Source organism: Streptomyces sp. NPDC058812, from assembly GCF_042744565.1.
Taxonomy (GTDB): Bacteria; Actinomycetota; Actinomycetes; order Streptomycetales; family Streptomycetaceae; genus Streptomyces; species Streptomyces thinghirensis.
Window position 1 is genome coordinate 123,094 of the sequence record NZ_JBHYOB010000019.1, and the last position, 41,149, is coordinate 164,242.

A 41,149-nucleotide genomic window follows, 5' to 3' on the forward strand; every position below is an offset into this window, starting at 1 on the left:
CGTGCTACGTCGCCACGGCCCTCGCCATCGCGGCGATCTTCGTCTCCGGCATCGGGATCGGCATCGTCCTCGCCGCGGGCATCGCCGTACTCGTGGCGAGGGTGGTGATGGCCGCGGCCGGGCAGGGTTCCTGGGCCGACGTCGCGCTGGACGTGTTCGCACTGGCCACGATGGGCCTGGGGCGGGGTGCCGTCACCGGGCTGAAGGCCGGGCAGGCCGCGACCCGGGCGGCTGCGGCGGCGGGCGCGAAGAAGGCCGCCACGAGTGCCGCGAAGAACGGCATGAGCAAGGCGTACGGCCAGGCCGGACGCACCCTCGCGAGCAAGAGCGCGTCCAAGGCGCAGAAGCGTGCGGCACGCGAGGCCATCGAGCAGGCGGACGCCCTCGCCGCCAAGGCGGGCTCCGGTGCCGAGACGGTGGCTGCGAAGGCGCCGCTGCCCAAGGTCGGCAAGATGGACATCATCAAGGCCGGCGGCGACAAGGACGCGGCCGTGGCGTACAAGGACATCATGAAGACGCGGGCCGCTTACGCGGAGCACGGCGGTGTCCACGCGGCCAGCCAGGGCGCCGAGGAGTACCTGCGCCACAGTCAGCAGGTGTTCATCGCCGGACAGGGCATCGACCTGGGCGGCAAGGCCCTCGGCTCCAGCGACACGGTGACCGACAAGCCGTACTTCGAACCGTTCCAGGACTACAAGAACATGTACACCGCCGAGGTCGGGTCCACCTGGTGAGCCGGCGCGAGCCGGGCGAGCGCTACTTCGAGCGCTTGCGGGAAGGCAGACGGGAGACGCAGCGCGAGCGGGAGGCGGCCGAGCGCGCCTACTCCCGGGACGTCGCCGTCGCACGCGTGGTCTCGATGATCCCGCCGCTCCTCTTCTGCACCGCCATGGTCGCGGGTGCGGCCTCGGAGGACGTGGCGACGACCGTGCTCCGGTACGTGCTGGGACCCGTCGTCGTCGTCGCCACGGCCTTCCTGGTGCGGCTCGTGGTGAAGTACGCGCGCTCGCCCGAGCAGGACTCCTCGCTGCCCGTCGTGGTTTTCGGCGGCGCCCTGCTGAACTGCCTGACCGGCTTCGCGACGGGCTCCCTCGCCTACGTACTGTTTCCCCTGGCCGCGCCCCTCACCCAGTGGGCGCTGCCGAGGGTCCACACGCTGCGGAAAGGCAACCGTGACTGACCGCACGACCACCGCCCCGCACGGCTACCAGCTGATCCTGCCGCCGGAATGGGTCCGCATACCGATGCGCTCCGGAACCGACGAGGCGATACGGTCCATAGTCGACGACGCCTTCGCGGAACTCCCGGCGAACGTCCCCCACGACAGGATCGGCCCGTACCGGCGCGAGATGGAGCGGCGGCTGACCGAGGCCGTGAAGGAGGCCCGGCGCGCCGAAGCCCTGGACCTCTACCTTCCCCTCGAACGGATGCACGGCATCGCCGTCCCCGCCTCGATCGTGGTGTCGGAGATGAAGTTCCCGGATCAGGTCGCCGTCGACCCCTCGGCCGTCGCGCACCGGCTCCTCGAAGCACCGGGCCGGGGCGGCGAGACGAGCGTCGTCGAACTCGACGGCGTGCGCGCCGTCCGGACGGAGCGGACGGTCGCCGCCGACGCCCCGGCCGGCGGGGAACTCGCCTCGCGCCGCGTCGACTACGTCGTACCCGTCCCCGAGGACCACGGTCGCTGGCTCGGCGTCGTCTTCTCCACCCTCGGCGCGGGCGACCCCGAGGACGCGATCGCCGACCTCTTCGTGGAACTCTTCGACGCGATGATGACCACCTTCCGATGGAGCCGCTCGTGAGCTGGCCGCATGTGGACTACGACACCGACCTGTGGATGAAACTCCCGGACGCGTGGGAGACGACACCCTGGAAGGGTCCCAAGCAGTGGGCCCGCCACATGTCCGAGGCGTGGTGGGGCGACAGCGACCTCGATCCGACCCGCAAGGACCTCAAGGGCCTGGCCGCCACCCTGCAAGCCTGCGCCGAGCAGTTCCCGGGCAGCCACCCCGGCTTCGACGTCTACCTCCACCTGCCGGACCCGCGGCTCATGCCCCTGCCCGTGTACGTCGGGGCCTTCGAGGCGGACGGCGACCGCGAGGAGACCCTGCGGGCACTGGTCGCCACGGAGGACCCGTACCTGGTGGAGAAGCCCGTGGTCGAGGACTTCACCACCGAGCTGCTCGGCACCGGCCTGCGCTCCCTGCGCTACACGCAGACGGAGGAGGACCGCACGATCGTCGCGGGCGTGCGGTACGCCTGGCGGGTGGAGGAGGCGGGCTGCGACGTGCTGGTCGTCGTCGCCGCTCCGGACCCGCGCCGGGTCCTCGGCGCCATGGACGACATCGACGCCTTCGCCGGGCGGATCAGCGTGCCGGTGTAGCACGCGGTACGGGGCACCCCTCGGGCTGCCACTCGCCTCCGTCCTGCCGTCACCCGGGCCGGAACTGGCAGGATGGGCGGGCACGCCGTGTCCACACGGCGGGTCGGTCGGGATGGAGAGTGTTCACCGGTGTCGTCTGCGGAAGTCCGGGGCGTGGAGTCGCCCGCATCGTCCGAGGAGAGCGCGTCGCCGCGCCACGAGACGCTGCTGAAGGACCTGCAGAAGCAGGTCGCGTTGCTGGAGGCGGATCTCAGGGAGCGGGCGGCTCGTGAGGAGATCGCGCCGTCGCTGGTCGCCGAGTATGAGCGTGCCGACGATGAGGGCCGTATCGGCGTCGGCTACGAGACCTGGCTTGAGGACCGACTCGTACAGATCGCTGCCGCGTGGGTGCTGGCCTGCGTGTTCGTCCGCTTCAGCGAGGACAACGGGCTGATCCCGGACGCGTGGCTGTCGGGCCCGGGGGAGCGGTTGTCCGAGGCGCAAGATCGTCACGATGACTACTTCCGGGCGCATCCGGAGCACAACGACCGGGACTGGCTGTTCGAGGCGTTCAAGGCGCTGCGTGATTCCCACCCGACTGCGGCTGGGCTGTTCGACGAGCGGTTCAACCCGTTGTGGGAGGTCACTCCGTCGTACGGGGCGGCGACCCGCCTGCTTTCCTTCTGGCGTGAGCGTGACGCGGAGGGGCAGGTCCGCCACGACTTCACCGACCCCGAGCTGAACACCCGTTTCCTCGGTGACCTGTACCAGGACCTGTCCGAGCACGCCCGGAAGACGTACGCGCTGCTCCAGACGCCGCGGTTCGTGGAGAAGTTCATCCTCGACCTGACGCTGGAACCCGCCGTGGAGGAGTTCGGGCTCGATCCGGTGTGGAAGCACCGGCCTGATGGCTGGCGGGGGGAGATCGACGAGGACGGGCAGGTACGAGGGCTTCGCTGCATCGACCCCGCGTGTGGCTCGGGGCACTTCTTGCTCGGCTTGTTCGAGCGGATCTTCAACAAGTGGCGTGAGCTGGAGCCCGGCACGGATCGGTGGGTTCTGATCCGGCGTGCGCTGGAGTCGGTCCACGGGGCCGACAAGAACCCGTTCGCCGCGTCGATCGCCCGGTTCCGGTTGCTTGTTGCCGCGCTGAAGGAGGGGGGCGTACGGGAGCTTCGGCGGGCGCCGGCCATGCCCATTCGGGTGGCGGTGGGGGATTCGCTGCTGCACGGGCGGGAGGCCGGTCAGGAGGCCGACGCGACGTTTGACGACCTTGTGCGTCGAGAGGTCTTTACGTATCGGACGGAGGACGTCAAGGAGTACGTGCGGGAGGTGGACCTCCTGGGGCGCGGGTCGTATCACGTGGTGGTGGCCAATCCGCCGTACATTACGGTCAAGGACAAGCAGGAGAACCAGAATTATCGGGACGTGTACTGGGCTTGCTCGGGCAAGTACGCGTTGTCGGTTCCGTTCGCTCAGCGGATTTTCGAGCTTGCGCTGCGGGCGGGGGGCAGCCATCAGGACGGTGGCTTCACGGGGCAGATCACGGCGAACTCGTTCATGAAGAGGGAGTTCGGCAAGGTTCTGATCGAGTCATTCTTCCATGGGGGGCCTTACAAGGACCCGAGGAGCAAGCGGAAGCGTGACTTCGGTGGTGTGGATCTGACGCATATTATCGATACATCAGGGGCCTATATTTCGGGCCATGGTACGCCGACGGTGATTCTGGTGGGGCGGAATCAGGTGGCTCGGCAGGCTAAGCCGATTCGGGCTGTGTTGGGGGTGCGGGGTGAGGCGGGCATTCCGGAAGAGGGATCGCCCGGGTCTGTATGGGGCGCCATCACCGATCAGGTGGGGAAGCCTGGGAGCGAGTCGGAGTGGGTGAGCGTCGAGGACGCCACGCGGGATCGGTTCGCTTCTTTCCCTTGGTCGCTGAGCGGCGGTGGTGCGAGTTCGGTGATGGAAACCTTGGAGGGGCGGCGAGCATGTCGGCTCGGGGATGTCATCGAATCCACCGGATTCCATGACATCCTGGGAGAAGATGACGTTTTTAGTGCTGATAGATTGTCGACCCTATGGAATCGACACCACGCGGCAAATAGAACCCTGATCACTGGTGACGTACTCCGCGACTGGAATGCCACCACTGATGCTGTGGTTATCTGGCCTTATGGAGGCGAGCGGGCGGATGCGTCGCTACAGGAGACGGTTCTTTTTTGGCCGTATCGCAGCAATTTGCGGGCAGGGCTAACCTTTGGCAAGACTCGCGAAGAGCGAGGCATGGCGTGGCATGAACATATTATGTTGTCCTGGGATCGTACCCGTGCTCCCTTCTTGATTTCCTTTGCTTTTGTTGCCACGCACAATCATTTTATACTTGGTAGAGGTGGTGCGGTATTCAATCGTTCTGCACCAGTTATCAAGTTGCCGGATGGTTCCGACGAGGAGCGGCACCTGGGATTGATGGGAGTGCTCAACTCCTCGTCTGCTTGTTTCTGGCTGAAACAGGTCAGTCAAGGGAAGGGTGGTAGCGGTCTCGGGCGTGGTGTGCAGGATGAAGAGTGGGAGGAACGCTACGAATTCACTGGTACCAAGCTTGAAGATTTCCCTCTACCGGAAACGCGTCCCCTGGCCCTGCCATGTGAACTCGACGCTCTTGCTCAGAAGCTGGCCAAGTGCGAGCCAGCGGCTGTCACTGCGTCTGGCACGCCTACCCGCTCCCTTCTCGACGAAGCCAGCGAGGCTCAGGACCGCATCCGGTCCTGGATGATCCTCCTCCAGGAGGAGCTGGACTGGATTGTCTACGGAGCCTATGGGCTGCTCACGGCCAAGGAGGTCGCGGCCACCACACTGCCCGGGGACCCCGCTGAGCTGAGTGATACCGACGTGCCGCAACTCGCCCTCGGGCAGCGGGCTTTCGAGATGTTGTTGAAGCAGGAGGCCGACGCCGGTGAAATCGAGACTGCGTGGTTCGAGCGACACAAATCGCAAGACACCGCTGTCTCCGGCATTCCCGCATCATGGCCCGATGCCTACAAGAGGGTCGTGCGGGCGCGGCTTGATCTCATCGCTTCCAACAAGGACATCCGGCTGCTCGAACGTCCCGAGTACAAGCGTCGTTGGTCCATCGAACCTTGGCACAAGCGTGAGGCTGCCGCACTGCGTGCCTGGTTGCTGGGCGCTGCCGAGCGGAAGGAGCTGTGGTTCGGGGAGCGGGGGGAGTACACGGCACCCCGCACTCTCACCGTCTACCAGCTCGCCGACGCCCTGCGGCACGACGACGACGTGCAGTCCGTCGCGGCGCTCTACGCGGCGGACCACCTCAAGAAGCCCGAGGCTTCCCTCGCCACCGTGCTCCAAGCCGTCATCGAGAGCGAGCACGTCCCCTATCTCGCCGCCCTCCGCTACAAGGAGTCCGGCCTGCGCAAGCGAGCCCAGTGGGAGCGGGTCTGGGAGCAGCAGCGTGAGGAGGACCGCACCGGCGAGCGGCTCGACATCAAGGTGCCGCCGAAGTATAGCGGTGCCGATTTCCTTCGGCACTCCTACTGGTCCCACCGCGGCAAGCTCGACGTGCCGAAGGAGCGGTTCATCTCCTACCCCGGTGCCTCCACCGACAGTGACCCCTCCCTGCTTCTGGGCTGGGCCGGCTGGAACCACCGGGATCAGGCCGAAGCCCTCGTCAACCTCATCAGCGACCGTGCCGAGCAGGACGGCTGGAAGCGGGAGGACCCGAGGTTCGTGCCGCTTCTGGCGGGGCTGCTGGAGATCATGCCCTGGGTTCACCAGTGGTACGACGAGTACGACGAGGAGTGGGGCGACAGCCCCGCCCGCGAGTTCCAGACCGCGCTGAACAAGGGCTGTGCCGACCGGCACCTTTCGGAGTCCGACCTTCGCGACTGGCGTCCTGAAAAGGGGCGGGGCGGGCGCAAGAAGGCCGCCCAATAACGATACGACGAGAACAGGCGGGACGATCAGTCGGTGGTCCCGCTCTCGTTTTCGGGCGAGTTGGTCGGTAGCTGCTCCACGACAAAGGAGCCCTTGCCGCGCACGGTGACGATGAGTCCTCGTTCCCGGAGTTCCTGAGCAGTTCGGCGCGCGGTGAGGCGTGCCACGCCGTACTCGTCGGCGAGATGGCTCTCCGAGGGGATGGGCCTGTCCGGCGCCAGTTCGCCCGACTGGATCTTCTTGGCGATCACGTCGGCCAGTTGGATGTAGAGCGGTCTGGCGCTCATCGGGTCCAAGGGAGTCGGCTGGTCCTTATCGCTCATATGTCCAACGTAGGCGTGTCATCATCTCCACGTTCGGATGGATCTCTCTGTACTTGTATGTAGAGGGATGCATCCAGGTGTAGCTTCAGCGACGTAAAGACCCCGGCGAGGTGGCTAGACCTCCCGGGGCACGGCCAACGCTTACGTAGGAGCGTCGACATGCAAGACCTTATCCGCCGCCTCACCCACTGGCTCACCCTTCTCCTCGGCCCCGGCACGGGAACCCACCGAGCAGGCGCCCCCCGCCACCGAACCCCCCGCCCCACCCACCGCACCCCGCGAGCCACGGCCCCCACACGCCTCCCCCTCCACCACTCCCCGTACTGCCGACACCTGCCCCTCGACGGCGCAGCCACCCGCCTCGTCCGCCCGTACCTCACCGCCCACGAAGAAGAACGGTCACGTCAGCAGTACCGCCGCCTCGCCCTCGTCCTCGCCGCCGACTTCAGGATCGACCTCGACCAGCACATCGTCGGTGCCGAGCAGCGGCCGGTGGCCGCGTGACGTACCGACCCACCCCTCTCCGCCTGCTCCCCTGGCTGTCACCGGAGGGCAAGCCCTGCTACCTCGCCCCCGGAGGGAACGGCGGGATCATGTCCCGTCTTGCCGACGAGACGGAGGCCCGCCAGCTCGCCGAAGGGCTGGACGTGTGCCGTTCCGCCCGTCGCGTGCTGGACGACCCGCTCACCCCGAACGCCGAGGTCCGCTACACCGCCATCCGGCTGACCGAGTGCCTCGCCGACGCCCTCAGGGTCGCTGAGTCCCGAGGCAGACGGCTGCCCCCGGCCGGTGACGACGCTGACGACCTGGGTGAGGAGCCCATCCGCGAGGTCGGCAACGGCCCCGCTGACCGTGATCTGGGAGCACGCCCATGACCTACCGCCTCACGTCCCTCGCGCAGCCGCAGGCCCCGCCCCGGGCCACCGAGGCGGGCTATCGTCGAAGGCACGGTGCGCCGAAGGAGCACGAAGGAGTACATCCGGTCATGTCCGCTCACGCCGCAGAACCCAGGCCGGGCGTCCCGCCCATGCCCGAACGGAACCCGAAGGCGCTCCGCGCTGCCATCGCCCAGCACGCTCCCCAGCTCCTGCCCGACTTCGACGAGCACTGGAAGCGGGCGATCGCCGATACCTTCGACATCGGGCCGCTTCCTGCGTTCATGGCCCGTTGGTGGAGTGAGTACGCGATCGCCCGTGATCCGGAGCTCGACGCGCACATGGCAGACCTGCACCACCGTGCGGCGGAGTCCACCGACCTCGCCGAGGCCAAGGCCCTCCTTGAAGAGGCGTCGGAGATCCGCCACAAGGTGCGAACGACGGAGCCCGGCGAGTGACCGATGCATTCATGGGGCCGCCTTGGCAGATGGACTGGCGGGTCGACGCGCTGGCGGACCGTGACGGACTGCCGGAGTCGGCCCGGAAGATGGTCGACGCGGTCCGCGCCGAGCTGGTTACCGCCAAGGACCCGTACTTCCGGGGTATCGACGCCGATGCCGACCTCCCGGCGTCCATGTACGTCGAACCGGTACGGTCCACCGACCCCAAGGGCCCCCACATCCTGTTCTTCGACAACCATCGGGGATGGCTCGTCTACACCTTCGTCCCGCGTGTCCAGGATCCCCAGATCACCGTGGAAGAGGTCTTCTGGCAGTGACCGGGAATCCGATGCCCCGTCGGAAGCCCCTCGACCGACCCCGCCGGACGGCACCCCGCCCCGGCGGGCAGTCACCCCCGGTCCCGCGCACCCCCCGCCCCCGCCCCGCCGAGCTGGCAGGATGGAAGGGTTGTGTGCGGGGCCCGGGTGACCGCCGGGCCGCGCCGGGCAGCCGGCCGGGTGGCGGTCGGGTGGGACGTTGTGGGAAGCAGGGGCGGCAGATGGCCAGGGGCGGCGGAAATGTCGTACTGAAGGACGTTCTCGAGATCAAGGAGGACGCCCACGCCGGCGACTTCAAGATCGAGCTGTCCCGGGGGTTCGGTGACGACTCGGCCGGATCCGTCGCGGACTATGTCGTCACCGAGCAGCTGGCCAAGGAGTTCGACAAGGCGCTCAGGCTGGTCCGCGGCGCCGTCCGGAAGAACAGCTCGTACGCCGCCTACCTGCACGGATCCTTCGGCTCCGGTAAGAGCCACTTCCTGACCGTGCTGCACGCCGTGCTGAACGGCGAGCCGTCCGTCCAGGGCAAGCCCCGGCTGCGCGAGGTCGTCGCCGAGCACCGCGAGTGGCTCGGCGGCCGGAAGTTCCTCATGGTGCCGTATCACCTGATCGGTGCCGAGAACCTGGAGTCCGCGCTGCTCGGCGGCTACGTCAAGACCGTACGGGCACTGCCCGGCAACGTGTCCGTGCCGACCGTGTACAAGTCGGACGCGCTGCTGGCCGACGCCCGCGCGCTCCGGGAGTCCATCGGTGACGAGGCCTTCATCCGGCTTCTGGGGGACGCGGCCACCGCCTCGCCCCAGGGAGCCGGGGGCGACGGCCTGACCCCCATCGGTAACGCGTCCGCCGTCGCGGGCGACCTCGCGCCCATCGGCTCCGGCACCGCCACCCCCTGGACCGGCGACGAACTCGGTGCCGCCTTCGCCGCGCCCGCCGGGGACAAGGGGCGGGAGCGGCTGGTGTCCGCCCTGGTCAACGGGCCCATGAAGTCGTACGCCGGGGGTGCGGACGGCTTCCTGTCCCTCGATGACGGGCTCAGCGTGATCAGCAAGCACGCCCGCAGCATCGGGTACGACGGCGTCGTACTGTTCCTCGACGAGCTGATCCTCTGGCTCCAGGCCCGGATGCGGGAGCGGACGTGGGTCAACGAGGAGATCCAGAAGCTCGTCAAGCTGATCGAGTCGGACAACCCCGACCGGCCCGTGCCGATCGTCTCCTTCATCTCCCGCCAGCGTGACCTGTCCCAGCTCGTCGGCAAGGACATCCTCGGCTCCGACGTGCAGAACATGGAGCAGGCGCTGGAGTACCTGAAGGAGCGCTTCACGGTCATCAACCTGGAGGACCGCAACCTCCCGGAGATCATCAAGGAGCGGGTGCTCAAGCCCAAGGCGGGGCAGGAAGAGGTCCTGGAAGCGGCCTTCCGGGGCGTCGACAAGTCGAACCAGCAGGTGAAGGACGTCCTGCTGGACGACAAGGGCGTCACGCACGCCGACTGGGACGACTTCCGCGCCGTCTATCCGCTCTCGCCCGCCCTGCTGAACGTGCTTGTCGCCCTGTCGGGCGCGCTCCAGCGCGAGCGCAGCGGTCTGAAGCTCGTCCAGCAGCTGCTGGAACGGAACGCCGACGCGCCGCTCGGCGGGCTCATCCCGCTCGGTGATCTGTGGGACGTACTGGTCGACGAGACCGGTGCCGCCTTCACCGACCAGCTCGCGCACGAGGCCGAGGCGGCGAAGAAGTTCCACGCCAAGGCCCGTCAGTTCCTGCTGGGGAAGTACGGGCGTCCGGATGACAAGGACTTCCTCGCCGACGACCGCTTCGTCAAGACGCTGCTGCTCGCCGCCCTCGCCCCCGAGGTGCCCGCGCTGCGCAGGCTCACCGGCACCCGGCTCGCCGCCCTCAACCACGGGTCCGTGCACTCCCGGACCGTGCCCGTCGGTGACAAGGTCGTCGAGCGGATGGCCGCGCTCCAGGGCGAGTTCATCACCGAGGTGCGCACCGAGGGCGACACCGACCCCGTCTTCTCGCTGCACCTGTCCGACCTGGACATCGAGCCGCTGCTCAACACGGTGGCCGGTGAGGACAAGGACGGTGTGCGCCGGGTGTGGGTGCGCGACCGGCTGTGGGAGCTGTTCGGCGTCAAGCAGGGCGAGCTGCTCGACCAGAAGGACATCGTCTGGCGCGGCACCAAGCGCACCGTGGAGTTCGTCTTCGGAAACGTCTGCGACTCCGGGAAGCTCGCCGACGAGCAGTTCGCCCCGGGCACCGGCGGGAACATCCGGTTCGTCGTCGACTACCCCTTCGACGAGGACAACGACCGTACCCCGTCGTACGACTACCAGCGGGTCATGGAGCTCCAGCAGAACGGCGTCGAGGAACCCACCCTCGTCTGGCTGCCCGACTTCTTCTCCGAGCAGCGAAAGGCCCAGCTCGGCCGCCTGATGCGGATCAGCTTCCTCCTGGAGCGCAACCGGCTCGACGAGTTCACCCGCAACTACGCGCCCGACGACCGCGCCAAGATCCGGCGGCAGCTGGAGATGGGACGCGACAACCTCACCAACACCCTGGTGGACTCCCTCGGAGAGGTGTACGGCATCTCCCACCCCCGGGAGGACACCAAGGGCGCCGAGGTGGTGGCCGGCAGGCACGTTCTGTCTCTGCTGCCCGCCTTCGGGCGACCCGAGCCCGAGGGCGGCAAGACCTTCGCCGACAACGTCCTCCACCTCGCCGACGGCGTCTTCGGCGCCCTGTACGACAAGCACCCCGACTTCGGGCCCGACCCGCGCAGCGGACAGCGCCGGGCCGTCACCGTGGGCGAGCTGCGGACCACCCTGGAGTGGATCACGCGGGCCATGGACGAGGAGGGCCGCGTCGAGGTCGACAACGGCCACCTCGCCACCGTCAAGCGCATCGTGGAGCCCCTGGAGATCGGCACCGTCCACGACGGGCCGCTGGTGCTGCGCGGGGAGTGGCGCACCCGGATCAACCAGGCCGCGGCCAAGCACGGCGAGCGCGAGCTGCTCAAGGTCGAGGACATCCGGCGCTGGCTCGCCGAGGACCTCGGGTACACCGGCCTCGACCGGCAGACCGAGAACCTGATCATCGCCGTGTACGCGCTGCTCGACGACCGCGCCTGGGTGTTCCACTCGGGCCCGGAGACCGCCGCGCCCGACCTGACGTCGATCGCCCCCGGCTGGGCCCTGCGCGCCCAGCCGCTGCCCGACAAGGACGTGTACGAGGCGGCCCGGGACCAGGCCGCCCGCCTGTTCGGCGTGCCCGCCAAGCCGAACCCGTACGCCCGCCACGTCAACAAGCTCGCCGAGGACGTGCGTGCCCGCGCCGGGAAGTTCGAGGACGACGTGGCCGCCGTACGCGCCACCCTGGAGCGGCACGCGGCACTGGTCGGCCTCGACGGCCCCGACCCGGCCCCGCGCACGGTCGTCCTGCGGGAGGCCGCCGGGCTGCTCGCACGGCTCACCCGGCACGCCACCGACGCCACCGCGCTGGTCGCGGAACTCGCCGCACTCTCCTACAAGACACCTGCCCGTGAGCTGGCCCAGGCCATGGAGAGCGCGGCGGAAGTCCTGGCCGCCCTGGACGGCACGGACTGGCGGCTGCTGAAGAGCGTCCGCGAGCTGACCGGCCGCGACGACAGCGTCGGCGACCGCGCGAGCCGGCTTCTGGCCCAGCTGACCGAGGCCGGCCGTGCCTCGGAGTACGAGCGGTCGCTGGTGCCGGTACTGGGTGGCGTACGGGAGACGGCGATGGCCGTCGTCGATGCCGCGCTGCGGGTCGAGCGGACCGTTCCGGTCACCCCGGAGCCGCCCGCGCCGGGACCCGAGCAGGTGTCCCTGACCCAGCACGGGAATCCGGCCGTGCCCTCGCAGCCCGTCCTGCCGAGGCCCGCCGACGGGGAGCCGTCCGGGGCGTCGCAGTCCGGAGCGGCGCCGGCCGGAGGCTCCCTGCCGCCCGGTACGTCCGCCAGGGGCGTCCGACGGGTCATCGGCGCCGGGACCAGCGGCCTGGAGACCCTCATGGCCGAACTGACCGCCGTACGGCAGGAGATCGAGGAGTTCCGCGCCGGGCAGCCGGACGCCGAGGTGGAGATCATCTGGCGCCGGGCCGACGGCACGGACAGCACCGGCCGGGGCTCCGGCGGCGCCGATACCGGAGGTACTCGTTGACGACCACGCGTCCCGTCGTCGGACGGCGCGCGATCGAGGTCCTGCTGCAGGCCGAACTGCCCAAGGCTCCGGACCGACGTCTCGTGCTGGTCGACGCCGCCTACGAGGCCCGCGGCCAGGAGACCGAGTTCGGCCTGCGCGTCGACGGCAGGACCCACTGGGTGCGGGTCAGTGACCAGGACTCCGTGCTCGGCATCACCGACGCCTGGCAGCGCCACCGCGCCGAGGCCGAGCCGGACCGCACCGACGTCCTCGTCGTGACCGGGCAGGTCCCCGCCGACCAGCTGGGCTGGGACCTGCGGGCGCACGCCGTACGCCACCACCCTCTCGCCGTCGACCGCGCCGACATCGTCAAGCAGCTCTTCGGCGCCGCCGACCTGGACACCCGCATGGCCGGGGAACGCTGGCTCCTCGACGCCCTGCTGGAGGCCGAACCGGTCGACGGCTGGCCGCGCGTCGGCGCGGTCCTCACCCGGGACCGCGCGGTGCGGGCCCTGATCGCCGCCCGCCTCGGGATCGGGGACACCACCTCCGACACCCTCGACCTCGACGCCGACACGCTGTTCGTGTGGTCCCGGAACGCCACGGGACCGGCACGCTACGCCGGGCTGTCCGCGGCCGAACGGGACGGAATCGGCGCGTGGCTCGCCATGACCGTGGGGTTCGCCGCTCCGACCCTGCTGGCCCTCGCCGCCGACGGACGGGGCACGGATGCCCTGCCGCTGGGGGCTCTCGCCTCGGCCGCGCTGTCTTCCACCGCGGCAGAGGCCGCCGGGTTCGCCCTCGGTACGCTCTTCGGCTCCGCGCTGGCCTCCTTCGACGCCCTGCGGCCCTTCGCCAACGCCGCGACCGGCGTCCTCAGCCGTTGGATCGCCCAGGCCGAGGGCAGCGGACCACAGCGCAGTGCGGCCCGCGACCGCGTCCTCGACGTCCTCGACCACGCCGACCGGCTCGCCGCCGATGCCCGGCTCAGCCCCCTGATCGGCGCCGACCGGCTGCTCCCTTCCGGTTACCGGGCGCGGCTGCGCGCTCTGGCCTCTGTCCTCGACGGACCCGCGGCACCCGCGGAAGCCGCCCTGCGGGAACTGACCGAACACCAGCTGAGCGGGCTGTACGCGGAGTCCACGGAGACCGCACGCACCGCGGTAAGGCTCGTTCGCTGGATGCGGGCGCCCCTGCCGGAGGTGGAGTCGGTGGCCCAGGGCGTGCGCACCCACCTGGCTTCGTCCGGCTGGACCGACCTGGCCGTGGGTGTCCTTGCCGAAGGGGAGAGCTCCCGGGACCCGGCCGTCGCCGACGCCTACCAGCGGCTGATAGGGGCCGTACGCGCCCGCCGCACCGGACTCGACGAGGCGTTCGCCCGCAGGCTCACCCGGTGGACCGAGAACGCCTGCCAGCAGGCACCCGGCGGTGCCCTGCTGATCGAGGACGTACTCGCTCAGGCGGCGGCGCCCCTCGCCCGCGACGGCGGCCGGCCACTGATCCTCGTCCTGGACGGCATGAGCGCCGATGTCGCCGTGCAGCTCGCCGGAGAGCTGGACCGGCGTGTGTGGACCGAGGTGGTGCCCAAGCCCCGCGAGGGAGCCCGGCCCGCCCGGCAGGCCGCCGTGTCCATGCTGCCGTCCGTCACCCGGACCAGCCGCACCTCCCTGCTGTGCGGGCAGCCGGCCGAGGGCGGGCAGGACAGGGAACGCGGCGGATTCGGCACCTTCTGGAAGAAGCGCCACCGGGGCGCCCACCTCTTCCACAAGGGCGGCTTCGAAGGCCCGCCCGGCCACCGGCTGGCCCCGGAACTGCTCCAGGCGCTCGCCACCGACGACATCGTCGCCGTCGTCGTCAACACCATCGACGACGCGCTCGACGACGGCCGGGAGGGCGCCCAGGGACGCTGGTCGCTCGGCGACATCGCCAAACTGCCCGACCTGCTGAACGCCGCCCGCGACTACGGCAGGCCCGTCCTGCTCGTCTCCGACCACGGCCACGTCCTCGACCGCACCCCGCGCGGGCGGCAGCAGCCCTCCGCCGAGGGAGTCGAAGGCGCCCGCTGGCGCATCGGATCGCCGGGCGACGGCGAGATCGCGGTGTCCGGGCCACGGGTGCGTACGCCCGGCGGCCGGGCCGTCCTGCCCTGGCGTGAGGACCTCCGCTACACCGCCCGACAGGCCGGGTACCACGGTGGAGCCTCCCTGGCAGAGGTCACCGTGCCCGTGCTCACCTTCGTACCGTCCGCCGACCAGATCCCGGCCGGATGGACGCTGCTGCCCATCGAGGACATCGCTCCCGGCTGGTGGCGAGGCAGCGACGAGCACCCGCCCGCCGCATCTGCGTCCGACACCCGGACCCCTGCGGGAGGGACACGTCGGCAGAAGCCGGAGCCGCAGAGCGAGGGCATCTTCGAGGTGCCGGGTCAGGGTTCGCTCGGGGAGCGGACCGTGCGGTCGGATCCCTACAAGGCTCAGCGCGAGTTCGTACGGCTCGCCCCGGCGGACAAGGCCGTCGCCGCCGTAGTCGACGCACTGCTCACGGCGGGCGGGAAACTGTCGCCCGGAGCGGTGGCGGCTGCGGCACAGGTGGCCACGGGCAAGTCACAGCGCAACCCCGAGCGCTTCGCCACCGTGCTGGAACGCCTCCTCAACATCGACGGCTACCCCGTGCTCCAGCTCATCGAGTCCGGACGCACCGTCCAGCTCGACAAGGCGCTGCTCGTGCAGCAGTTCCTGGGAGAACCGGCATGAGCGGCCCGCCCGCAGCCGGAACGGACATCAGCCTCGCCCGCAGGCGCGACGTGATCGACGCCCTGCGGCGGGGCACCGTGCCCCAGGCCGGTCTCGGGCTCTTCGCCGTCGGCCTGGAACGCTTCGAGGCCGCCCTCGACGACGACCTCGCCACGATCGCCCGCGGTGGCTCCGCCTTCCACGCGCTGCGCGGCGAGTACGGCTCCGGCAAGACGTTCTTCGCGCGCTGGCTCGCCGAACGGGCCAAGCGGCACGGGCTCGCCGTGAGCGAGGTGCAGATCTCCGAGACCGAAACGCCGCTGCACCGCCTGGAAACCGTCTACCGCCGGCTCGGCGAGCGCCTCACCACGGCGACCCACCCGCCTTCCGCGCTCCGGGCAGTGGTCGACTCCTGGTTCTACGCGCTGGAGGAGGAGGTCCTCGACGGCGGTGAGGCCGACGAGGACGACGAGGACGCGCTGGCCGAGGCGGTTGACGCTCTGCTGGAGCGTCGGCTTGCCGACGTGGCCCGCACCACCCCGGCCTTCTCCGCGGCCCTGCGCGGCTACCGGCGGGCCGTGGCGGCCGGGGACGGCGCGAGCGCGGAGGCGCTGATCGCCTGGCTCGGCGGGCAGCGGTCCGTGGCGGCGTCCGCGAAGCGCGCCGCCGGCGTCCGGGGCGACCTCGACCACTTCGCCGCCCTCGGCTTCCTCCAAGGCCTGCTCACCGTGTTGCGGGACTGCGGCCACCCCGGGCTGCTCCTCGTCCTCGACGAGGTCGAGACCCTCCAGCGGGTGCGCAGCGACGTGCGTGAGAAGTCCCTGAACGCGCTGCGCCAGCTCCTCGACGAGATCGACGCGGGCCGTTTCCCCGGACTGTTCCTCGTCATCACCGGCACTCCGGCCTTCTACGACGGTCAGCAGGGCGCGCAGCGCCTGGCGCCGCTCGCCCAGCGACTGGCCACCGACTTCACCACCGACCCGCGGTTCGACTCACCGCGGGCCGTGCAGCTGCGCCTGCCCGGCTTCGACCTGACCTCCCTCGGCGAGCTGGGCCGCAAGGTACGGGACCTGTACGCGGGGGCCGCCCGCCATCCCGAACGGCTCACCGAGCGGGCCGACGACGCCTACCTCGACGAACTGGCGCGCGCGGTCACCGGATCGCTCGGTGGCAAGGTCGGCGTCGCGCCGCGGCTCTACCTGCGCAAGCTCGTCGCCGACATCCTGGACCGCGTGGACGAGTTCGTCGACTTCGACCCGCGCGCCCACTACGCGCTCACCGTGAACACCGAGGAGCTGACGGAGATCGAACGGAACGCGGCCGCGAGCGCCGCGGACGTCGCCCTGGACCTGGACCCGTGATGAGCGACACCGGCGCAGGCGAACACCCGGGCGCGGGAGAAGAGCCCGCCGACGTCTTCGACCTGCTCGACCCGGTCCTCGGCCACCACATCGTCAACTCGCTGGGCTGGCGCTCCCTGCGCCTCCTCCAGGAGGCGGCGATCGAACCGCTCCTCGGCGGCGAGGACGCACTGCTGCTCGCCCCCACGGCCGGCGGCAAGACCGAGGCCGCCGCCTTTCCGCTCCTGACCCGCATGGGCCGGCACGGCTGGAAGGGCACCAGTGTCCTGTACGTCTGCCCGCTCAAAGCCCTGCTCAACAATCTCCACCCCCGGCTGAGGACCTACACCGAGTGGCTGGGCCGCACCGCCGAGCTGTGGCACGGCGACATCACGCCGCCGCGCCGTCGCCGCATCCTCACCCAACGTCCCGACATCCTCCTCACCACGCCGGAATCCCTGGAGTCCATGCTGGTGAGCACGCATGTCGATCACCGGGCCTTCTTCTCGGGACTGCACACAGTCGTGGTCGACGAGGTGCACGCCTTCGCGGGCGACGACCGGGGCTGGCACCTGCTCGCCGTACTCGAACGCCTCAGCCGCACGGTCGGACGTCCGCTTCAGCGCGTCGGCCTCTCGGCCACCATCGGCAACCCGCAGGAGCTGCTGGCCTGGCTCCAGGGCTCGGGACGGGGGCGACGTCCCGCTCGTGTCGTGGCCCCGCACTTGGACGGGCACTCCGACTCCCGCCAGCCAGCCGCCGCTCCGTCACCGCCGCCACCTCCCGGGGACATCGAGCTCGACTACGTCGGTTCGGTCGCGAACGCCGCGACCGTCATCGCGGCCCTGCACCGGGGCGAGAAGCGCCTGGTCTTCTGCGAAACGCGCCGTACGGTCGAGGAACTGGGCGAACGGCTCCGTGCGAAGGGCGTCACCACCTTCCTCTCCCACGCCTCGCTCGCCGTCGACGAACGGCGACGCGCCGAGGCCGCCTTCGCGGAGGAACGGGACTGCGTGATCGTGTCCACCAGCACCCTGGAACTCGGGATCGACGTGGGAGACCTGGACCGTGTCATCCAGCTCGACGCACCCTCTTCCGTCGCCTCCTTCCTGCAACGCCTCGGCCGCACCGGCCGACGCCCCGGCACGACACGCAACTGCCTCTTCCTGGCCCTGGACGGTGAAGGGCTGCTCTCCGCCGCGGCACTGCTGCTCCAGTGGTCCCGCGGATGGGTGGAGCCGGTCGTCGCCCCTCCCGAGCCACGCCACCTGGTCGCCCAGCAACTCCTGGCGCTCTGCCTGCAGGAACAGCGGGTCGGAGGGAACCTGTGGCAGGAATGGTGGAACGGCATGGGGCCCTTCGGGCCGGGCGCCGCACCCGTCGTACGTCACCTCGTGGAGCAGGGGTACCTCGACGAGGACGGCGGACTGCTGTTCGTCGGACCGGAAGCGGAACGCCGCTACGGCTACCGGCACTTCATGGACCTGACAGCGGTCTTCACGGCCCCACCCGAGTTCACCGTGTTCCACGGCCGCACCGAGATCGGACGCACCGACCCGGATCTGCTCACCGAGCACGTCGAGGGCCCACGCAAGCTGCTGCTCGCGGGGCGCAACTGGCTGGTCACCTACATCGACTGGAACCGCAAGCGCTGCTTCGTGGAACCGGCCGACGAGGGCGGACGCGCGCGGTGGAGCGGATTCGCGACCGTCCGCGTCCGTTCCTTCCACCTCACCCGTGCCGCCCGCGACGTCCTGCTCGGGGAGGACCCGCCGGTCCGGCTGACGCCCCGCGCGGCCGCCAGACTCGCCGAGGCCCGCGACAGGCACCTGCACACCGTCCACCCCGGCGGAACTCTCGTCACCCGGCACACCGACGGCGACATTCGCTGGTGGACCTGGGCGGGCCACCGGGCCAACGCCACCCTCGCCGCGTCCCTGTCAGCCGTCGTCGTGCCGCATCGGCGGGCCAACGACCAGTGGGTCCCGCTCCGGGAGGACGTCACCCCCGCAAGCTGGCGCGCTGCCGTCGCCCAAGTCCCCTCGAGGCTGTGCCTGCCCGAGGTGGACGAGCGGGCCGTGCGCGGCCTGAAGTTCGCGGAGGCACTGCCGGCCCGGCTCGCGGTGGCGACGCTCGCCGCGCGTACCGCGGACGTGCCCCATGCCGGCGAGGTCCTGGCGGAGCCGGTGCGGTTCGTCCGTCTCACGGGCACGTAGCGGTCCTCCACCGTCCCCCCAGTCCATCCGCCCGCCCCGCATACCGGAGTGCCGCCTGATGCCCCTCCCCTACGTCCTCCTCTCCGCCGCCGTCTCCCTCGACGGCTACCTGGACGACACAGGCCCCGACCGGCTCCTGCTGTCTTCGCCGGCCGACTTCGACCGCGTCGACGAGGTGCGGGCCTCCGTCGACGCGATCCTCGTCGGCGCCGGCACGATCCGGGCCGACAACCCTCGGCTGCTGGTGAACTCCGCCGAGCGGCGGGCGGCCCGGGTCGCGGCCGGGAAGGCGGAGTACCCGCTCAAGGTGACGGTCAGCGCCACCGGCGAGCTGGACCCGGCGGCGCCGTTCTGGCACACGGGAGGCGAGAAGGTGCTCCTCACCACGGACGAGGGGGCCCGGCGGGCCCGCGCGCTGGAGATCGGCGCCGACGTCGTGCCGCTCGGTCCCGCACTCGACTGGCACGCGGGCCTGGAGTACCTGCACGACCGGCGGGGCGTACGGCGGCTCATGGTCGAGGGCGGGGGGACCGTCCACACCCAGTTGCTCCAGCAGGAACTCGCCGACGAACTCCAGCTCGTCCTCGCGCCGCTGTTCGTCGGGGACCCGGACGCACCCCGCCTCTTCGGGCCCGGCGCCTACCAGGGCGGGCGGCTGCGGCTGGTGGAGTCGCGGCGCATCGAGGACGTGGTGCTGACGCGGTACCTGCCCACCGCCCCCGGCACCGGCGACCGCGTCACCGCCGCCGACCGGCACTGGCTGGCGCTCGCCTGCGAGCTTGCCGAGCTGTGCCCGCCGTCCGGGACGGCGTTCAGCGTGGGGGCGGTCGTGGTCGCCGCCGACGGGAGCGAGCTGGCGCGGGGGCACTCACGGGAGGGCGGTGACGCCGTCGTGCACGCCGAGGAGGCGGCGCTCGCGAAGGCCGACCCCGCCGACCCGCGGCTCGCGAGCGCCACCGTGTACAGCAGCCTGGAGCCGTGCGCCCGCCGCGCCTCCCGGCCCGCGCCCTGCGCCTGGCTGATCCTCGACGCCGGGGTACGGCGCGTGGTCACGGCCTGGCGGGAGCCGGACACCTTCGTGCCGGGGGCGGACGGCAGCGGAGTGCTCGCCGCCGGGGGCGCCGCCGTCGTCGTACTGCCTGAGTACGAGGAGCGGGCGAAGGCGCCGAACCGCCACCTGGAGGAGCAGGGAGATACGGATGTGCATTCCACCCCCGGGATGACGTACAGTAGAGACACAACGGCGCGGGGTGGAGCAGCTCGGTAGCTCGCTGGGCTCATAACCCAGAGGTCGCAGGTTCAAATCCTGTCCCCGCTACTCAAGGCCGAAGGCCGGAATCCATGAGGATTCCGGCCTTCGGTGTGTTTGCGACGAATGCGCGAAACCCGGTCACCCGATCGGCCCTCACGGACTCGCCCACCGCCCCCGCTCCGGGAAACCTGGAGGACGGGACGGCAAGCGGCGCGGACGTGCGGGGTGGCGGGAGACGAGTGGTGCGGCCAGGTGACCTGGAGGACGAGGGAGCGTACGCCCGGGCCGGCGGTCGGCTCCCCGGCGATCCCGTGCCCGACCCCGGCCTCGGCGACGGACCGGAACGCGTGCCGCCGGCCGCAGGGCCGCCGCGGCGGACCTCGTACGGGCGGGCCTTCGTGCGCCTGCTCCCCGTGCTGCTGATCGTCGCCGCCGTCCTGTACGACATCTTCACCCCGAGATACTTCACCGCAGGCCCCCTCTACACGGCCGCGCCCCTGGTCGCCGCCCCGATCTACTCACGGCGCGGCACGGTGCTCACCGGTCTCGCCGTGGTCGCCGCCGTCATCGGGCTGCAGCTGAGCAAGGACGTCATCCACTACGTCGACTCCCTCACCGAGCTGATCACCATCGCGACGGTCGCCGTGCTCGCCGTCCTCGTGAACGGCTTCGTCCGCCGCACGGGCGAGCGCCTCGTCTCCGTCCGCGAGATCGCCGAGGCCGCCCAGCGCGCCGTGCTGCCCGAGCCCGCCGAGCGGATCGGCGGTTTCGAGATCGCCGCCTGCTACGAGGCCGCGCAGGCCGACGCCTTCATCGGCGGCGATCTGTACGCGGTGCAGGACAGTGCGCGCGGCATCCGGCTCATCGTCGGGGACGTGCGCGGCAAGGGCATGGGCGCGGTGGCCGCCGTCGCCGTCGTGATCGGCGCCTTCCGGGAGGCCGCCGAGCAGGAGGCGACGCTGGAGGCGGTGGCGCAGCGGCTGGAGCGGGCGCTGGCGCGCGAGGGCACCCGGCGCGACGGACTGGACGCCTTCGAAGGGTTCACCACCGCCGTACTCGCCGAACTCCCGCACGGCGACGGGATCGTCCGCATCGTCAACCGCGGCCATCCGCCGCCCCTGCTGCTGTACGCCGACGGCACCCTGCGCCCGCTGCCCGCCCGGGAGTCGGCGCTGCCGCTCGGCATGGGCGAGCTGGGTGTGTGGCCCGACCGCGCGGAGGAGGCCGACTTCCCCGGTGGGGCCACGCTGCTGCTGTACACCGACGGACTGTCGGAAGCGCGGGACGGGCGGGGCGAGTTCTACGAACCGCACGTGCGGCTGGCCGGCCGCGTGTTCCGGCATCCGACGGAGCTGCTCGACACCCTCGCCGAGGACGTACGCCGGCACTCCGGGGGCGGCATGGCCGACGACATGGCGCTGCTCGCCGTACGACGACCCTGATCGACCCTTGATCAACATCACCGGACGTGACGGACCGACCGCCCTGCGCATAACAACTGATACACCATCAGAAATTCGTGGTGGAGCAGGGAATACTGAAGGGCGGTCAACTCGCCCGGTTTTTGCCGTTCGTGAGGCGTACGTCCGGGCCGGATCCGTTAATGATCAAGAGGAACGGCTTGGAATCCGAGCCCCGCGTCTATTAACGTTCGATAACGCAGCGCGGTCGTCCCAGCCGTCACAGAAGGCGGCTCCGTGCGCACGCGCCGAATCCCGCAAGGGAACCGGGGAACCACCACATTGGGGTGAATCGGGCGTATGACGCCGTGCCAGACACGGCGGGTATACGCGCGTAGGAGACCTTCCTGCTCCGAACCCGTCAGCTAACCCGGTAGGCGAAAGGAAGGAAAGGAGTACGCCCACGTGGCGTCCAACCGGCCTGCCCCCGAGGCCCCGTTCGTGCCCAGCGGGCACGACACCGACACCTTCGGATACGACGGCTACCGCACCGAAGAGGGCCCCTGGGAGGAGTGGAATCCCACCGCGGACTCCATCCGCCCCGTACGCGGCCGGCACCGCGTCGCCAAGCAGCGCGGCGGACTCGCCCGCAGCTCCACCGTCCTCGGCGTCGGTGTCATAGCCGCGGTCGGCGCGGGCGGCATGGCCAGCGCGCAGACCGGCAAGCCGCCGGTGTCGATCTCCATGCCGGACCTGCCGAACGTCGGCTCGCTGATCTCCGACGAGGAGAAGCCGCAGCCGGAGGGTTCCGCCACCCCGCTCAGCGGCATCGGCACGGTCGCCGCCGAGACCTCTTCGGAGAGCGACCCCGACGCCGGTGAGACGCTGCGGGCCCGGATCATGGCGCAGGCCGAGCAGCAGCAGGCCCAGGTCGAGACCAAGGCCGCCGCCGAAGCCGCGGCCGCCGCCGAGAAGAAGGCCGCGGAAGCTGCCGCCAAGGCGGAGAAGGAGGCCGAGGCCAAGGCCGCCGCCGCCAAGAAGAAGGCGGAGGAGGAGGCCGCGAAGAAGGCCGAGGCCGAGCGGCTCGCGAAGCTGGCCAAGCAGTACACGCTGCCGACCTCCTCGTACACCATCTCCTCCAGCTTCGGCCAGGCCGGCGCCTACTGGTCCTCCGGCTACCACACCGGCCTCGACTTCGCCGCCCCCACGGGCACGCTGCTCAAGGCGGTGCACAGCGGCACGATCACGTCGGCCGGCTGGGACGGGTCGTACGGCTACAAGACCGTGCTCACCCTCGATGACGGCACCGAGATCTGGTACGCCCACCAGTCCTCCATCAGCGTCAGCGTCGGCCAGGAGGTCACCACCGGTGACGTCATCGGCCGCGTCGGCGCCACCGGCAACGTCACCGGCGCCCACCTCCACATGGAGGTCCACACCAGCGGAGGCGGCGGTATCGACCCGATGGCGTGGCTGCAGAGCAAGGGTCTGACTCCCTGAGCGGTCTGACCCCCTGAGCCATGCCGTTCCCGGCCCTCACCGCCTCTGGTCCCCGGCGGTCCTGATGGCGACCCCCCGACGTCAGGGCTGCCGGTTTGCGGGATTTTTGCCCCGCTTCCGGAATCGCCGGGTCCTGTGCGTTCGTTGACGCAGGACATGACTTCTCTGCGCAAGCTCGGCTCCTCCGACCTGGAGGTCTTCCCCCTCGCCCTCGGCGGCAACGTCTTCGGCTGGACCGCCGACCAGGACACCTCCTTCGCCGTCCTCGACGCCTACACGGCGGCCGGCGGCAACTTCCTCGACACCGCCGACTCCTACTCCGCCTGGGTCGACGGCAACAGCGGCGGCGAGTCCGAGACCGTCATCGGCAAGTGGCTCGCCTCCCGCGGCAACCGCGGTGACGTCGTCCTCGCCACCAAGGTCAGCCAGCACCCCGAGTACCCGGGACTGTCCGCCGCGAACATCAAGTCGGCGGCCGACGCCTCGCTGCGCCGCCTGGGCACCGACCACATCGACCTCTACTACACCCACTTCGACAAGCCCGAGGTGCCGGTGGAGGAGATCATCGGCGCGCTCGACGAGCTGGTGAAGGCGGGCAAGGTCCGGCACATCGCCGCCTCCAACATCTCCGCCGAGCGGCTCGCGGAGTCCCTGGCCTTCTCCGACCGTGAGGGCCTCGCCCGGTACGTGGCCCTCCAGCCCCACTACAACCTGGTCTCCCGCGACACGTACGAGGGCGAGCCGCGCGACCTCGCCGAGCGGGCCGGCCTGGCCGCCGTGCCGTACTACTCCCTGGCATCCGGCTTCCTCACCGGCAAGTACCGGCCCGGTGCGGCCGTCGACAGTCCGCGGGCGGGCGGGGCGGCGAAGCACCTGGAGACCGAGCGCGGCCGGCGGGTCCTCGCGGCCCTGGACGATATCGCCGAGGCCCACGACGCTCCCGTCGCCACGGTCGCCCTCGCCTGGCTGGCCGCGCAGCCGACGGTGGCCGCGCCGATCGCGTCCGCCCGCACGGTGGAGCAGCTGCCGGCGCTGCTGGGGGTGGCGGAGCTGAGCCTGACGGAGGGCGAGGTCGGCAGGCTGACGGAGGCGTCGGCCTGAGCCTCTCGGGCGGTCGGGGCGACCCTTAATGCCCTTACCGCCCTTACCGCCCTTACCGCGGTTACGGCCGGTAATGGCTGGGCGGGGAGTCGGCGGAGTACGGGGTGTGCGGGGTGTACGGGGCGTATGGGCTGTACGCGGCCGGTGCGGCGTACGGCGTCGGGGCCGTCGCCGGGTGGCCGGGCCCGTACGCCCCGTACGGATGCGCCCAGGGCCGCACCGCCACCGGCGCGGGCGGAGCCGTGGCCCGGGCCGCGTAGTCCAGTGCCGGACGCGCCACGTCGCGTCGCTGCCACAGGGCGTCCAGCAGTTCCCGCTCCTGTACGGCGAAGTCGGCGCCCGCCCTGCCCAGGCGCCCGCGCCGGCGCAGGAACGCCAGGGAGGTCGCGTACGCCTCGTACCGCGCCACCGCCCGCGCCGCCTCCTTCCCGGCGTGCCGGAGGGCGTGCCGACGGGCGATGCGGCGGGCCCGCATCGAGCCGAGCGCGTACGGCTCCGTCGGTGTCAGCCACCCGGCCATGACGTACACGGGGAGTTCGGCGCGTACGGCGCCCAGTTCGCGCTGCCGGGTCCAGATCACCAGCCAGGTCAGCAGGCCGAAGGACGGCACCATGAACGCCCCGTACACGGCGAGGAAGCCGTACTCGCCGAACGCCGCCGAGCCGTTCCACAGCGCGTGCACGCCCATCGCCAGCAGCAGGCCGGCCAGGGGGAGCAGGGCACGGCGCAGGCGGTGGCGGCCCGCGGAGAGCGCGGCGATACCGAAACCGATGCCGGTGAGCACGGTGAAGAGCGGGTGGGCGAACGGTGACATCACGATGCGGACGAAGAAGGTCGCCGCGGTGACGGAGGCGATGCCGCTGTCGCCGGTGAGCTGGTCGGTGCCGAAGGCGTTGCCCAGGTAGAGGATGTTCTCGGTGAAGGCGAAGCCGGTGGCGGTGACGCCCGCTATGACGACGCCGTCGACGATGCCGGTGAAGTGCCTCCTGCGGAAGAGGAAGACCAGGAGGACGGCGGCGGCCTTGGCGGACTCCTCGACCACCGGGGCTATGACCGTGGCGCCCAGGGTGTCCGCGCCGGCCGGGTCGGCGGTGGCCGTCGCTATCCATCTCGTCGCGAAACTGTTGGCGACGATCGCTATCAGCGCTGCCGCGCAGGCTCCCCAGGCGAAGCAGAACAGCAGGTTCCGCCAGGGTCCGGGCTCCACCCGGTCCAGCCAGCGGAACGCGGCTATGAGCAACGGCACGGGCAGGACCGCGAGGCCGAGCCCCACCAGGAACCCCCGCGTGCCGGTCTGTTCGCGCACCAGGGCCAGGATCACCAGGCCGGAGAGCGCGAGCAGGGTGATCAGCGCGCCGTAACGCACCCAGGCGCGCTGCCACCAGTGCGGATGCGTACGCGCGTGCGTGTGCGGACGCGTCGGATACGGGGGACAGGTGGCCACGGCAAGGACCCTAACCGGTGGGGGGCTGCTCCTTGTGCTGATCGCGGTGCGATACGGCGTGCGATACGGGGTGCTGTACGCGGCGGAAGAGCAAGTCGTTCACCACATGACCCTTGTCCAGTCCCTGGCCCTCGAAACGGGTCTGTGGCCGGTGGGCGGGACGCGGCGCGAAACCGCCGCCCCGCACGGTGTTCTCGAAGTCGGGGTGCGCGGTGAGGACGTCGAGCATCTGCTCGGCGTACGGCTCCCAGTCCGTGGCGCAGTGCACGACGGCTCCCGGCGCGAGGCGGGCCGCGGCCAGGGCCAGGAACTCCGGCTGGATCAGGCGGCGCTTGTGGTGCCGCTTCTTGGGCCAGGGGTCGGGGAAGTAGACGCGCAGTCCGGCGAGGGAGTCGGGGGCGAGCATCTCGCGCAGGAGGATGATCGCGTCGCCGTTGGCCACCCGGATGTTGGACAGGTCGTTCTGCTCCGCGAGACCCAGCAGGTTGCCCTGGCCGGGGGTGTGGACGTCCACGGCGAGGATGTTGGTGTCCGGGTCGGCGGCGGCCATCCGCGCGGTGGCCTCGCCCATGCCGAAGCCGATCTCCAGGACGACGGGACGGGCGTTCCCGAACAGTTCGGCGAGGTCGATGACCCGCTGTCCGTCGATGTCCAGCCCCCACAGGGGCCACAGCCGCTGCAGTGCGTCCGCCTGCCCGGCGGTCACCCTGCTGCGCCGGGGCTGGAAACTCCGGATCCGTCGCTCGAAGTGCGACCCGGCGGGATCGGCCTTCGGCCCGTCCGGGAAACGGGGCTCGCCCTTGGCACGGGTGTGCCGGAGGGAGTCACCGGCATGGGAGTCACCGGCGTGGGGGACACCGGCGCGGGAAGCGGCGGGCTCGGGGGCGGCCGGCTCCTCGGCGGCGGGCCGGCGAGCGTCGGAGGCGTTGCGGAAATCAGACACAGTGCCCTCAATTTTACGGGCGGCCGAGCATGGCCAGCGCCCTGCGCCCCACCTCCCGCCCGATCGGCAGCGCCGCCGTCGCCGCGGGCGACGGTGCGTTCAGGACGTGCACGGCGTGGGCGCCCTCGCGGATCATGAAGTCGTCCACCAGCGTGCCGTCCGCCAGGACCGCCTGCGCCCGCACTCCCGCGGGCGCCGCCACCAGGTCCGACTCCGTCACCCCGGGGAGCAGCCTGCGTACGGCCGTGGTGAACGCCGTCTTGGACAGCGACCGCCGAAGCTCGCCCGCCCCGTACCTCCAGTGCCGCCGGGCTATCCGCCACGAGCCCGGCCAGGCCAGCGTCGCGCCCAGCTCGCCGGGCCGCACCACGCCCCAGCCGTACCCCTCCCGGGCCAGCGCCGGTACCGCGTTGGGCCCGACGTGCACGCTTCCGTCGATGCCGCGGGTCAGATGCACCCCGAGGAACGGGAACGCCGGGTCCGACACCGGGTAGACCAGCCCTCGCACCAGCTCGGGCCGGGCCAGCTCGTAGTACTCACCCCGGAAGGGGACGATCCGCATGCCGGGGTCGTCACCCGTCGTCCGGGCGATCCCGTCGCAGTGCAGCCCGGCGCAGTTGACCAGGACCCGGGCGCGGATCACGTCCCCGGAGCGGGTGCGCACGGCGACTCCGAGGCCCGGGCGCCGGTCGATGTGCCGCACCTCGGCGCCGTAGCGGATCTCCGCGCCCGAGGCCCGGGCCAGCTGCCGGGCCACGGCGACGTAGTCGCAGACGCCGGTCGTGCCGACGTGTATGGCGGCGAGGCCGCGCACCTCGGGCTCGTACTCCGGGATCTGCGCCGCGCCCAGCTCGCGGACCGGTATGCCGTTCTCCCGGCCGCGCTGCACGAGTGCGTGCAGGCGGGGCAGCTCGGCGCGGTCGGTGGCGACGATCAGCTTGCCGGTGACGGCGTGGGCGATGCCGTACTCGGTGCAGAACTTGACCATCTCCGCCGCGCCCCGCACCGCGTAGCGGGCCTTCAGGGAGCCCGGGCGGTAGTAGACGCCGCTGTGGATGACGCCGCTGTTGCGGCCCGTCTGGTGCCGGGCCGGCCCCGGCTCCTTCTCCAGCACCGTCACACGGGTGCCCGGCGCGGCGCGTGTGATCGCGTACGCCGTCGACAGGCCGACGATTCCGCCGCCGATCACCAGCACGTCGCAGGCGTACGCGACGCCGTGCGCGATGCCCTGCGCGGTCGCGGTCCGCACTCGTTCCATCTTCCGGCCCACCTCCCGGCTTCGATAGTGCACTGCGCCACTGACAATGCCCTCAAACCCGGGAGGGGGCGGTGGGTCAGGTCAGGCCGGGGTCACCAGGAGGGGCCGGGCGCGCTCGCGCAGCTCGACCACACGCGGCTCGTCGCCGTACGGCTCCAGGCGGTGGAGGAGATCCTTCACGTACTCGGTGGTGCGGGCCGAGGAGATGCGGCCGGCGACTTCGACCGCCCGCACGCCCTGCTCGCAGGCCGCGTCCAGATTGCCCGACTCCAGCTCGGCCACCGCCGAGACGACGAGTCTCAGGCCGTGCGAGCGTACGAACTCCTCCGTCGGTTTCGACAGGGCCTGCTCGGTGAAGCGGCGGACCTGGCGTGGTGCCTTCAGGTCGCGGTAGCACTCGGCCGCGTCGGCGGCGAACCGGTCGTAGGAGTAGAAACCCAGCCACGTCGGGTCGCTGTCGCCGGGGCGGGCCCGCTCCAGCCAGCTCTCGGCGGCCTTCAGGGCCGCGCCGGCCGCCGGTGCGTCACCCGCGCGCGCGTGGGCGCGGGCCTCGACCAGGCGGAAGAAGCTCATGGTGCGGGCCGTGGCCAGGCCGCGGTTGCGTTCGAGGGCGGCCTGGGCGAGGTCCACGCCCTCGTCGCCGAAGCCGCGGTAGGTGGCCTGGAGGGACATGGAGGCGAGTACGTAGCCGCCGAGGGGGACGTCGGCCGCCGCGCGGGCCAGGCGCAGGGCCTGGATGTAGTAGCGCTGGGCAGCCTCCTGCTGGCCGGTGTCGAAGGCCATCCAGCCGGCCAGGCGGGTCAGCTCGGCCGAGGCGCCGAACAGGGCGCGGCCGACCTCGTCGGAGTAGGAGCCGAGGAGCAGCGGGGCCGCCTCGACGCGTAAGCACTCGGGCACCATCGACGAACGCCAGTCGCCGCCGCCGTACTTGGAGTCCCAGCGCCGGGCGTCCTCGGCGGCCTCCCGCAGCTTCTGCACATCACTGTGGCCGACTTTGAGCGGTGCGCCGGAGCCCTCGGCCGGGCTCGCGTCACGCGCCACCGAGCTGTCGGCCGGGGTTATCAGCCATCGCGAGGCGGGCGTCGCGTACGCGCTCACCGCGAACGAGCCGGCCAGCGACTGCCAGATGCCGCCGCCGGCCCGGCGGCCGGCGAGGTCGAGACGGTACAGCTCGGTGGCGGACCTGACCGCCTGGCCGACGTCCCGGGGGAAGGCGAGGCCCACTTCGGGGGCGGGGTCCGCGTCCGCCAGGCCGATCTCGTGGAGCGGCACCGGGCGGCCGAGCTTCTGGCCGATGGCGGCGGCGATGAGGTGCGGCGCCGCACCCTGCGGCACCATGCCCTTCGACACCCAGCGCGCCACCGACGTCTTGTCGTAGCGAAGAGTCAACCCGCGTTGGGCGCCGAGGTCGTTGACGCGCCGGGCGAGTCCTGCGTTGCTGATTCCCGCGAGGGCGAGAACGGCGCCGAGCTTTTCGTTCGGCCCGCGTTGCTCCCTGGACATGCGCCACCCCTCGACACAGACGGCTGCCGCGCTGGCATAACCACGCGGCATTCGTAAACCCAGCGTAGTTCGCCGGATCCCATGCGTTAAGAGGCATTGTTCCGGATGGCGGGATTGTGGTCCGTACTGAAGTGCGGTGTCCACACGGTCCGTTGCCACGTGCTCCCAGTGTGTGGCCGTGCGCCCGCCCGTGCGCTCTACTCCGGCCACGGGGGGGAGCGGTTCCATGAGCGGTGCGTGGGTCGGCCCGCTGTACTGGATCCAGTGGGCTGGGGGACGCCGCCGCCTACATCCCCGCGGGCGGCGGACCGGTCCGGGGGGCGTGCCTCGCCTCCCGGACCGCGCGCCACTGGTCGGTGCAGGCCGGTGCGCACAGCCTGTACGGAGCGTGTTCGAACGCGTTCGCGTGACGCCGATTTGGCTGAAAATTGACCCCGGCGTTTTCGGGGTACTACGGCCCTCACCATGGGAGTTGAGGGCGCGTGGGGGAGCCAAGGGGCGCGTTGCGGGGGCGCATTCGCGTCGTCTTCGCGCTCTCGGAGAGCCTCCGAGAGGAAGCGGAGAGGGAGTTGGCGTCCTCGCGTGGGTTTCCGCGGGGGCGCATTCATGGGAGCACATGCGGCTCCGCCGCTGCTCTGCGGCGCGCCCTTCATGGCAGCATGGGACCAGTTCGTACGGTGCACTGGTTGTCCCCAGCCTGTGGAGGCGTCGATGCGGTGGTTGGTGGGGTGGAGCAGCACCACCGTGGGAGCCGCGGGAATCGCCGGAGCGGGTGGCTCCGCGGGGGCCACCGGTTACGACGGCGAGACCGTGCAGCCCGTGGGCTCCCAGCTGTTGTGGGGCGACCCCGATCCCCTGTGGGCGGTCGGCGACTGGCGCCCCGACGAGGTGCGCGTCGTCACGGCCGATCCGCAGACCCGCATCGCCGTACTCGGCATCTGCGGCGCGACCGACGAGCAGCTGCGCGTCGGACTGTTCGCCGCGCGCGGCGGAGCCCTTCGGCATCTGACCGCGTGGCCCGGCAGCTACACGGCCGTCGTCCAGGTCGGCCGGCGGATCACCGTCTGCGGCGACCTCGCGGGCGCGCGACCGGTGTTCCACACCCCCTGGGCGGGCGGCACGGCCTACGCGACGGCCGCGCTGCCCCTGGCCGACCTCATCGAGGCCAACCTCGACTTCGGTCACCTCGCCGCGCTGCTCGCCGCGCCCGACGTACCGGCCGCGCTGGACGACTCCACCCCGTACGACGGCGTGAAACGCATTCCGCCGGGGCATGCGCTGATCCTGCGCGCCGGGGCGCGCGAGATCGCCGGGTACGAGCAGGTGGCCTCGCTCGCCGTGGCGGCGCCCACGGCCGATCCCGACCGGGCGGTGGACGGCGTGCGGGACGCGTTGGTCGAGGCCGTGCGCACGCGTCTCGCCGCGCCCCGGCACGTTCCCGGGGACGGCATCGACCCCGGGCCGGTGCCCGGCATGGGACCGGCGGAACGGCGCGCCGCGCGCGGGATGCCGGTTCCGGGGATCGGGGCCGACCTGTCCGGCGGACCGGCCTCGGGCACGCTGGCGCTGCTGGCCGCCGGGCTGCCGGGGATGCCGGGGACCGTGCTCGGGCACGGCACGGGCGCGGGGGAGCGGCTGCTTGCCGTCACCTTCAACGACCTCGCGGTCGGCGGACAGGAGGCCGAGCTGGAGCGGGCGGGCGCGCTGGCGGCCAACCCGAGGCTGCACCACGTGGTGGTCACCGGCGGCGAGGACGTCCTGCCGTACGCCGCGCTGGACGGGCCGCTGACGGACGAGCCGGGCTCCTGTCTCGTCGCGTCGGCACGGCACCGGGCGCGGCTGGCCGCGGGCAGTGCGGACCACTTCACGGGGTACGGGGCACGGCAGGTGCTGGACGCCCATCCGGCGCGGCTGGCCGACCTGCTGATGGACCGCAAGCGGCGCCATCTCGTGCGGCCGGTCGCCGCGCTGGCCAAGGCCGACGGTTCGGTGCTGGTCCCCGCGCGCGTGTACGCCGCGGCGCGGCGGCTGGCGCGGACCCCGTACCGCACCGGCCTGGAGGTGCTCGCCGAACGGCTGCTGCGCCGTCGCTTCGACACGCCGGGCGACGGTGCGATGGAGGCGTCGCTGGCCGTGCTGGCCTGGGCCGGGCCGGGGCCCGCGGCGCGGTGGCTGACCGGAGAGGCGCTGGCTGAAGTATCGGTTCGCCTGCAGACGTCCTCCCAGCGTTCCGGGGTGGGGCCGGGGCAGCGGCCGGGTGACTTCCGCGCGCGTGCGGCGCTGGCGCGGCAGGCCGCCGACGTGCGGGTACTGGAGCAGGCCGCCGAGATCCGCTTCCAGCGGCTGCACACGCCGTTCCTCGACAACCAGGTCGTCCGCGCCTGCCGAGCGCTGCCGGAGGCGCTGCGGGTGCAGCCGGGGGCGCGGGCGGCGATTCTGCGGACGGTGCTGGAGGGCTCGGGGGTGAGCGATCTGCCGAGCGGCTGGGGGGCGCCCACGCAGGGGCTGGCGGCTTCCGCCGCGCGGACGGGGCTGCGGGTCGCCGCGGACTCCCTGCTGGGCCTCTTCGACACGCCGCTGCTCGCGGAGGCGGGGCTCGTGGAGGCGCGGGTCGTGCGCAAGGCGGTGCGTGCGGCGGCCGCGGGCGAGACGCTGCCCCTGGACGGGCTGGCCGACCTCGTCTCCCTCGAACTGTGGCTCCGCCGCCTCCTCGCCCGCCGCGGCACCTGCTGGACCGGCACCCCGGCCCGCCAACGCGCGGTGCCGGCGGGCATCGCACCGCAGCGGGGGGCGCTGGGCGGGGCGGGGGCGGTTGTGCGGCGGGTCTGACGGGAGCGGGTTTGACGGAGGCGGGTTTGACGGGCGCGCGGGTGCCGGTGCGTGTGCTGGGCCGTCCGGCTTCCGCCACGGGCCCCCAGGCCTGCCCTACTCGCAGGTGAACCGCGACCGCGCCCAGTCCGCGAGCGCCACCGAGTCGAAGGGGCTGTGCGGCTCGACCACCAGCCGTACGGTCTCTCGCCCCGAGATGTCGACATGCACGGGCACCGCCGGGTCCCCGCCCTCGACCGGCCCGGAGCTCCACAGCCGGACGCCGTCGGCGTGCACCGAGAAGTGGACCTCGCCCAGCCTCATCGTCAGGTCGTCGACGCCGACCAGCGCGTCGTAGGACGAGCAGGAGCGGTTGAGGTCGATGGTGACGGAGGAGCGTCCGTGCACCGTGACGCCGTGCGCGTACCGTTCGCCGCCGATCGACAGGGCGGACCGTTGCCAGACCCAGCCGCTCCCGGCCAGCCGCATCTCGGGTCCGGTCCCGTCGCCGCCCACGTCGTACGCCAGCTCGCTCCACTGGTAGACGGTCGGGGCGGGCGGTGGTGTCGGGGTCGGGGCCGGCGGGGGAGTGGGGGTCGGCGTCGGGGTCGGTTTCGGGGTGGGGGAGGGCTTGGGCGAAGGGGGCGGCGTCGGCCTGGGGGTGGGCGTCGGGGACGGGGACGGGGACGGGGACGGCTCGGGTGCGGCCAGCGGTGGGCGTGGGCGCGGTGGCCGCGTAGAGGGCGTGGGCGTGTCCGGGGCCGGCTGGGCCACCGGTGAGGAGGCGGGCGGGGCGGCCTTCGGCGGCCGCTCCTCGGGGGTGTCGTTGCCGACCAGCGCGAAGACCAGCGCCGCCGCCGCGGCCACCGCCACCACACCGGCCGCGATGCCGGCCTTCACCGGCGCGCCCAGCCCCTCGGAGGCCGCCGCACCGCCCCCGGCACCCGCACCGCCGGCCGCGCCACCGCCCGTCGTGGCCGCCGCGCCGGCGGCACCCGCCGCACCCGTGCCGCCGGCGATGATCCCCGCCGCCTTGGCGTACCCGGCGGCGCCGAACCAGCCGATGACCGCGACCGGCACCACGGCGGGAATTCCGCTCGCGACCTCCTTGATCTGTCCGGCGGCCAGCCGGCACCTGGCGCACTCGTCCAAGTGCTTGCGCAGCCCCCGTTCGGCCCGGGTGCGCAGCCTGCCGCGCGCGTAGGTGCCGAGCTGGTCGGCGTAGCGGGCGCACTCCTCGTCGGTGGCGAGGGCATCGCTGACATGGGCCTGGAGGTAGGCCTGCTTCAGGCCCTCGCGGGCGCGGCTGGCCAGGACCCGGGTGCCGTTGGCGTCCAGCCCGAAGAGCACGGCCACCTCGCTCGGCGACTCGTCCTCGACCTCGGTGTGCCACAGCACGGCCTGCCACCGCTCCGGCAGGGAACGGAAGGCCCGCATGGCCATCGACTGCTCGGCCTCGTGCATGGCCCGGACGTCGGCGCCCAGTTCCAGGGTGTCGTCGTCCGGCACCTTGGTGGTGTGCGCGGCCTGCGCGGCGAACACCGCGAAGTCGTCGACCAGCTGCTCCCGCCCGGCCGACCGGGTCCAGCCGGCGGCGACGCGCCGGACCGCGGTGAGCAGGTAGGCGCGCACGGCGTGCTCCGGGCCCGAACCGCCGCGTACCGCCTGGAGCATGCGGGCGAAGACCTCGGCGGTGAGGTCGTCCGCGGTGTGGGCGTCGCGACAGCAGGTACGCGCGTACCGGCGCACCGCGTCCGCGTGGCGCCGGTACAGCTCCTCGTAGGCCGTGTCGTCGCCCGAGCGCATCCGCTCGATCAGCTCGGCGTCGGACAACGGCAGTTCGCGGAGCGGGGGCAGGACGCCGCCGTCGTGCAGGTCGTGCAGGTCGCGGGGCGGGGGCAGGACGCCGCCGTCATGCGACTCGCGGGGCGGGGGCAGGACGCTGTCCTCGTGCAGCTCACGCTGCGCCGGGACGCTCCCGTCCGCCGGGATGCCGCCTTCCGCCGACCCAACACCCTCCGCGGGGACGCGACCGTCCGCGGGGACGCGGCCGTCCGCGGGGACGCGGCCCTCCGCGGGGACGCCTCCCCGAGGAGCCTGACCCGGTCCGCCCTGGCCCGGCACCTGCGGCGGGTCGCCGGGTCCGGTGTCGCCGTCACCGAGTGACCCGTCCCGCCCGTCAACGCTCATCGCGGAAAGCCCCCGCCACCTGCCCAGCCTGTCCCGAACACCGGGTCAGCGTGCCATATTGGCTTTTGGTCAGGACCCCGCAGTGCGGACCATCACTCGTCCGTGGGGACTTGCCGCGACGCAGTAATAACGCTCAGCCGTTCGGGGAAGGAGAGCACCCCGTCCAGGCAGGCGTTGGGCGAGACACGTGGAAGGCCCGACCGGCCCACCCGCCCGCGCGCCCTCCCCTCACCCGCACGACGGCACGGCGGCGTCGGCTCACGCCGGTCGCGACCGCAGTCCCTCCAGCAGGATGTCCAGCAGCCGGGACGAGGCCGCCGCCTGCTGCGCCGCGTCCGGCAGCGAGGGCGCCGCCGTGGCTATCACCAGCAGCACGTCCGACACCGACACGTCCGGCCGCAGCTCACCCGCCGACCGCGCCCGCTCCACGAGCCGGCCCACGACCTCCAGCAGCGCCGCCGCACCGTCGTCGTCCTCACCGGTGCCCGACGCGCCGACGGGCGCGGTCCCCTCCGAGACCAGCCGCAGCTCGCCCGCGCCCGGCTGTATCCGCTGCTGCGGCACCCGCGGCTCTCCGGCCACGGCACCACCGGCACCGCCGTCACCGTCGTCCGACACCCCGACCCGCAGCACCCCCGGCGGCAGCAGCCGGCCGGCGCCCGAGGCCACCGACGTCCGAAGGAAGCGCGACAGCGCCGACCACGGCTCGTCCTCCTGCCCGAGCGCCGCCCGGGCCTGGTCGGTCAGCCGGGCCGTCTCCTCCTCGGCTATCCGCCGCACCAGGACGTCCTTGCTCGGGAAACGCCGGTACACCGTGCCGACACCGACCCGCGCGCGCCGTGCCACGTCCTCCATCGGCGCTCCGTACCCCAGCTCGCCGAACACCTCGCGCGCCGCGCGCAGCACGTGCTCCAGATTGCGCTGGGCGTCCACGCGCAGTGGCGCGGTCCGTGATTCCCCGCGTGCGCCGCCCGCCGCCGCACTCATCGCGCCACCGGGCGCGACAGCGGACGCGGACGACCAATGAGAGTCCTGAACATGCATGACAATCCCCCGGTAATGACGTCTCCCCCCGGAGACTCTCCCCGCCATCGAAAGCCGGAGTGCGCGGAACAGGCCCGGTTCGGCGGTCCGCCCGTCGCGGACCCCATGAGCACATCCCCCTACACACCGTGGGGAAGAACATAGTTGAGCGGGAGTCAATTCAGAAGGGGCACGTTCCGCACGGAGTACCCACCGATCGGAGTACGGATCGGATACGCCCCGAATGTGCCGCCTCCCACCCCCGCACCCACCCCCACTGACCTGCACGACCACCCCGCACCACGACGATCCGGCCCACCCCGCGCCGTCCCGATCTCCGATCACACAAATCGTCGAGCCTGTGGACAAACGCAAGCGCCGGGTGCGTCATGGGATGGTGAAGGAACGTGCGCGCATTCTCGTTGTCGGCGGCGGCTACGTCGGGATGTACACGGCCCTGCGTCTGCAGCGGAACCTGAGAGGCGAACTGCGGCGGGGCGAGGCCGAGATCACGGTCGTCACCCCGGACCCCTACATGACGTATCAGCCGTTCCTCCCCGAGGCGGCGGCCGGCTCGATCTCCCCCCGGCACGTCGTCGTGCCGCTGCGCCGCGTCCTCGACCAGTGCCACGTCGTCATCGGCGAGGCACGGTCCATCGACCACACGACGCGCACCGCCACCATCACCACCCTCGCCACCGGCGAGGAGAAGACGGGTGCCCGCCGGCTGACGTACGACGAACTCGTCCTCGCGCCCGGCTCGGTCTCCCGCACCCTCCCCGTCCCCGGCCTCGCCGACCACGGCGTCGGCTTCAAGACCGTCGAAGAGGCCATCGGCCTGCGCAACCACGTCCTCGAGCAGATGGACATCGCCTCCTCCACCCGCGACCCCGCCATCCGCGACGCCGCCCTCACCTTCGTCTTCGTCGGCGGCGGCTACGCGGGCGTGGAAGCCCTCGGCGAGCTGGAGGACATGGCCCGTTACGCCGCGCGGTACTACCACAACGTCACGCCGGACGACATGAAGTGGATCCTCGTCGAGGCGTCGGGCCGCATCCTGCCCGAGGTCGGCGAGGACCTGGGCCGCTACACCGTCACCGAACTGCGCCGCCGCAACATCGACGTACGCCTGGACACCCGCCTGGAGTCCTGCGCGGACCGCGTCGCCGTCCTCAGCGACGGCGCCCGCTTCCCCACCCGTACGGTCGTCTGGACGGCCGGCGTCAAACCCCACCCGATCCTCGCCGCCACCGACCTCCCCCTCAACGACCGCGGCCGGCTCACCTGCACCCCCCACCTGTCCGTCGACGGCGCCACACACGCGTGGGCCGCGGGCGACGCCGCCGCCGTCCCCGACGTCACCGCCGCGGAACCCGGCCGGGAATGCGCCCCCAACGCCCAGCACGCCGTCCGCCAGGCCAGGGTCCTCGGCGACAACATCGCGCACGCCCTGCGCGGCGAGCCCCTCGACACATACGCGCACAAGTACGCCGGCTCCGTCGCCTCCCTCGGCTTCCACAAGGGCGTCGCGCACATCTACGGCCGCAAGCTGAAGGGCTACCCCGCGTGGTTCATGCACCGCGCCTACCACCTCAGCCGGGTCCCCACCGTCAACCGCAAGGCGCGCGTGCTGGCCGAATGGGCCCTCGCCGGACTGTTCAAGAGGGAGATCGTCTCCCTGGGTTCACTCGAACATCCGCGAGCGGAGTTCGAACTCGCGGCCGGTGGAAAGCCTTCTCAAGAACCTCCGCGCAACCCGAAGGGGTCGTCCTGACCGGAGTCAGGAACTCCCCCGGCCGGCCCGGCGTCTGACGGATGTCGGCCCGGCCGGCACCTACCCTGCCAGACTGGTCCACCACCGCGGGCGCGCCACCGCTCGCTCCCGCGCGGCCCCCGGGCCCCGGCCGGCCCCCGGCCCGTCCCGGTCCCCGGCCGCCGACAACTACACGAGGCAAGGATTCGTGAACTTCACGCGCTGGAGCGCCCGACTCCCCGGAACGCAGCGCCGCGCCGCAGCGCGGACCGACACGACGGTCTCCCCGGACCGGCGGAGCGACGGCTCCGTACCCGCCGCCCGCGCCGAACAGCTGACAGACGAGGCCCCGCCCGCACCCGCCGTCGACGACCTCCCCGTGCGCGACGTCCTCGACCGCGTCCCGGCCCTCGTCGCCCTCGTCCACGGCCCCGACCACCGCCTCGCCTACGTCAACGACGCCTACGTCACGGCCTTCGGCACCCGCCATCCGGGCGAACGGGCCCGCGAGGCCCTCCCCGAACTGGACGAGCTCGGCCTCTTCCCGCTCCTGGACCAGGTCCAGCGCAGCGGCAGACCGCGCACCCTCAAATCCCGCAAGGCCCCCGACGGCCGCTCCTACACCTTCACCTGCACCCCGGTCACCGAGGGCGACAGCGGCGGCGGCCGCGCCGTACTCGTCTTCGCGACCGACGTCACCGACCACGCCGAGGCCGCCGTCCGCCTCCGCGCGAGCGAACGCCGCCAGCGCGAGACCGCCGTCACCCTCCAGCGCTCCCTGCTCCCGCAGGAACTGGAGGAACCCGACGACCTGCGCGTCGCCGCCACCTACCACCCCGGCGGCACCGAGGCCGCGGTTGGCGGCGACTGGTACGACGTGATCACCCTCGGCGGCGGCCGCACCGCCCTGGTCATCGGCGACGTCATGGGCAGAGGCGTCCGCGCGGCAGCGGTCATGGGCCAGCTCCGTACGGCGGTCAGGGCCTACGCCCGCCTCGACCTGCCCCCGCACGAGGTGCTCCAGCTCCTCGACGGCCTCGCCACCGAGATCGACGCCAACCAGATCGCCACCTGCGTCTACGCTATCCACGACCCGAACGAGGGCCGGCTGGTCTACGCGTCCGCCGGGCACCTGCCCATCCTGGTCCGCGACGAGAACGGCACCGTCCAGCGCGCCGACGAACCCACCGGCCCCCCGCTCGGCACCGGCGGCTGGATGCACTCCTCCGGTTCGATCGCCCTGACCCCCGGTTCCACGGCCGTCCTCTACACCGACGGCCTGGTGGAACGCCGCAACGAAGACCTCGACGAGGGCATCGCCGCCCTGGAGCGCGCCCTGTCCGGCGCGACCGGCTCGCCCCAGGTGATCTGCGACCGCCTGGTCCGCTCGGCGGGCGTCACCCCGGACCACGACGACGACGTCGCCGTCCTGGTCCTCCAGCACCCCGCCCGCAAGGGCGCGCAGGCCGAGCTCTTCCGCAACGCCGCCCTGGAACTGCTCGGCGGCGTGGAAGCGGCCCCACGCGCGCGTGCCTTCGCCTCCGGTGTCCTGACCAGTTGGCGCTTCCCCACCGACCTGCACGACCTGGGCGTCCTGGCCACCAGCGAACTGGTCGCCAACTCCCTCCAGCACGGCACGCCCCCCATGCGGCTGCGCCTGCGCCGTACCGACCGCCGCCTCATCATCGAGGTGACCGACGGCGACGACCACCTGCCCAGACGCCGCAGAGCCGAGCCCGGGGACGAGTCCGGTCGGGGCATCGCCATCGTCGCGACGATCGCCGCCAACTGGGGCTCCAGGCGCACACCCGGGGGCGGCAAGGCGGTCTGGTGCGAGTTCGTCCTGCCGAAGCCGTGAACAGGGACCGGGACGGGGCAGTGACGGTGGCGAACCCGTCACCGCCCCGCTCGCTCACGCCTCCGCGGCCGCCACCGCGTCGGCCGGTGCCCCACCCTGCGTGACCACCCGGCTCCTGGCGAGCGACGGCTGGTTCTGTACGTCCGTGAGCTGCCGGCCCAGCCGCACCGCCAGCACCGTGATGCCCAGCGAGAACAGCAGGAACGCCACGATGTACGGCGCGTGCAGCGAGGCCCCGAGCGGCCCGCCCACCGCCGGCCCGATCGCCAGCGCGAGCTGCTTCACCAGGGCGAAGGCGGAGTTGTACTGCCCGGCGAGCCCGGCCGGCGCCAGATCCGCCACCAGCGGCGCCACCGTCGGCGACAGCAGCGCCTCACCCAGACCGAACAGCGCGTACGTCGAGATGAAGGCGGCCGTCGCCATCGCCTGGCTGCCGTGCCCGAGCCCGGCGTAGCCGGCCACGGCCCACGCCACGGCCCAGATCAGACCCACGGCGGCGATCACGCGGGACCGCTTCCGCCGCTCCACGAACTTCAGCACCGCGAACTGCGCGATGACGATCACCAGGGTGTTCGCCGCCAACGCGGTGCCCAGCGTGGAGGTGGAGATCCCCGCCGCCTCGACGCCGTACGCGCTCAGCCCCGACTCGAACTGCCCGTAGCAGGCGAAGAACAGCACGAAGCCCAGCACGCACAGCTGCACCATGGCCCGGTTGCCGAGCAGCTGCTTCCAGCTGCCCCCGGCGGACTGCCCCGGCGCCTCCTCCATACGCGGCGCGCGCGGTGTGCGCACCGTCGCCATGACCGCGACCAGCACCAGGAACATCGCCGCCTCGATCGCGAACAGCAGCGTGAAGGACGCGGCGCTCGACGTGTCGACGAGATGCCCACCGATGAGCCCGCCCACGCCGAGCCCCAGGTTCTGCAGGAAGAACTGCGTCGCGAACGCCCGCGACCGCGTCTCGGACGGCGAACAGTCGACGATCATCGTGGCGAGCGCCGGCTGCATCACGGCCTGCCCCGCACCCAGCGCGGCGGCGGACAACAGCACGGTCGCCGCCGAGGCCGACAGCCCCAGGCTCAGCGCACCGAGCGCGGCGGTGACCAGGGCGGTGAGCAGTACCGGCAGCGGGCCCCGCCGGACGATGGCCCGCCCGGCGAACGGCAGCACGATCAACGCGGCCACGGCGAAGACGGCGAGCACGAGACCCGCCGTCACAGAACCGAGTCCCCGTACCTGCGCCACATAGACGTACAGGTAGGGGACGGTGAAGCCGAGCCCGAACGCGCTGAGTGCGTTGCCCACATGGATCCGGCGCATCGCTGCGCCCATTGCCCTGGTCACGTTCACCCTCTCTGGGTCGCTGCTCCATCCGTTAGGAGTGAAGACTTAGAAGCTAAAGTTCGAAGCTAAAGAGTACACAGAGAAGGACTTCAAGGCAAAGGAGTCGCATGCCATACTGCGGCCATGGGCGACACCTCCGGCGCCGGCGAGCCGACACTCGAAGAGCAGATCGCCGCCTACCAGCGTGAGTTCCAGGACCTCGACCCGCAGGTCGAGAAGATCGTCTCGGCGCTCTCCCGCCTCAACCGCCGTATGAACGTCGCGTACGGCCGGCAGACCGCCGAGCTAGGCATCAGCAACACCGACTGGGAGGTGCTGAAGGCGCTCGTCCTCTCTGGCGCCCCCTACCGGTTGGGCCCCGGCGACCTCGCCAAGCGGCTCGGCCTGACACCGGCCGCGATGACCCATCGCATCGACCGCATGGTGGGGGAGGGGCTCGTCACCCGGGACCGCGACGAGTCCAACCGGGTCCGTGTCATCGTCGAGCTGACGGCGGAGGGGCGCGAGAAGTGGCTGGAGGCCATGCGCCTCGCCTCGGTCTTCGAGGAGGACCTGCTCCAGGACCTCTCCGCGGACGACCGGACCGCACTGGGCGAGGTCCTCACCCGCCTCCTGCGCAGGGTGGAGCACGCCCAGCCGGACGCGGGCGGCCGGCTCAGCGACCTCGATTAAAGATCTTGACAGACTTCCTTGACAGCCTCCTACGGGATCCGTAGGGTTCTTCGGGTTGCCACGGGGCCGTAACGGTTCTGCGGTAGCACCTCCCGCCGCACCAGCGGCAACCAAACCACCAGCACGACCTCCCAGTGGGAATGGCTTCGGCGTGTCCGAATTCAATTCCGATTGGGGCCCGACGGCCCGATCGACCTCGATTGGGAATCGCCGAGAAGGTCCGCTAAGGTTTGAGACGTCGGAACGGCCCAACAGCCGCGAAGACAACCCCCTCTGACGGGGAATCAGAGCCCGAAAGGATCTGATAGAGTCGGAGCCGCCGGAAAGGGAAACGCGAAAGCGGGAACCTGGAAAGCACCGAGGAAA

Annotated in this window: 27 protein-coding genes, 1 tRNA gene, 2 pseudogenes and 1 riboswitch; of the genes and pseudogenes, 22 read left to right on the forward strand and 8 right to left on the reverse strand. The window is 71.8% G+C overall.

From position 1 onward, the window contains the following. The 5 genes and pseudogenes from ACFW48_RS30955 to pglX all read left to right on the forward strand — a co-directional run. Window positions 1-734: pseudogene (locus ACFW48_RS30955) on the forward strand (hypothetical protein); the annotation flags it as partial. Then, window positions 731-1,180 carry a hypothetical protein gene (locus tag ACFW48_RS30960; protein WP_386320397.1) on the forward strand — a complete coding sequence of 150 codons (450 nt, stop codon included), beginning with the start codon at window positions 731-733 and terminating at the stop codon, window positions 1,178-1,180. The pseudogene ACFW48_RS30955 and the gene ACFW48_RS30960, both read left to right, overlap by 4 nt. Further along, window positions 1,173-1,802, forward strand: coding sequence for a hypothetical protein (locus ACFW48_RS30965; RefSeq protein ID WP_386320400.1), 630 nt, complete (start codon window positions 1,173-1,175; stop codon window positions 1,800-1,802). Before ACFW48_RS30960 ends, ACFW48_RS30965 begins: the two co-directional genes overlap by 8 nt. Continuing rightward, window positions 1,799-2,383, forward strand: coding sequence for a hypothetical protein (locus tag ACFW48_RS30970; protein ID WP_386320402.1), 585 nt, complete (start codon window positions 1,799-1,801; stop codon window positions 2,381-2,383). The genes ACFW48_RS30965 and ACFW48_RS30970 overlap by 4 nt, the downstream gene beginning before the upstream one ends. 129 nt (window positions 2,384-2,512) lie before the next feature. After that, window positions 2,513-6,307 carry a BREX-2 system adenine-specific DNA-methyltransferase PglX gene (gene pglX / locus ACFW48_RS30975; protein WP_386320404.1) on the forward strand — a complete coding sequence of 1,265 codons (3,795 nt, stop codon included), beginning with the start codon at window positions 2,513-2,515 and terminating at the stop codon, window positions 6,305-6,307. A 26-nt stretch (window positions 6,308-6,333) separates the two neighbouring features. Here pglX and ACFW48_RS30980 read toward each other — a convergent pair whose 3' ends face one another. Next, window positions 6,334-6,594 carry a GntR family transcriptional regulator gene (locus ACFW48_RS30980; RefSeq protein ID WP_386320407.1) on the reverse strand — a complete coding sequence of 87 codons (261 nt, stop codon included), beginning with the start codon at window positions 6,592-6,594 and terminating at the stop codon, window positions 6,334-6,336. A 195-nt stretch (window positions 6,595-6,789) separates the two neighbouring features. Here ACFW48_RS30980 and ACFW48_RS30985 point away from each other — a divergent pair, with 195 nt between their 5' ends. From ACFW48_RS30985 to ACFW48_RS31045, 13 genes and pseudogenes are all read left to right on the forward strand, one after another. Next, entirely contained in the window at window positions 6,790-7,134 is a 345-nt protein-coding gene (locus ACFW48_RS30985; RefSeq protein WP_386320408.1) for a hypothetical protein, read from the forward strand. After that, complete coding sequence (locus ACFW48_RS30990) at window positions 7,131-7,505, forward strand: hypothetical protein (RefSeq protein WP_386320409.1); 375 nt, start codon at window positions 7,131-7,133, stop codon at window positions 7,503-7,505. The genes ACFW48_RS30985 and ACFW48_RS30990 overlap by 4 nt, the downstream gene beginning before the upstream one ends. Before the next feature lie 110 nt (window positions 7,506-7,615). Further along, window positions 7,616-7,963 carry a DUF6247 family protein gene (locus tag ACFW48_RS30995; RefSeq protein WP_386320412.1) on the forward strand — a complete coding sequence of 116 codons (348 nt, stop codon included), beginning with the start codon at window positions 7,616-7,618 and terminating at the stop codon, window positions 7,961-7,963. After that, on the forward strand, window positions 7,960-8,283 hold the full coding sequence (locus ACFW48_RS31000; RefSeq protein WP_386320415.1) for a hypothetical protein: 324 nt from the start codon (window positions 7,960-7,962) through the stop codon (window positions 8,281-8,283). The genes ACFW48_RS30995 and ACFW48_RS31000 overlap by 4 nt, the downstream gene beginning before the upstream one ends. Before the next feature lie 221 nt (window positions 8,284-8,504). Continuing rightward, a complete protein-coding gene (locus ACFW48_RS31005; RefSeq protein WP_386320418.1) occupies window positions 8,505-12,464 on the forward strand; it encodes a hypothetical protein in 3,960 nt (1,319 codons plus the stop codon). Beyond that, complete coding sequence (gene pglZ, locus ACFW48_RS31010) at window positions 12,461-15,199, forward strand: BREX-2 system phosphatase PglZ (RefSeq protein ID WP_386320419.1); 2,739 nt, start codon at window positions 12,461-12,463, stop codon at window positions 15,197-15,199. The genes ACFW48_RS31005 and pglZ overlap by 4 nt, the downstream gene beginning before the upstream one ends. Then, the gene (brxD, locus tag ACFW48_RS31015; protein WP_386320421.1) at window positions 15,196-16,539 is read left to right on the forward strand and encodes a BREX system ATP-binding protein BrxD; all 1,344 of its coding nucleotides are present in this window, start codon (window positions 15,196-15,198) and stop codon (window positions 16,537-16,539) included. The genes pglZ and brxD overlap by 4 nt, the downstream gene beginning before the upstream one ends. Continuing rightward, entirely contained in the window at window positions 16,539-18,734 is a 2,196-nt protein-coding gene (locus tag ACFW48_RS31020) for a DEAD/DEAH box helicase (protein WP_386320424.1), read from the forward strand. The genes brxD and ACFW48_RS31020 overlap by 1 nt, the downstream gene beginning before the upstream one ends. A gap of 58 nt (window positions 18,735-18,792) precedes the next feature. Next, window positions 18,793-19,914 (forward strand): annotated as a pseudogene (locus ACFW48_RS31025) (dihydrofolate reductase family protein); the annotation flags it as partial. 64 nt (window positions 19,915-19,978) lie between these two features. Continuing rightward, a tRNA-Met gene (locus tag ACFW48_RS31030) sits at window positions 19,979-20,052 on the forward strand. 176 nt (window positions 20,053-20,228) lie between these two features. Then, window positions 20,229-21,428: a PP2C family protein-serine/threonine phosphatase gene (locus ACFW48_RS31035; protein WP_386320427.1), complete on the forward strand. Its 1,200-nt coding sequence runs from the start codon at window positions 20,229-20,231 to the stop codon at window positions 21,426-21,428. A gap of 254 nt (window positions 21,429-21,682) precedes the next feature. Further along, a riboswitch (cyclic di-AMP (ydaO/yuaA leader) is annotated at window positions 21,683-21,840 on the forward strand. 11 nt (window positions 21,841-21,851) lie between these two features. Further along, the gene (locus ACFW48_RS31040; protein ID WP_386320430.1) at window positions 21,852-22,886 is read left to right on the forward strand and encodes a M23 family metallopeptidase; all 1,035 of its coding nucleotides are present in this window, start codon (window positions 21,852-21,854) and stop codon (window positions 22,884-22,886) included. A gap of 156 nt (window positions 22,887-23,042) precedes the next feature. Next, complete coding sequence (locus tag ACFW48_RS31045; protein WP_386320433.1) at window positions 23,043-23,987, forward strand: aldo/keto reductase; 945 nt, start codon at window positions 23,043-23,045, stop codon at window positions 23,985-23,987. 61 nt (window positions 23,988-24,048) lie between these two features. On the opposite strand, the gene ACFW48_RS31050 is transcribed toward ACFW48_RS31045, so the two are convergent. The 4 genes from ACFW48_RS31050 to ACFW48_RS31065 form a co-directional block, all read right to left on the reverse strand. Continuing rightward, window positions 24,049-25,431, reverse strand: a complete 1,383-nt coding sequence (locus ACFW48_RS31050) for a PrsW family intramembrane metalloprotease (RefSeq protein WP_386320436.1) — start codon at window positions 25,429-25,431, stop codon at window positions 24,049-24,051. Between the two features lie 10 nt (window positions 25,432-25,441). Beyond that, window positions 25,442-26,374 carry a tRNA (guanosine(46)-N7)-methyltransferase TrmB gene (gene trmB, locus ACFW48_RS31055; protein WP_386320438.1) on the reverse strand — a complete coding sequence of 311 codons (933 nt, stop codon included), beginning with the start codon at window positions 26,372-26,374 and terminating at the stop codon, window positions 25,442-25,444. Window positions 26,375-26,387: 13 nt separating this feature from the next. Continuing rightward, window positions 26,388-27,632, reverse strand: a complete 1,245-nt coding sequence (lhgO, locus tag ACFW48_RS31060) for an L-2-hydroxyglutarate oxidase (protein WP_386320440.1) — start codon at window positions 27,630-27,632, stop codon at window positions 26,388-26,390. An 81-nt stretch (window positions 27,633-27,713) separates the two neighbouring features. Continuing rightward, entirely contained in the window at window positions 27,714-29,135 is a 1,422-nt protein-coding gene (locus ACFW48_RS31065) for an MFS transporter (RefSeq protein WP_386320442.1), read from the reverse strand. A 711-nt stretch (window positions 29,136-29,846) separates the two neighbouring features. Between ACFW48_RS31065 and ACFW48_RS31070 the strand changes: the two genes are divergently transcribed. After that, entirely contained in the window at window positions 29,847-31,964 is a 2,118-nt protein-coding gene (locus tag ACFW48_RS31070; RefSeq protein WP_386320445.1) for an asparagine synthase-related protein, read from the forward strand. A gap of 96 nt (window positions 31,965-32,060) precedes the next feature. Here ACFW48_RS31070 and ACFW48_RS31075 read toward each other — a convergent pair whose 3' ends face one another. Both ACFW48_RS31075 and ACFW48_RS31080 read right to left on the reverse strand, forming a co-directional pair. Beyond that, window positions 32,061-34,133, reverse strand: coding sequence for a sigma-70 family RNA polymerase sigma factor (locus ACFW48_RS31075; protein ID WP_386320447.1), 2,073 nt, complete (start codon window positions 34,131-34,133; stop codon window positions 32,061-32,063). Window positions 34,134-34,391: 258 nt separating this feature from the next. Then, on the reverse strand, window positions 34,392-35,177 hold the full coding sequence (locus ACFW48_RS31080) for a TetR/AcrR family transcriptional regulator (protein WP_386320450.1): 786 nt from the start codon (window positions 35,175-35,177) through the stop codon (window positions 34,392-34,394). A gap of 373 nt (window positions 35,178-35,550) precedes the next feature. Between ACFW48_RS31080 and ACFW48_RS31085 the strand changes: the two genes are divergently transcribed. Beyond that, entirely contained in the window at window positions 35,551-36,930 is a 1,380-nt protein-coding gene (locus ACFW48_RS31085; RefSeq protein ID WP_386320452.1) for an NAD(P)/FAD-dependent oxidoreductase, read from the forward strand. Window positions 36,931-37,117: 187 nt separating this feature from the next. After that, window positions 37,118-38,767, forward strand: coding sequence for a SpoIIE family protein phosphatase (locus ACFW48_RS31090; protein ID WP_386320454.1), 1,650 nt, complete (start codon window positions 37,118-37,120; stop codon window positions 38,765-38,767). 54 nt (window positions 38,768-38,821) lie between these two features. On the opposite strand, the gene ACFW48_RS31095 is transcribed toward ACFW48_RS31090, so the two are convergent. Then, window positions 38,822-40,099 (reverse strand): MDR family MFS transporter, encoded by a 1,278-nt coding sequence (locus ACFW48_RS31095; protein WP_386320467.1) that lies wholly within the window; start codon window positions 40,097-40,099, stop codon window positions 38,822-38,824. Between the two features lie 135 nt (window positions 40,100-40,234). Here ACFW48_RS31095 and ACFW48_RS31100 point away from each other — a divergent pair, with 135 nt between their 5' ends. Further along, window positions 40,235-40,783, forward strand: a complete 549-nt coding sequence (locus tag ACFW48_RS31100) for a MarR family winged helix-turn-helix transcriptional regulator (RefSeq protein WP_386320456.1) — start codon at window positions 40,235-40,237, stop codon at window positions 40,781-40,783. The last annotated feature ends 366 nt before the right edge of the window (window positions 40,784-41,149 follow it).

Coding starts and splice junctions, on each gene's coding strand:
- ACFW48_RS31100 (WP_386320456.1), top strand. CDS start 40,235: ATGGGCGACACCTCCGGCGCCGGCGAGCCGACACTCGAAGAGCAGATC.
- lhgO (WP_386320440.1), bottom strand. CDS start 27,632: ATGGAACGAGTGCGGACCGCGACCGCGCAGGGCATCGCGCACGGCGTC.
- ACFW48_RS31085 (WP_386320452.1), top strand. CDS start 35,551: ATGGTGAAGGAACGTGCGCGCATTCTCGTTGTCGGCGGCGGCTACGTC.
- ACFW48_RS31095 (WP_386320467.1), bottom strand. CDS start 40,099: ATGGGCGCAGCGATGCGCCGGATCCATGTGGGCAACGCACTCAGCGCG.
- ACFW48_RS31070 (WP_386320445.1), top strand. CDS start 29,847: ATGCGGTGGTTGGTGGGGTGGAGCAGCACCACCGTGGGAGCCGCGGGA.
- ACFW48_RS31005 (WP_386320418.1), top strand. CDS start 8,505: ATGGCCAGGGGCGGCGGAAATGTCGTACTGAAGGACGTTCTCGAGATC.
- ACFW48_RS31080 (WP_386320450.1), bottom strand. CDS start 35,177: ATGCATGTTCAGGACTCTCATTGGTCGTCCGCGTCCGCTGTCGCGCCC.
- ACFW48_RS30980 (WP_386320407.1), bottom strand. CDS start 6,594: ATGAGCGCCAGACCGCTCTACATCCAACTGGCCGACGTGATCGCCAAG.
- ACFW48_RS30985 (WP_386320408.1), top strand. CDS start 6,790: ATGCAAGACCTTATCCGCCGCCTCACCCACTGGCTCACCCTTCTCCTC.
- ACFW48_RS30995 (WP_386320412.1), top strand. CDS start 7,616: ATGTCCGCTCACGCCGCAGAACCCAGGCCGGGCGTCCCGCCCATGCCC.
- ACFW48_RS31020 (WP_386320424.1), top strand. CDS start 16,539: ATGAGCGACACCGGCGCAGGCGAACACCCGGGCGCGGGAGAAGAGCCC.
- brxD (WP_386320421.1), top strand. CDS start 15,196: ATGAGCGGCCCGCCCGCAGCCGGAACGGACATCAGCCTCGCCCGCAGG.
- ACFW48_RS31045 (WP_386320433.1), top strand. CDS start 23,043: ATGACTTCTCTGCGCAAGCTCGGCTCCTCCGACCTGGAGGTCTTCCCC.
- ACFW48_RS31075 (WP_386320447.1), bottom strand. CDS start 34,133: ATGAGCGTTGACGGGCGGGACGGGTCACTCGGTGACGGCGACACCGGA.
- ACFW48_RS31065 (WP_386320442.1), bottom strand. CDS start 29,135: ATGTCCAGGGAGCAACGCGGGCCGAACGAAAAGCTCGGCGCCGTTCTC.